A 57,671-nucleotide genomic window follows, 5' to 3' on the forward strand; every position below is an offset into this window, starting at 1 on the left:
TCGGCGGTGCCGGCGGCGTCAGCGTGCAGGTGGCCGGCGGCGGCGCGGGCGCCCTCAACGTCATCACCACGAGCACCCGCGCGGCGATCGAGCGGGCGAACGGGCAATCGTCCCTCAACCGCGTCACGAGCGCAGCGGGCCTGCGGGTCGGCGCCAAGAGCAGCCAGGACATCGACGCCAAGGTGGTCGCGCTCTCCGTGGCCGGCGGCGGTGCGGGCCTCGCCAGCGTTCCGGTGGCGATCGGCCTGTCGGGCGCCCAGAACATCATCGGAAGCTGGAAGACCACCGACGCGAACGGCAACCGGCTCGATCAGCCGACGCTCGACGCCGGTGGCGGCGCCAGGGTCGAGGCTCTGATCGCCGACACGGTCGCGACCGCGCAGGGCTCGGTCGCGGTCACCGCGACCTCTTCGAGCACCATCGACGCGACCGTCGCGGCGGCCTCGGCCGTCGCCACGGGCGGAACCGTCGCGGTCGGCGTCGCCGGATCGGGCAGCTACTCGGGCAACGCGATCAGCTTTGCCACCAACGCGGCAATCACCGGCGCTTCGACGAGCGTCACGGCCGGCGACGTCACCGTCCGCGCCAAGGATCAGGCCACGATCAACGTCGATGTCGGCGCAGCCGCCATCGCGGCTGCGGGCGGTGCCGTCGGCGTGGCGCCGGCAATCGGCGTCGCCGTGGCCCTGAACGTGATCAACAATGCCGTGACCGCGATCGTCGACGGGGCCACCGTGACGACGAACACGGGTGGAATCCGCGTCGAAGCCACGGTTCCGTCTGACAATGGCGGGTCCAGCATCAACGCCCGCGTGGCCGCCGCCGCCGTCGCGCTTTCGGGCGGCGGCGTCGCCGTCTCGGTCGCCGGTGGCGGTGCCATCGCCACCAACATGATCGGCGGCTCGACCCGCGCACGGGTCAGCAACGCCCGCCTGAACGCCGCCGGCGACGTGTCGGTCGCCGCCGCGAATAGCAGCCGGATCGTGGCGGAGGTCGCCGCACTCGCAGCCGGCGTCAGCATCGGCGGTGTCGCGGTCGGGGCCAGCATCGGCACCGGCGTCGCCACCAACCTGATCGGCAGCGAGATCACGCAGAGGGTCAACGGACAGGACAAGACGACGAAGTCGGCCGCGCTCCTCATCGAGGCGCTGTCACAGAACTCGACGATCGAGGCGGGCGGCAACCTGTCCGTCACCGCCAATTCCGGCCAGACCATCCGGGCGACGGTCGCGGCCGGTTCCGTGGCGATCTCCGGCGGTGCCATCGCCGTCAGCGCCGCGGGCGCCGGCGCCGGCACCCACAACCGGATCGGTGCGGTGGTGAGCGCGGCGATCGACGGCGACGGGGCGGGTGACAAGATCACGGCCAACAACGTCACCGTCTCGGCGCGCGACACGTCCAGCCTCAGCGTCGAGACCGGCGCGGCCTCGGTCGCGGCCTCGTTCGGCACCTTCGGCAGCGGCTCGTTCGCCCTCGCCGTCGCGGCGGCGGACAACGTGATCGCCAACAACGTCACGGCCGCCATCCGCAATCTCGGCACCACCGGCGGGCTCACGACCCGGGGTTCCGTCGCGGTCACGGCGACCGAGAGCGCGATCCTGACGAGCCGCGCACGCGCCGCAGCCATGTCCGGAAGCGTCTCGGCCTTCAGCGTCTCCGTCTCGGGCGGCGGCGCCGGCACCGGCGACACCGTCACCAGCACGACGAGCGCCAGCATCACCAACAGCCGCCTCACGTCCGCGGGCGACGTCGCCGTCAGCGCCAGCGACACCACGACGATCGACTCGCAGGTGCTCGGCATCTCCGTCGCCGGCGGACTGCTCGCCCTCGCGGCCGGCGGCTCCGTCGCCAAGGTCGAGGCACGCCCGACGGTCACCGCCACCATTGAGGGCGGTTCGGTGTCCGCCGCGAATGTGAGCGTGGTCGCCACCGCGCTTCCGTCCGTCAACGCCGCGGCCCAGGGCATCAATGCCGGCACCGCCGCGATCGGTGCCTCGGTGGCCGAGGCCAAGGTCGCCGCCACGGTCGGCGCCTCGACCAAGAACGTCTCGATCACGGCCGGAAGCCTGTCGGTGCTCGGCAACCTTGCCCGTCAGGCGGGCCGAGATTCCGCGACGGCGACCGCCTCCGGCTCCGTCGGCGGCCTGATCGGCATCAACTCGACAGTGACCCTGGCCGAGAACAGCAGCAAGGTCAGCGGCCTGCTCGATGTCGGCACGGTGCTGACCGTTAGCGGCGCCGTCGCCGTCAGCGCGACGAGCAACACGCGGCAGACCTCGACCGCCAGCAGCGCCAGCATCGGCCTCGTTGCGGCCGGCGCGACCGTCGCGTCGTCGAATTCGGCAACCGTGACCAGCGCCCGCGTCGTGTCCCTCGGTACGCTCAATGCCGGCTCGATGACCGTCACCGCCACCGGCGTCGACGACAACTTCGCAAAGGGTATTTCCGGCAGCGGCGGCCTCGTCTCGGGCACCGCCGCCAGCGCCAGCACCAGCATGGGCGGCAGCACGCGGGCTGAACTCGGCAACGGCGTCGCCATCGACCTGACGAAGAACGGCGACAGCACCGGTCTGTTCTATCTCGCCGCCGATCACGTCGGCACGATGAACGGCCAGATCATCACCGACAGCTACGGCGCCCTCGCCGGAGCGGGCGCCGTCGTGAACAACACCATCACGCATGCGGTGACCGCCGCTTTCGGGATCAATTCCCGCGTCACGGCCCGCGACATCGTCGCGACCGCGACGAACACCGTGAACAAGCCGCAGCTCGGGCAGGCCAACATCGTCGGCTCGACCGGCGGTCTGGCCAGCGGCGCGGCGGCGCACAGTTCGACGGTTCTCGACATCACTACGCGGGTCGATGTCGGCAGCAATGCAGACCTGATCACGGTCGCCCGTGCCGGGACCGCAGGCGGAATCCGTCTGGCGGCCAACAACATCATCAACGCTTACGACAAGGTCTCGCTGACGACCGGGGGCGCGCTGTCGGGCGCCGGTGCCTTCTCGAGCATCGAAACCCGGAACTTCGTGGCGCAGGTGAACATCGGCGCCAACGCGACCCTGTTCACGCTCGGAAACCTGACCCTTTCGGCCAATGGCGGCGGCAACGCCTATTCCGTCTCGAATTCCGAGACCTACGGGGCGGCGACCGTCGCCAGCGGCAGCACCACCGTCATCATCCGTCCGAACAACGCGGTGAACATCGGTGCGGGCGCCGACATCACCGCCTACGGTGATGCGGATCTCCTCGTCGGCACCAACAAGAAGGCCTACGACGACGCCTACGACGCGTCGGCGACGACCGACAACTTCGCGGGCAGCGTGATCCCGATCACCTCGCTGGCGGCCAAGATCCGCGTCGAGGAGATCAACACGATCAAGATCGATGGCGGCGCCACGATCAAGACCGCCGGCAACGCCAACCTCTTCACGAACCGCCAGGGCAATTCCAACGCCGTGGCCCGCATGAAGGGCACGAACTGGACGACCGCCGTCGCCGGCGCCATCGACAGCCTGCTCGGCGGCTCGGCCGTCACCCCGGTCGGCGACACGCAGACGGGCTCGATCGGCACCGTCATCGTCGACGGCACCGTCGTCACCGGCATCACCCGCAACATCTCCATCGTCATCGACGACATGACGCGCGCGCCGGGCAACGGCGCCGCGACCCTGATCACGGGAACCGTCAAGCTCAACGGCCAGAAGTACGATGCCGCCGGCAACCCGATCGCGGATTCGGACAACACCAAGAGCTTCACGATCACCCTGCCGGATGGGGCGACCTCGGCCTCGGCAACGCTCCCGAAGCTGCCCATCACCGTCAGCCTCGGCTTCGCCAACGCTCAGTCGAACCTGATCAAGGCCTACGAGGAAGCGACGAAGGGCCTCTCGACCTACAAGGACAACGCCACGCTCCAGGCCTACTACCAGGGCGAGGTCAACCGGATCAAAGCCGAGCTGCTGGCCGACGGGCTCGCGGAGTTCCAGACGACCTACGACGGCAGGCAGATCCTCATCCCGATCTACAAGCAGGTCCAGGCCATCACGGTGAGCCCGTTCTCGGCAGGTGCCGGCGGCATCATCGTGCGGGCCGACGCCCTGCTCGGTTCGGGCAAGCTCGATGCGGCGTCCGACACGAAGGTCGAGATCACCAACAACTCGGTCGCGAACCTCGTCATCGCCGGCATCACGATGCCGGAATCGAACGGCGGCACCTTCTTCAACGACGCACAGATCCCGGTGACGTCGAGCAGCGACTTCAACACCCGTCTCCAGGCGATCGTCGCGAAGAACGCCGCGAGCCCGGATGCCGCGGCCGCCAGGGCGATCGCCGGTGGCCGTGACGTCAGCTTCCAAGTTCTGACCGCCGGCGGTGTCGTCACGAAGGACAGCAAGAGCGACATCTCTCTCAGGAACACCTCCGGCGCCCGTGATCACAACACCGCGCCGTCGATTCTCATCGTCGGCGACATCTACGCGCCGACGGCGATCCTCAACGTGGCGACGGCCGCGGGCGGCGATCTCACCATCACGGCCAAGACCACCATCAAGGAGCTGAGGACCGATGTCGGCGGCGCCGTCGCCATCGGTCTGACGCAAGATCTGCGCACCTACTCCGTCGGCGGCGATCCCTACGGGCAGATCAAGGGAGTGCTCGAAGCGGGCTCCGGGCCGATGACCGGCAAGTCGGCCGCCGACATCGCTCGGGCGCTGGCGGGCTCGCAGGCGAGCGTCGTCGCCAGCGGCGCGGTGACGATCAAGGCGCAGTTCCTCAACCTCAACGGGCTCGTGCAGAGCGGGCGCGACCTCTACCGGATCGTCATCGATCAGTCGGTCGAGAACGAGATCCAGGAGATCCTCCGCAACCCCTATCGCACCGCGAACCTGAGCACGCTGACCCGCGACGGCTACTCGGCCAGCTACAACCGGCAGACCGGTGCCATCGAGATCGACGAGGTCGTCTCGACCGGCGGCCAGATCAACCTGACCGGCGTCATGCTCAACACCAACGCCGGCATCGGTGAGCTGCGGGCGCTGGGCGGTTATGCGAAGGTCGAGGTCGTCAATCAGCTCAACCGCGACGTCGTGCTCAACCGCATCGACCTGTCGCGGCGCGGCATCGGCACGATCGATATCAAGGATCTCGCCTACAAGACCGACGTGAACGGCAACGGCATCGCGGACGCCAACGACATCGTCTTCCGCCAGACCCTGATCCGGCAGGACGCCGACGGCGTCGTCACGCGCTACAGCGCCGATCTGAACAGCACCGGCGTCGAGATCGCCAAGTACGACGGCAGCAGCACGACGCAGTACGATCCGAAGTCCGGATACCGCTACGCCTTCACCATCGGCCAGGGCGCCAAGAACACCTACTCTCTGACGACGGGCACATCGTCCTGGGCCGGCCTGGACTTCCTCGCCAAGGATCCGCCCCCCCTCAGCTCGTTCAACAAGGAAATCACCGAGAAGGCCGCTCTGCAGCCTGAATCGGCCTATTACTACATCGACGCCAGCAAGTCGGGTTACGCCTTCCTGGGTGCGCCCGAGTATACCCGCTCGGCCGAGAAGCCGAAGGAAGTCGCGAGCTGGACGACGAGCACGTGGTACGGAAAGAAGACTTACTACACCAAGTTCCAGACGGTCGATTACACGGAGACCCAGGCGACCCATAGCCTTGAGGCCGATTACGGCATCAAGATCAAGTTCACCGGTGAGCGCACCGGCACCGTCAGCATCGACTCGCAGGGCTCCGGCCGTGTGCTGATTGCCGGGGGCATCAAGAACGACAACGGCTCCACGACGATCACCTCGGGCGGGACGATCCAGCACCTCAGCTCGACCGCGGCCATCACCGGCTCGCGCGTCACGCTGCAGGCCGCGCGCGGCATCGGTGTCGGCAACGGCAGCAACGCCACCGACCAAGCGCTCAACGTCACGACCATCGGGGCCGGCAACACGCTCAGGGCCACGACGACCGCGGGCAACATCAACCTCAACGTCCGGACCGTCGACAACGAACTCGGGATCGACAAGATCGCGGCGGGTGGCGGCTTCGACGTGAAGCTCGTTTCCACGAGCGGCGTCACCGTAGCCGGCGAAGGCGTGGTTTCGGGCGGCTCCATCAAGGTGATCGCGGGCGGTCGCTTCGGCTCCGAGGCGGCCCCGATCAAGCTCGACGGCGGCACGACCGCCCGCGACAAGACCGACATCACGGCGGCCGGTACGGTCGGCATCCGTGAACTCTCGGGCGACCTGCGCCTGAACAGCCTGACGGCAAACGGCGACGTCTACATCAAGGTCGACGCCGGGAATCTGCTCAACGTCAACAACGTCGTCGTGCGCGACGACCGCGTGGCGTCCCAGCTCATCAACGGCGTGTGGAAGGATCTCGCTCTCACCACCGAGGATGCGAACCTGAAGTTCGAGCGCACGCTCAGCGCCTACGAGAGCACCCGCGAGCGCGATTACAACGCCTACTGGGCCTATCGGAACCAGCAGGCCGACCCCTCCCGCTACGACAGCACCTTCAAGATCACCCTCAACGAGACGACCGGCGAGCGCGGCTACTATACCGCCCTGTTCACGAGCCAGGCGAATGATGCGGGCATCACCGAAGCCGGCGCGGTGAAGACCTACGTCGACAATGCGGTCAAGGCGCTCGAAACCAACCGGACGCTGCAGTACCGCGTGCTGCACGCCCAGTACGGCCAGTACGGCGACGTCTATCACGCCGATCTCTCGGGTGATTACGCGACCTATTGGGCGATCCGCGGCACGCAGCCGAACAGCGGGACCTTCGATCCGGCCTACACGGTCCAGGGGAACGCTGCGGCGCTCGCCAAGATGCAGGCCGCGACGCGTGCTGCGCCGATTTCCGGCGATGCGCTGATCGCGCGCGTCACGGCTCAGATCACGCAGCTCGAGACCGATCAGGGCACCCGCCTGACCGAAGCGCAGATCCTGCAGCTCTACACCACGGCCATCGAGGCCGAGGCGCGCGGAACCAAGCTTTCGGGGACCGTGCTGACGGATTACGTCTCCGCGCAGATCAAGCAGATCACCGACTCGCGGACCACCGACTTCAACAACCTGAAGCTGGTCTTCGACGGCTTCGACGCTGCGAAGATCACGAACTTCGGCGCCCAGTACGACCAGTATTGGCAGATGCGTGAGGCGGGTGACGCGACGACGCTGCAATCGCAGGCCTACAAGGATCTCGATGCCGCCTTCTCGGGCTTCGGCAATCACTACGTGGTGAAGCTCGGCGCGGCCTACGACCTCTACAGCACCTATCTCGCGAACGGGTCGAGCCGGATCAGCGGCGCCGAGCTGACCGCCCTGACCGCGCAATTCACCAAGGACGCCGGTTCGCAGACCCTCGGTGAGGCGGCTCTGCGTCTGGCGACCTCCGGCAAGGTGGCGGCGGCGGAAGCCGCGCTCAAGGCGACCTATGCGGCGCTCCATCTCCGCTTCGGCGGGCTGGGCGACAGCTACGACGCCTCGACGGTCGCGGCGGAGACGACGGCCGTGCAGGCCGACTACGAAGCCTACTGGAGCTACCGCAACCAGCAGGTCGACCCGAGCGTCTACAACGCCGTCTTCGCGCCGCGCCTCGCCGGTCAGGCGCTCATCGACGCCGTGGCCGCGGCCCGCACCGCGGCGGAGACGGAGAACCTGAGCTCAGCCGCCATCGACGCGGCCCGCACCGCGGCACAGGATCTGCGGTCGGCGGCGCTGACGGCGCAGTACCGCTCGCTCCACACCTTCTTCAACAGCCTGCCGGGCTCCTACAACACGGCCGACACTCCCAATACGAACAAGCTGACCGCCACGAAGCAGACGGCCCCTGCCTTCTTCATCGACAAGGCGACGGCCGATGCCATCGACGCGGGCATCAAGCGCTGGACGCAGGACGAACTGCTGAGCGCCGTCGGCCAGGGGCTGCTCAAGGAGACGACCAGCACGATCGTCGACAAGCAGGACCCGATCATCAAGGGCGCCAACATCAAGATCGTGACGTCGGGCAATGTCGGCTCCGTGAGCGGAACCAGCCTGATCGATATCGGCCCCGGTGCCGCGCCGCTCACCCCGGATCAGCAGATCGATCTCGGCGCCGCCGAGCGGAGCGACCTCGTCTTCCTGACGAAGGCCCCGATCACCACCAACGTCATCTTCGGCCAGTCCGGCAGCTACGGCACCGTGACCCGCCAGGACGGTGCGAACTGGGATACGAGCGCGTTCTTCGACAAGAACAACGTGCTCTACAACGGTACGCTCTACATCGGGGGCGTGACGCCGAATGCGTCGGCTGAAACCTCGGTGAGCTACAAGATCATCAGCGTCGTCGGGAACGTCATCACCGTCGACAAGGTCTTCGGCAGCCAGGGCGTCGCCCGCAACATCGATATCGGTGTCAGCATCGCCGTCACCGGCGAGGCGCCGCGCGTGACCGCCGAAGTCGCCTTCGACCTGCTCAAGGCGGCCCCGACGACCGTCACCGTCAGCTTCAGCAACGATACGGCGACCAACCAGGGTGTTCTGACCCGCACCGACGGCACGGCGTGGGACGGCACCTACACGGTCGGCAGCACGCTCTACATCGCCGGCGGCACCGCCAACACCAGCGCGGCCTCCACGAGCGTCTACCGCATCGCGTCGGTCAGCGGCTCCGTGATCCGGCTCGAGGCGACGCAGCTCTTCGTGGCCGAGACCGGCGTCACCGTGAACGTGGGCGTGCGTTCCACCGACGGGACCGGTGTGTCCGTGATCACCCGCGCGTCGGGCAATTTCCTCGGTGACGGCTTCAAGGACGGCATGCTGATCGGCGTCGCCGGCACCTTCGGCGTGACGTCGGGTAACGCGACCACCAAGGACACCAGCTTCACCATCAAGCAGGCGAGCGCCTCGACGCTCATCCTGGAGAGCGGAAGCACGCTCAAGACCGAGAGCGCCCGCAACGTCGTGCTGTTCCAGTCGGCCAAGGACGCCGGCAATCCGTTCAATCAGATCACCAAGCTGCTCATTCAGAAGCGCAAGGCAGTCGTCATCGAGGGCACCGGCTCCCTCGACGTCACGGCGAACACCCAGATCTTCATCAACACCGCCGCCCTGCTGACCGTGGGCCGCGTGGAATCGGTCTCCGGCAAGGAGATCCGCCTGAAATCCTCCACGGGCCTCCTCAACGGCGGCGCGGCGGATGCGGTGAACATCAAGGGCGGCGACACCGTCCTCGAAGGCGGGGACGGCAGCGTCGGCACCGCGACGCGGGTGATCGGCATCGATCTGACGACGGGTTCGACCCTGGCGGTCCGTGCGGCGCGGGACATCTTCGTCACGGCCCGCAACGGCGATCTGAACCTGGAATCCGCCTTCTCGCAGGGCGGCAACGTCACCTTCGTCTCGGACCGGGGCAGCATCCTCGACGGTGTCCACACCGACACCAACAAGATCGTCGCGGCCAACGTCTACCTGAAGGCCGCCGGCTCGATCGGCGCCAAGGGCGACGCCATCGAGATGAAGCTGACCGGCACCGTCCGGGCCGGCGCCACGGGCGACATCGTCCTGACCGAGACGGAAACCAGCATGAAGGTGCTGGCCGTCACCACCAAGGGTGACGTGGTTCTGGCGGCCAAGGCCTCGATCCTCGATGCGGGCGACCTCTCCAACCCGCGCGACATCGATTCCGCACCGGTGGCCGGTTCGGGCCGTGCCAACGTCAGCGGCCACTCGATCACGCTCACCGCCCTCGACGGCATCGGCGTCGCCGGCGACGAGTTCGAGATCGACAGCAACGTCGATCGCACGACGGATGGTGTCGTCACGCTCCAGAGCGGCCTGAGCAACCTCTACGTGGTGGAGACCGCCGGCGATCTCTTCCTTGCCAGCGTCGGCACCGACGCACAGCGCACGGCCTTCGTCACGGCGGTCGCCGGCAGCATCCTCAACGGATCGACCAACTACAACGAGACCACCGGGGGCAGCTCCAACCTCCGTTCCGGCAAGGCCTATCTCGTCGCCTCCGGCAGCATCGGCTCGGAGACCAAGCGCATCGTCGCCAACATGCGCAGCCTCGACGGCGACCAGTATGGTGGTCTCGAAGCCCGCTCGATCAACGGCGACATCTGGCTGTGGAACATCGGCGGCCTGCGCGTCGGCGGCGTCACCGACGACACCACCGGTCTGCAGGCGGCGCAGGGCCGGATCGGCATCCGCACGTCGAGCCCGCTGACGATCGACAAGGACATCATCTCGTTCGGCGACATCATCGAGCAGGCGGGCGAAACGGGTTCATCGGGCGACGACCTGACCGTCAAGGCCGGTGTCACGATCTTCTCGACCGGCGGCTCGGTGACGTTGAACGCCGGCGACAACCTGCTCGTCGAGGCGGGCGCGGTCGTGAAGGCGAAGGGCACCATCACCCTGCGCTCGGACTTCAGCGCGAGCGGAACGCCCGACAACACGGCCTCCAAGATCACGCTGTCCGGCACCTTCGTCGGCTCCTCGATCCTGATCGAGTCCGGAGGCAACGGCGACGAGATCCTGCTGGACGGCACCTTCACGACGGGTCAGCGCACCATCAGCGGAGGGACGACCGCGGCGACGGTGACGGAAGGCGCGATCACGCGCGGCGGTTCCATCGAGCTGCGCGCCGGCGAGGGCGCCAACACGATCACGATGGTGGGCGCCTACTCCACCGGCGCGCTGATCGTCGGCGCCGGTTCGGGCAGCGACACGCTCGCCGATACGCAGGTGACCGGCGGCGTCACGCGCAAGGCCGAGATCGTCGCGGACTCGGTGACGATCGCTCTCGGGGCCGGCGCGAACACGGTCGGGCTCGGCGGCAGCTACGTCGTGACCAATGCCGTGCAGCTCACGACGCTGGGCGGCGCCGATATCATCGGCCTGACGGGCAACGTCGATGCCGGCAGCTTCACCCTCGACGCGGGCGAAGGGGATAACCGCCTCACGCTCGCCGGCGTCTACAAGGCGCGGAACGCCCTCACGATCCGCACCGGCGCGGGCAACGACCGGATCGACCTCCAGGGCAGCTACACGGCCGGCTCGATGGAAATCTCCGCCGGGACTGGGGCCGGCCGGAACGACCTGACGCTGAATGGCACCTATCGCATCGCGGGCGCCCTCACGATCGTGGGCGGGTCGGGCATCGACACCCTGTCCGACTCCGCCTCGACCGACATCACGGCCGGCTCGCTGTCGATCAACCTCGGCGACGGCGTCAACACGGCCGATCTCGTCGGCGGCTACGACATCGCGGGGGCGATGGCGTTCATCACCGGCAACGCCGACGACGTCATCACCCTGAACGGCGGGATCAAGGCCGCCGGCTACACCCTCGATGCGGGCGGCGGGAACAACAAGATCACCCTGGCCGGCACCTACACGGTCACGAACGCGCTCACGATCAGGACCGGTGCGGGCAACGACATCATCGACCTGAAGGGCAGCTACACGGCCGGCTCGATGTCCGTGGATGCGGGCGCGGGCGACAACGCGCTGACGTTGACCGGCAGCTACAAGATCGACGACGCCTTCACGATCACCGCCACGGGTGGCACCGATACGCTGACCGACCTGCGGGTCGCGAATGGAGCGGTGGAGAAGGCCAGCGTCGAGGCGAAGTCGCTCGCGATCGACCTCGGCGACGGGGCCAATACGGTGACCCTCGCCGGCATCTACCGCATCGGCGCCGCCTTCCGTCTCACCACCGGTTCGGGCCTCGACATCGTCAGCGATCACCGCAAGGTCGGTCAGACGGTCACGGATGCGCTCGACCTGACGGCCGGCACCATCACGATCGCGCTCGGCGACGGTGCCAACCAAGTCGCGCTCGCCGGCACGCTGGCCGCCGCGGACAGCTTCAGCTTGGTTTCCGGCTCGGGCAACGACACCGTGGTGGATGCGGCGCTCGACGGCACGACGCTGCTCAAGAGCGCGACGATCACGGGCAAGACCATCGACGTGCATCTCGGCGCGGGCGACAACGCCCTGACGCTGCTCGGCACCACGATCGCCACTTCGACCCTGGCGCTGACCAGCCTCGGCGGCCGGGACCAGTTCGCCCTGCGCGGACGGGTCCGCGCTGCGGTCACGGCCATCCGGCTCGGTGCGGGGGACGACAGGCTCGACCTCGCCGTCAGCGAGATCGCCGGGCACACGCAGGTCTTCGGTGAGGACGGCGCCGACACGATCAACGTCGATCGCCTGCCCTCGCTCACCAGCAAGACCGGCAGCGTCACCGATACGCTCGACATCGACGGCGGCCAGGACACGGACACGATCCGCATCCAGCTCGCCGGCGCCTCGTCCTACCGCATCAACGTGACGGATTCCGGCAATCCCGACCGTGGCGTCGACACCCTGACGATCCTCGGCACCGATGCCGCCGACCAGTTCCTGATGCGCCGGAACTTCGTCGCGCTCGTCCATCCGAATGCCGACGGCACCTATCCGGCGAACGCCGTCGTCGAGCGGATCAACTACGACATGAGCGTCAACGGGCGCATCATCGTCGAGGGCGGCAAGGGCAACGACCGCTTCGCGATGGACGACAACGCCGCGCTGCTGACCATCGACGGCGGCGAGGGCGACGACTTCTTCCAGGTCGGCCAGGTCTTCGCGACGCCGCGCGACGTCCCCAACGGGCTGCTCGTGGAGGACGCCTTCGAGACGACGAAGCTGTCCTTCGGCGGCTACCTGTCCCGCGGCATCTCGATCCCGACGGTAATCTACGGCGGCGTGGGCGACGACACCTTCCAGATCTACTCGAACAAGGCCGATCTGCGTCTCGAGGGCGAGGACGGCGATGATGTCTTCATCGTGCGCGCCTTCGCCACCGCGTCCGAGAACAAGATCAAGCTCAATGCCGGCGCCGGCAACGACCGGATCGAGTACAACATCAACGCGCCGCTCGACATCGATGGCGGCTCCGGCTTCAATAAGATCGTCGCGCTCGGAACCGAGTTCGCCGACACCTTCGTGGTGACGCGCGACGGCATCTTCGGTGCCGGCCTGTCGATCCGCTTCACCAACATCCAGGCGGTCGAGGTCGACGGCCTGGAGGGCGACGACACCTTCTACGTGCTCTCCACCCCGGCGGGCGTCGTCACCACGCTGATCGGCGGCCTGGGCAGCGACACCTTCCACGTGGCCGGCGACGTCAGCGGCGAGGTCGTCGCGCGCGACGCCAAGGGCAACGCGGCGGTCATCAATCACACGATCAGCAGCACCGACCCGGCCTTCAACGGCCTCTTCGTGCCCGGCATCAACGCGTCGGTCTCGGCGGCCGATGCGGGCTCCGTCAGTGACGGCGGCGGGCTGACCCTGCGCGAGGATTCCAGCGTCACGACGCCGGATGCCGCCGGCAGCAGTGTCGGCACCTATAAGATCGCACCGCCTGCGCCGAAGACGACGGCCCTGACCAGCACCGATTGGGCCGTGGTCACGGTCTCGGCGGCGCAATCCTCGGCGCAGATGCGCGCGCTGGCCGGCAATGCGGGCACCGTCCAGATCTCGACGGACGGCGTCACCTGGGCGGACGCCCTGACGCTGCGCTTCACCACCGTCTTCGACAACGCCACCAACACCTACGTCTGGACAGCCGACCGGACGGTGTTCGTTCGTGCCAAGTCGGATACGGCGCTGGAGGGTGATCAGAACGTGGCGATCGGCCACTCGGTGATCAGCTCCAACGCGGATGTCAGCGGCACCTTCGTCCGCAACACGCTGGTCAAGGTCATCGACAACGACAAGCCGGGGCTCATCATCGTCGAGAGCGGCGGCGCGACCTCGATCATCGAAGGCAACGGCAACAAGCCCCAGAACCAGGACAGCTACACCGTCGTCCTCAACAACGCCCCGCTCACCGGCGAAGTCGTGCGCGTCACGCTCGGCGTGTCGAGTACGGAGGTCGCCTTCACCAACGGCAACGGCACGCCGCTGCCGCGGGACGGCAGTGGCCGGGCCTATCTTGAATTCACGCTCGCCAACTGGGACCAGCCGCAGACGGTGCTGGTCTCCTCCCCGGCGGATCTGAAGCCCGAGAACCGCTTCGTCGCGGAGATCACCCACACCGTCACCAGCAGCCTGAACGGCACGGCGACGGAGGGCTTCTTCAAGGCGGCGCTCGTCGGCCAGCCCGTCGTGCGGGTGCAGGTGACCGACGGCAACACCGCCGGTGTGGTGGTGACGCCCAAGGAGGGCGGCGTCGTGGTGACGCCGAGCCAGACCTCCTTCTACGACGTCGTCCTGACCATGCCGCCGAAGGCGCCGGTGACGATCACGCTGGCCGGAGACGGCCAGACGATCACGTCGAGCGCGGACAGCCGGTTCAAGGCGGCCGACGGCACGAACCCGGCCACCATCACCTTCACCGCGGCGGATTGGGACCGGGCCGTTCAGGTCACCGTGGCGCGCGATCCCAACGGAGCGCGGACGACCTCGGATCTCAAGACCTTCTCGCGTCAGCCGCACGAACTCAGCAGCATCGAGGGGCCGCTGGTCCTGGAGGGCGGTGTCGGCCCCGAGAGCCGTTCGCTGACCCCGGCCATCGTCCTGCCGGGCGAGAACAACCCCGTCGTCAACCGCACCATCGTCGATGACGGGCTGCCCGATTTCGACAAGGTCACGCTCTACAACGACTCCACCACGGCCGGCGTCTCCGGCACGGTGAGTGCCACGCATATCGACGGCTTCGGCATGTCGACGAACGACGTCACCACGGCCACGAGCAGCAGCAACACCGTGCGCACCTTCGAGGGCGGCGTGACCTATAGCGGCATGCGGTCGGTCGAGCTGCTGCTCGGCTCCGGCGCCGACACGGTCACGGTGACCGGCACGGCCGTCGGCACCCTCACCGCGATCCATGGCGGCGGCGGCGCCGATACGATCACGGTGACCGGCTCGCAGGGCACGCTCGCCCTGTTCGGCGACACCACCGCCGACGGCAGCCGCTACGACTCCACCTTCGAGAAGCAGACCGGACGCGGCTACGGCTTCCGCGACGAGGGGACCCTGGATCGCGACAACACGATCGTCAGCCTCAACGACATCATCGATGCCTCGGGCGCGACCGGCCTCGTCATCATCGACGGCGGCGCCGGCAACGACACGATTACCGGCGGCAAGGGGCGCAACATCATCGCCGGCGGCACCGGCAACGACACCATCGTCGGCGGACCGGCCGCGGACACCATCCTCGGCGATTCCAGCCTGAACCTCGACGACGTCCGCCGCATCGTGACGATCGCCGATCCCTTCATCGATCAGCCGCGGGCCGCGGGCACCGACACGATCGACGCCAAGGGCGGCGACAACGTCATCGTCGGCGATCACGGCCAGATCTATCAGGACGGCTCGGCCACCGCGGGCATCGCGCTCGAGGGCACCCACGTCGTCAGCCGGATCGTCTCGACCTTCACCGGCATCGGCGGCGCCGACCGGATCACCGCGACCGACGGCAACAACATCGTCATCGGCGGCTTCGGCGCCGACACCATCACCGCCGGCGCGGGCAACCATGTCATCCTCGGCGACAACGGCGAGGCGGTGTTCGAGAACGGCGTCCTGACCAGCCTGCGCAGCATCACCGGGGCGACCGGCGACGCCGACACGATCACCGCATCAGACGGCGACACCACCATCATCGGCGGCGCCGGCAAGGACGGCATCACCGTCGGCAAGGGCACGCATGTGATCCTCGGCGATACCGGCGAGGCGCGCTTCGTCCCGGGCACGCGGATCATCAACGGCGTGTCCGTCCCGGTCCCGGTCCTGACCAGCATCAAGACCACGGACGACGAGGCGGCCGTCGGTGACGACGACAGCATCGAAACCGGCGACGGCAACGTCACCGTCATCGGCGGGGCGGGTGCGGACCGGATCACGCTCGGCAAGGGCACGCAGGTCGTGCTCGGCGACAGCGGCTCGGCCACCTTCACGAACGGCAAGATCGCGACCATCACTTCGGTCGCGACCGCGGTCGGCGGCAACGACACGATCACCGCATCCGACGGCGACACGACGATCATCGGCGGCGCGGGCGCCGACACGATCGATGTCGGCGCGGGCAACCACGTCATCCTCGGCGACAACGGCAGGGCCGTGTTCACCGCGGGTGCGCTGGTCTCGATCGAGAGCATCGATCCCGAGATCGGCGACAACGACGCCGTGACGGCCAAGGACGGCAGCGCCACGGTCATCGGCGGTGCCGGCGCGGATACGATCACGCTCGGCAAGGGCACGCAGGTCGTGCTCGGCGACAGCGGTTCGGCCACCTTCACGGACGGCAAGATCGCGACCATCACTTCGGTCGCGACCGCGATCGGCGGCGGTGACACGATCACCGCATCCGACGGTGACACCACGATCATCGGCGGCTTCGGTGCCGACACGATCGACGTCGGCGCGGGCAACCACGTCATCCTGGGCGACAACGGCAGGGCCGTGTTCACCGCGGGCGTCCTGGTCTCGATCGAGAGCATCGATCCCGGTATCGGCGGCAACGACGTCATCACCGCCAAGGACGGCAACGTCACGGCGCTCGGCGGCGCGGGCGCGGACCGGATCACGCTCGGCAAGGGCCGCCAAGTCGTGCTCGGCGACAGCGGCTCGGCCACCTTCGCGAACGGCAAGATCCAGGACATCACCTCGATCGCGACCGAGATCGGCGGCGACGACACGATCACCGCGGCTGACGGCGACACCACCATCATTGGCGGTGCCGGCTCGGACGGCATCGATGTCGGCGCGGGCAACCACGTCATCCTGGGCGACAGCGGCAAGGCCCGCTTCGCCGCCGGCGCGCTGGTCTCGATCGAGAGCATCGATCCCGCCATCGGCGGCGACGACACCGTCACCGCCAAGGACGGCAACGTCACCGTCATCGGCGGCGCGGGCGCGGACCGGATCACGCTCGGCAAGGGCCGCCAAGTCGTGCTCGGCGACAGCGGCTCGGCCACCTTCGTCGATGGCGTCATCGCGACGGTGACCTCGACCGCGACCGAGATCGGCGGCAACGACACGATCGAGGCGACCGAGGGCGACACCACGATCCTCGGCGGTGCGGGCGCGGACACGATCAAGGTCGGCGCGGGCAACCATGTGATCCTGGGCGATAGCGGCAAGGCGGTGTTCCGCAACGGCCGCGCCCAGCGCATCGAATCGATCACGCCCGAGGTCGGCGGTGCCGACATCATCACGGCCGAGGACGGCGCCTCGCGGATCATCGGCGGTGCGGGTGACGACACCATCACCACCGGCGCGGGCAACCACGTCATCCTCGGTGACAGCGGCGAGGCCGACTTCACCGTGACGTTGACGAATGGGGTCACGACCAGCGTGCTGGCGCGCATCGCCACCACGGCGCCCTCCATCGGCGGCGCCGACACCATCACCTTCGGCGCGGGCAACAACGTCGTGCTCGGCGGCATGGGCGGCGACACGATCAAGGGCGGCGACAAGGGCGCCGTCATCCTGGGCGACAACGGCATCGTCACCTTCGATGCCCTCGGCCGGATCCAGCGTGCGCTCTCCTTCGACACCGCGATCGGCGGCGACGACAGCATCACCATCGGCGATGGCAACAACGTCGTGCTCGGCGGCACGGGCCGCGACACGATCACCATCGGTGACGGCAACAACGTCGTGCTCGGCGACAGCGGTCAGGCCGATTTCGAGGCCGGCATCATCGTCGAGATCGCCAGCATCAGCCCCGAGGTCGGCGACAAGGACACGATCGCTCTCGGCAGTGGCCGCAACACCGTCATCGGCGGTGCCGGCGGCGACAGCATCACCGCGGGCATCCGTAACGGCGTGAAGCTCGGCACCGGCACCAACGTCATCCTCGGCGATGCCGGCCATGCCCGGCTCGCCACCGACGGCCTGCCGATCGTGGTCGAGACGACCTACGACAACGTCGGCGGCGACGACACGATCACCGTGGGCGACGGCGTGGCCGTGATCCTCGGCGGCTCGGGCAGCGACATCATCGCCGCCGGCAACGGCCGCAGCACGGTGCTCGGCGACAACGGTGGGGCGACCTTCGACGCGCAGGGTCGCGTCCTCCAGGCGGCGACCACCGCCGCCACGGCGGGCGCACGCGACGAGATCACCCTCGGCGATGGCGGCAGCGTCGTCATCGGCGGCGTCGGGGCCGACAAGATCCAGACCGGATCGGGCGCGGACGTGATCCTCGGCGACAACGGCAGCGCCGTGTTCCTGAACGGGGTTCTGGTCTCGATCGAGACGATGGAATCCACCTTCGGCGGCGGCGACGCCATCGTGGCGGGCGAGGGCGACAACGTGGTGTTCGGCGGCGTCGGCGCCGACGACATCACCACGGGGACCGGTCTTGACATCATCCTCGGCGACGACGGCGCGGCGACCTTCGCGCAGGGCAAGCTGGTGCGCGTCTCGACCAAGAACGAGAGCGTGGCGGGCGACGACATCATCCGCGCGGGCGACGGCGACAACGTCGTGCTCGGCGGCTCGGGCAACGACACCATCACCACCGGCATCGGCGCCGACCTCGTGTTCGGCGACAATGGCGCCGTCGATTTCGTGGACGGCGTCCTGCGCGAGGCTCTCAGCGAGCGCGTCGGCGGCGGCGGTCGCGATACCATCGTCACCGGTGCCGGCGCCGACCTCGTCATCGGCGGCCTCGGCGGCGACACGATCGATGCCGGCAAGGACGATGCGGACGCTGACATCGTCTTCGGCGACAACGGCCACATCACCTTCGACGCCCTCGGCCGCGTCTCGCTGGCGGAGACCGTCGATCCGACGCTCGGCGGCGACGACGAGATCCTGGCCGGCGCGGGTGCCAACCTGATCCTCGGCGGCGCGGGCTCCGACACGATCACCACGGGTGCCGGCGCGGATATCGTGCTGGGCGACAATGGCTTCGTGACCTTCGCAGGCGGAATCCGTCTCGAGGCCAAGAGCGACCTGTCGGGCGGCGCGCGCGACACGATCCGGACCGGTGCCGGCGCCGACCTCGTGATCGGTGGCCTCGGTGGCGACACCATCGATGCCGGCAAGGACGACACCGACGACGACATCGTCATCGGCGACAGCGGTCACATCACCTTCGACGAACTGGGCCGCGTGATCCGCGCCGAGGCGACCGATCCGACCGCCGGCGGCGATGACAGCATCGATGTCGGTGGCGGCAACAACATCGTCATCGGCGGCGCGGGCTCCGACACGATCACCGCAGGCGGTGGCGCGGATGTGGTGCTGGGCGACAATGGCTTCGTGACCTTCGCAGGCGGAATCCGTCTCGAGGCCAAGAGCGATCCGGCCGGCGGCGCGCGCGACACGATCCGGACCGGTGCCGGCGCCGACCTCGTGATCGGTGGCCTGGGCGGTGACACCATCGATGCCGGCAAGGACGACACCGACGACGACATCGTCATCGGCGACAGCGGTCACATCACCTTCGACGAACTGGGCCGCGTGATCCGCGCCGAGGCGACCGATCCGACCGCTGGCGGCGACGACAGCATCGATGTCGGCGGCGGCAACAACATCGTCATCGGCGGCGCGGGCTCCGACACGATCACCGCAGGCGGTGGCGCGGATGTGGTCCTGGGCGACAATGGCTTCGTGACCTTCACGGGTGGAATCCGCCTCGAGGCCAAGAGCGATCCGGCCGGCGGCGCGCGCGACACGATCCGGACCGGTGCCGGCGCCGACCTCGTGATCGGTGGCCTGGGCGGTGACACCATCGATGCCGGCAAGGACGACACCGACGACGACATCGTCATCGGCGACAGCGGTCACATCACCTTCGACGAACTGGGCCGCGTGATCCGCGCCGAGGCGACCGATCCGACCGCTGGCGGCGACGACAGCATCGATGTCGGCGGCGGCAACAACATCGTCATCGGCGGCGCGGGCTCCGACACGATCACCGCAGGCGGTGGCGCGGATGTGGTCCTGGGCGACAATGGCTTCGTGACCTTCACGGGTGGAATCCGCCTCGAGGCCAAGAGCGATCCGGCCGGCGGCGCGCGCGACACGATCCGGACCGGTGCCGGCGCCGACCTCGTGATCGGTGGCCTGGGCGGTGACACCATCGATGCCGGCAAGGACGACACCGACGACGACATCGTCTTCGGCGACAACGGCCACGTCACCTTCGACGAACTGGGTCGCGTCAAGCTCGCTCAGAGCATCGACCCCACCAGCGGCGGCGACGACAGCATCGAGGCCGGGTCTGGCAACAACATCGTCCTCGGTGGCGCGGGTTCCGACACCATCACCACGGGCTCGGGTGCCGATGTCGTGCTGGGCGACAACGGTGCGGTGACCTTCTCAGGCGGAATCCGCCTCGAACTGACGAGCGACCGTGACGGCGGCGCTGGCGACACGATCACCACCGGAGCCGGCGCGGACCTCGTCCTCGGCGGCCTGGGTGCCGACACGATCGATGCCGGAAAGAACGATGCCGATGCCGACATCGTCTTCGGCGACAACGGCCATGTGACCTTCGACGGCCAGGGCCGCGTGAAGCGCGCCGAGAGCCTGGATTTCGGCCTCGGTGACGACGACAGCATCGATGTCGGTGGCGGCGACAACATCGTCGTCGGCGGCACCGGTGCCGACCGGATCACGGCGCTCGGCGGCAACGACGTGGTGCTCGGCGACGACGGTCGCGCCACCTTCGAGGCTAGCGGCCGCGTCAAGCGGGCCGAGAGCTTCGACCTCGGCTTCGGCGGCAACGACACGATCGATGTCGGAGCCGGCGACAACGTGGTCATCGCCGGAGCCGGCAGCGACGTCGTGTCCGCGCTGGACGGCAACGACGCAGTGATCGGCGACGGCGGCTACGCCGAGTTCGAGGCCGGCGTGCGCGTGGTCTTCGTCTCGGCTGATGCGACGGGTGCCGGCAACGACCGGATCGCGGTCGGGGACGGCGACAACGTCGTGCTCGGCGGCTCGGGCACCGACACCATCACGACCGGCGCGGGTGCAGACATCGTGCTGGGCGACAACGGCACGATCCGCTTTGCAGACGGAATCCGTCTGGAGATCGTCAGCGACCGGATCGGCGGCGCCTCCGACACGATCACCACCGGAGCCGGTGCGGATCTCGTGCTCGGCGGTCTGGGCGGCGACACGATCGATGCCGGCCAGGCCGATGCGGACGCCGACATCGTGTTCGGCGACAACGGCCACGTCACCTTCGACGCGACGGGCGGCGTGATCCGTGCAGAGAGCTTCGATGCCGGCTTCGGCGGCAATGACGAGATCAAGGTCGGCGGCGGTGACAACCTCGTCATCGGCGGCACCGGGGCCGACACGATCACGGCGCTGGGCGGTGGCGACATCGTCATCGGCGACAACGGCTACGCGGTGTTCGAGGCCGGCGTACGGATCGAGTTCGCCTCGACCGACACGGCCGATGGCGGCAACGACCGGATCGAGGCCGGGGACGGCGACAACCTCGTGATCGGCGGCTCCGGCAGCGACACCGTCACCACGGGTGCGGGTGGCGACATCGTCCTCGGCGACAACGGTCTCGTCGCCTACGAGCTCGGCATCCGGGCGCGGGTGGTCAGCGACCGCAATGGCGGCGCGCGCGACGTCATCGCCACGGGTGCGGGTGCCGACGTGGTGCTCGGCGGCCTGGGCGCGGACACGATCGATGCAGGCCGGCTGGATACGGATGCCGACATCGTGTTCGGCGACGACGGCCAGATCACCTTCGATGCGCAGGGTCGCGTGAAGCGGGCCGAGAGTCTCGATCCGGGCTTTGGCGACGACGACACCATCGACGTCGGCGGCGGCGACAACCTCGTCATCGGCGGCACGGGCGCCGACGTGATCACCGCGCTGGGCGGCAGGGACATCGTGCTCGGCGACCAGGGCTACGCTCTGTTCGCCGCCGGTATTCGCGTCGAGGTGGCCTCGACCGAGACCGGCGATGGCGGCAACGACCGGATCGACGCGGGCGACGGCGACAACGTCGTACTCGGCGGCTCAGGGACCGACACCATCACCACGGGTGCGGGTGCGGATATCGTGCTCGGCGACAATGGCCTCGCCACCTTCGAACTCGGCATCCGTGCCCGCATCGTCAGCGACCGCAATGGCGGCGCGCGCGACGTCATCACCACCGGTGCGGGCGCCGACGTGGTGCTCGGCGGTCTCGGTGCCGACACGATCGATGCCGGCCAAGCCGACGCCGACGCCGACGTGGTCTTCGGCGACGACGGCCAGATCACCTTCGATGCGCAGGGCCGGGTGACGCGGGCCGAAACCCTCGATGTCGGCTTCGGCGGCGACGACGAGATCAAGGTGGGCGGCGGCGACAACCTCGTCATCGGCGGCGCGGGCAACGATGTCGTCACGGCGCTCGGCGGCAACGACATCGTCATCGGCGACCATGGCTACGCCGTGTTCGAGGCCGGCGTGCGCGTCGCGTTCGCATCGACCGACACGACGGATGCCGGCAACGACCGGATCGAGGCCGGCGACGGCGAGAACATCGTGCTCGGCGGTTCGGGCAGCGACACGGTCGTCACGGGCAACGGCGGCGACATCGTGCTCGGCGATAACGGCCTCGTCCGGTTCGAACTCGGCATCCGTGCCGTCATCCAGAGCAGCCGCGATGGCGGAACGCGCGACGTCCTCAGGTCGGGTGCGGGGGCCGATATCGTCCTCGGCGGTCTGGGCGCCGACACGATCGATGCCGGCCGGGACGATGCCGATGCCGACATCGTGCTGGGCGATGATGGCCGCCTCACCTTCGACGCTCAGGGCCGCCTGAAGCGCGCCGAGAGCCTCGATCCGACCTTCGGTGACGACGACGTGATCGAGGCGGGCGGTGGCGACAACGTCGTCATCGGCGGCGCGGGCACGGACACGATCACCACGCTCGGCGGCAACGACGTGATCCTCGGCGACAACGGCACCGCGCTGTTCGAGGGGGGCGTGCGCGTCGCATTCGCCTCGACCGATCCGGATGACGGCGCCCGCGACGTGATCAAGGCCGGCGACGGCGACAACATCGTCATCGGTTCCGCCGGTTCGGACGACATCACCACGGGCTCGGGCGCCGACATCGTGCTCGGCGACATGGGGGTCGTGACCTTCGAGAACGGCCTCGTCCGCGAGGTCTACACCACCGATGAGCGCCGCGGCGCAGGCGACGTCATCCGCGGCGGTGACGGCGACAACATCGTCTTCGGCGGCGTGGGCCGTGACGAGATTACCACCGGCAAGGGTGCGGATCTCATCCTCGGTGACTTCGGCGAGGCGAGCTTCACCGGCGGGCGTCTCGTGCGCGTAGCCAGCCTCAATCCGAACCGCGGCGACGACGACACGATCGTGGCGGGCGACGGCGACAACGTCATCCTCGGCGGCTTCGGCAGCGACACCATCACCGCCGGCTCCGGCGCGGACGTGGTGCTCGGCGACAACGGCCTTGCCACCTTCCGCACCGATGGCAAGCGGATCCTCGTCCGCACCACGGATGTGGAGATCGGCGGGACCGACACGATCGCGGCAGGCGACGGCGACAACCTCGCCCTTGGCGGCGCGGAGGCCGACACGATCACCACCGGCAAGGATGCCGACGTGATCCTCGGCGACTTCGGCAGCGTCAGCTACGACGCGGCCGGCCTGCTCCAGCAGGTCCTGTCCACCGACACGGGTCTGGGCGGCGACGACACGATCACGGCCGGCGACGGCAGCGACATCGTCCTCGGCGGCTTCGGCTCCGACACGATCACGGCCGGCGACGGCGCCAAGACCGTGCTCGGCGACAGCGGCGGGCTCGACTACGCGGCGGGCGTTCTCACTCTGACGCAGAGCCTGACGCCGGCCCTCGGCGCGGCCGACACGATCAAGCTCGGCAGCGGCCGCAAGCTGATCCTCGGCGGTGCCGGCGGTGACCTCATCGACGGCGGGTCCGGCGATGCGGTGGTGCTCGGCGATGCCGGCCTCGTCCGGCTGGTCAACGGCAGCCCGGTTCGGGTCGAGAGCACGGATGTCGCCGTTGCGGGCGACGACACCGTCACGCTCGGTGCCGGCAACGGCGTGGTGCTCGGCGGCTCGGGTGCCGACCGGCTGACCCTGGGCACCGGCCGCTCGGTGGTGCTCGGCGACAACGGCAGCGTCGATCTCGACGCCTCCGCCCGTCCGGTCGAGATCACCTCGACGGCGCCGGAAGTCGGCGGTCGCGACACCATCGTGGTGGGCGACGGCGGTTCGGTGGTGATCGGCGGCGTCGGCGCCGACACGATCACGACGGGCTCGGGCTCGGACGTGATCCTCGGCGACAACGGCGCGGTGACGCTCGCGGCCCTGGTCCCGGTCTTCGTGCGCACCACGAATGCGGGCGTGGGCGACGCCGACGAAATCCGCGCGGGCGAGGGCGACAACGTCGTGCTCGGCGGCGGCGGCGGCGACACGATCGTCACCGGCTCGGGCCGCGACACGGTGTTCGGCGATGCCGGTCAGGTCCGCTTCGACGCGAAGGGCCTGGTCGAGCGGGCCGAGAGCCTGGACACGGCCGTCGGCGGTGACGACGCCATCGAGGCGGGCGCGGGCGACAACCTCGTCCTCGGCGGCTTTGGCGTCGACACGATTACGACGCTCGGCGGGTCCGACATCGTGCTCGGCGACAACGGCGTGGCGGTTTTCGCTGGCGGCGTGCGGGTGCGCGTGGCCACCACGGCGCCGACGGACGGCGGCAAGGACACGCTGAACCTCGGCGACGGCGACAACCTCGCCCTGGGCGGCGCGGAGGCCGACACGATCACCTCGGCCAAGGGCGCCGACGTGATCCTCGGCGACTTCGGCAGCGTCAGCTACGATGCGGCCGGGCTGCTCGCGCAGATCCTGTCCACCGACACGGGTCTGGGCGGCGACGACATCATCGAGGCGGGCGCGGGCGACAACCTCGTCCTCGGCGGCTTCGGCGCCGACACGATCACCACCGAAATCGGCGCGGACGTTATCCTCGGCGACAGCGGCGAGGTGCTCTACGCGGGCGGTCGCCTGGTCCAGGCGCGCAGCCTGGATGCCGGGATCGGCGGTCGCGATGCGATCAAGGCGGGCGAGGGTGCCAACATCGTCATCGGCGGCATGGATGCCGACGTGATCGAGACCGGTTCCGGCCGCGACGTGATCCTGGGCGACAGCGGCCTCGTGCGCCGCGACGCCGATGGCCTCGCACAGGCGGTGTCGATCGACACCGCTCTGGGTGGCGATGACACGATCCGGGCGGGCGAGGGCGACAACCTCGTCCTCGGCGGCTTCGGCAGCGATACGATCGATACCGGGGCCGGCGCGGACATCGTGCTGGGCGACAGCGGCGAGGCCCGGTTCGAACTCGGCGTGATCGCCTCGGTGACGACGCTCGATGCCCTCAACGGCGCGGGCGACACGATCCGGGCGGGCGATGGCGACAACCTCGTCCTCGGCGGTCTGGGTGGTGATGCGATCACCACCGGCACGGGCAACGACTCCATCGTCGGCGATCAGGGCCGGGCCAGCTTCTCCGGCGGCGTCATGGTCGTGCTTGAGACGATCGACCCGAGCGCGGGCGGCGACGACCAGATTGTGGCGGGCAACGGCGACAATCTCGTCCTGGGCGGCATCGGTGCGGACCGGATCGTTACCGGGATGGGCGCCGACATGATCCTTGGCGACAACGGCCGGGCGGATCTCGCCCTGTCCGCCGGTCGCGCGGTGATCCGGCGTGTGGCGGCGACCGATCCGCTGGCGGGTGGCGACGACCGCATCGAAGCCGGCGACGGCAACGATTATGCGGCCGGCGGCACCGGGGCCGACGTGATCCTCGGCGGCGGCGGCCACGACGTGCTGTTCGGCGACCACATGCTGTACGACCGGGCTCTGCCGGTGAACCAGCGCGCGGTCTCGATCTTCACCGCGGCGACCGATGGCGGCGGCAACGACACGATCGAGGGTGGCGCGGGCGACGACTTCCTCTACGGCCAGCAGGGCGACGACATGCTCTCCGGCGGCGAGGGAGACGACGACATCACCGGCGGGCACAACGTGCTCGGCGGGGCCGACGGCGACGATCTCATCAATGGCGGCGACGGCGCGGACGTGATCCTCGGCGACAACGGCGTCATCACCCGCAACGTGCTCGTGGACGACGTGAAGTCGGTCACGTGGCAGCGCAATCCCGGCACCTTCGCCGACACGGTGATGCGCGACGCGCTGCGCTTCGACCTCATGGACTTCGTCGGCGGCAACGACGCGATCGCCGGCGGCGCGGGTGATGACCGGATCTTCGGTCAGATGGGCGACGACCTCATCTACGGGGAGGAAGGGTCCGACGAGATCGTGGGCGGCCTCGGCCGCGACAGGATCGATGGCGGTACCGGCGTCGACTATCTCCTCGGTGACGAGGGCCGGATCGTTCGCGCCTTCACGACGGACGGCGCGGCGGTCCTCAACAGCGACGGCACTTGGCACCGCGACGTGGTGCTGGAGGAGATCGGCACGGTCACGGCCGCCATCGCCACCGACGCGCAGTCGGCCGCTGCACGCACGGCCGACCTCGCCGAGACGCTGGCGCAGGCCGACCTCGTCCTCGCGGTGGGCGCCCGTGACGGGTCGGGCACCCGCCTGACCACGGCGGGGGGAGCCTGGGCCACCTCCGCACTGACCGTCTCGCTGGCCAGGGCCGACGACGACATCATCGCGGGCGGCGACGGCAACGACGTGCTGTTCGGCCAGCGCGGCAACGACACCCTGATGGGCGGGGCCGGGGACGACCTGATCTACGGCGACCGCGCCTCGAACCTGTCGGAGATCGCCTCCGACAAGCCGACCATCGTCAACGCCGTCCGGCTGATCGGTGCCGCGGCGGAGACCGGCCTCGTTCTGCCGCTCGGCGGCGAGGTCGTGGTGCCGGCCCTCAACCTCCTGCCCGGCGCGTTCGGCGCCGGTACCCCGCGCATCGAGGTCTATCCCTCGATGGCGGGCGTGGTGCCCGACATCGCCGGGTCCGATCCGATCCGGCGCGGTGACGGCGCGATGCTCACCGTCATCGCCTCGCTGGTTCCGAGCCTCTACGGCACCAACAACGTGCTGGCGGGCAACGACGTCATCGAGGGCGGCGCGGGCAACGACACGATCTACGGGGACAGCAGCGAGACCTACACGCTCGACGTGACGGCCTACGCCGCGCTCAACGGCCAGATCGACAAGGTTTCGGCCTCGGTCTCCGACCTGCTCGGCGTCTTTGCCACGCTCAGCCGCGGTGTCGACCTCCTGCAGGGCGGCCCGAGCCGGACGATCACCTACGGCAACGACACCATCACCGGTGGCGAGGGCGACGACTTCATCGTCGGCGATGCCGCCCGCACCATCGTGCAGGGATCGGGGCCGCTGCGCAGCCTGTCCATCGACGCGGCCCTCGCGCTCAGCGACGCCCTTTCCGACATGCGCTCGGTCATCACAGACCTCGCCATGACCGGCCGGGTCGCGCAGGCCGCGGTGACGGTGAAGCTGGAGACGATGGCGCAACGGCCGCTGAACCAGATCCTCGCCGACGGCCTGTTGGAGGGCACGGGCACGAACCACGTGGTGTCGATCGGCAACGACAGCATCGATGGCGGAGCGGGCGACGACCTCGTGGTCGGCGACACCCTCGTCCTGTTCCAGCCCGGCGTGGCGTACGGCCTCGCGATCCACGATCCCGCGACCGCGGCCATGGCGTCCCAGGTCGAGGCGGCCGTGGCGGCCCGTGCCGCCGAGCGGTTCTCCGCGATGCAGCAGCATCTGACGGCGGACTACCCGGTCGATCTGAGGTCGGTGGCCCTCCACTGGATTGTCTCCATCGCTTCGCGCGGCGACAGCTTCCTGAGCGGGAACGACCGGATCGATGGCGGCGACGGCAACGATCTGCTGATCGGCGATACCGGCTTCATCCAGTTGCCGGCCGCCGATGCGGCGCAGAGCCGGCGCGTCACGGCCGCGACCCTCGCCGAGGATCGTGCCCAGGTCGAAGCCCGCGTGCTCGGCGCCGGTGCGACCGGCCTTGAGGGGGATCTCGACGCCTGGAACCGATCGGCCCTCGACGCCCTGGCCGGGAGCGTGATCAGCTGGCGCAACCCGCTCTACGGCGGCCTTGCCTGGAGGAGCCCGTTCGGCTTCGGCGGCCAGCAGAGTCTGACCGCGGGCTACCGCGGCTGGATCGGGGCTCCGAGGGATACCGGGTTCGACCTGCAGAGCGTGCTGTTCGACATCCGCTTCATCCTGGGCGTTCCGGACGCGGCGCAGCCGGCCTCCGGCGTCTATGCCGGCGCGATCAAGGCCGGTGAAGACATCATCTCGGGCGGTGCGGGCAACAACCGGATCTTCGGGGCGAAGGCGACACTCGTGCCGACGGTCGATGCCAACGGTCAGATGGTCGGGCCGAACGCCTTCACGGTGCTGCTGCCCACCAATCTCGGGATGCTGCAGGGAAGCTTCACGCCGCTGATGTTCCCGAACAGCATCGGCGTGATCAACACGGCCGGCGTCGGAACGCAGTTCCTCAACTTCCACTACGGCGTCGCCGTCGCCGGGAGATGGGGTGCCCCGTCGCTGGCGACCTACGCTCAGACCTACGGCGCTTCCGCCGCGAATCCGTTCGGGCTCAACGCTGCGGCACCGCAATACGGGGTTCCGCAGGGGTCGCAGACCGGAGCGGATCAGGTCAGCGAAGGTGACAGCGGCATCAAGATCATCGGCTTCCACAAGAAGCGGGCGATCTGGTCGTTCGATGCCGGGGTGACCCTGCCGTCCTTCTCGGCGACGGCGGCCAACACCCTGACGCCGACCTCGGTCGCCGGTCGCCCGGCCACGATCGAGGCGATCGCCCACAAGCCGCTGCTGGCCAACGAGGTGATCCGTTCCATCGAGGGCGGCGACATCGTCCTGCGCGGCACCAGCCGGCCGGCCTCCAACCCGTCGAAGTACGACACGTGGTTCTTCGATGAGGCCAAGGGCAGCTTGGTGGAACAGGCGAAGAGCGAGGATGACATCCTCTTCCTCGCCAAGCGCTTCGGTGATCCGACGCAATCCGCGAAGTGACCGCGGCCGGCCGTGGGGCCGGCAGCCGGACCTCGAAGCCGCCGTCCGACTTTGATCGGGCGGCAGCTTCGATCATGGTCGCGTCCGCAACGCGGACGGCCCGGCCCCGGTGATCGCCGCCGAATCCGGTCTGAGGGTCGGGGCGAGGATCGCTGGCCGCCGGGCGAGGGGATGGGGTGATGTCGTTTCTGCAGACGATCTCGATCGATGCGACTGAAGCATTGGCCCATGCCGACGCGCTGACGCGTCTACGGGAGGATGGGCTTCAGGCCGTCGTCATCCGCAACGTCCTGACGCCCGCCGAATGCGCATCGCTCGTCGCCGACCTCGCGGTCAACCGGCCGGGCTTCCCCACGACCTCGTTCCCGGCGCCGTTCCGGTCGCATTTCTATGGAATGAACTTGAACCTCGCGGATCCGGATCTGCGCGCCTACTTCGACATGGCGCCCGGCTTCACGCGCAGCCTCGGCGAGCTGATGGCGCCATGTGGCGGGTTCGAGACCCGCATCCTCGCCCTGCTCTCACGCCTCGATGGCGGGCGGCCCTACGGCCCGCCGGCCCTCTACGATGGGCGGACCTACATGGCCACGACCCTGCGCTCGCATCATGAGGGCGGCTACATCCCCCCGCATTTCGACAACGAACAGAAGAATCGCCCGAGCTACCGGCACCTCGACAGCGTGGTCGAGGGCGACATCTTCTCCTTCGTGCTGACCCTGTCGAAGGCGGAGCGCGGCGGGATGCTCGAAGTCTTCGACGCCAAGGCGGAGGCGTGGTCGGGCCGGTTTCAGAACCGCGATCGCGCGAGCGAGAAGCCCGACCTCACGCGCTTCGCCCGCCACGCTTTCGACGTCGAGGCCGGGACCATCGTGCTCCTGCGCTCGGGCCGCTTCCTCCATCAGGTCACACCGGTGGAAGGTGCCCGCTTGCGCTGGACCGCCTGCTCCTTCATGGCCCGATCCCGCACCGGTGACGCCGTCCATTGCTGGGGCTAGGCGGGTGACGCGGATCCCGGCCTATTTCGACGCCTTCCTCGCGGCGGTCGCCGAGGGCGCGGCGATCGATCATGTCCATCTCGGCCACTGGGACGAGCCGGGGGCGATCGGGCCGGCCCGGGCGCGAGCGGGGTTCGAACAGGCGCAGGAGCGATTGAGCGCGGCGCTCGTCGCATGGCTCGACCTCACGCCGGGCCACCGCGTACTCGATGTCGGCTGCGGCTTCGGCGGCACCCTGCGGGCGATCCGGCGGAGCGATCCCGAGGTCGACGTGATCGGGCTCAACCTCGATCCGCGCCAACTCGCGGTCGGACTTCGCCGTGACGACCGCCCGCGCAACGCCGCCTGGGTCGCGGGCGATGCCTGCCGCCTGCCTTTCGCGGGAGCCGCGTTCGATCGGCTCCTCTGCGTCGAGGCGGCGTTCCACTTCGCCTCCCGGCGCGCTTTCTTCAGTGAGGCGCAACGCGTGCTGACCCGGGAGGGGGTTCTCGTCATGAGCGACATCGTGCTCACCCGGCCGCCGCTGCCGCCGGAGCGGATCGCGCGGTTCGCCGACGGGCTCGAAGCCGCCTTCGGCCCCTGGCCCGACAAATGGGCGGGTCTCGACGCGATCCGGCGCGATGCGGAGGCCGCCGGCTTCACCCTCCGGGTCGCCGACGCCACCGCGAACACCGAGCCGAGCTATCACACCATCGCCTCGGACCGACATGGCCGGCCGACCGGTGGAGACGTCTTACGGGAATTGCACCGTCTCGGCTGCCTGCACTACCTCTATTGTCGCCTCGACAGGGGATGACAGGAATCCGGCTGCCGCAGCCTTGAGACGATGTGAGGGCGGGACGCGTCGATCGGATCTCCCAAGTTCTGCCGAGGCCTTAAATTCGCTTCCCTCACGCCGGATCGCATCGGGCGTCCCTCCGGGTCCCTCGGGTCATCGCGAAACCATGCTTGAGCCGTCCTCCCCCATGCATCGGCGCATCGCCCTCGTCTGCATGACGCCGCGCCCCGATGCGCAGGAACTCGGCGAGCTGCTGCTCCCGAGCTACGGCATCCGGCGCATTCACGCGGCTTTGCTCGGTGATGCCGATCTCGCCGACGCATCCGTGCGGCTCTTCGACCGCCGCACCGCCGACATCGAGGCTTACGTCGCGGACATTCTGGATTTCGAACCCGACCTCGTCGGCTTCTCGATCTATGTCTGGTCGGCGCCGGCCATGATCGCGGTGGCCCGGGCCCTGCGTGCGCGCCGCCCCTCGCTCGCCATCGTGTTCGGCGGTCCCTCGGCGCGATCCGCCTTCTTCGATCTCGAACCCTACCGCCCGGCTCATGCCTATCTCGACGCCGTTGTCGAGGGCGACGGCGAGGAGATCATCTGCGAGATCGCGCGGCTGCCCCAACGCGACCGCGCCGCGTGGGAACGGGTGCGCGGGGTGACGCTGCCGACCGAAACCGGCTGGCTACGGACCGAGCGGCGCCCGCCCATCACCGCCCTCGACCGGATCGCCTCGCCCTACGCGCACGGGCTGATGCCGCCGGGGGGCGTGGCCTATCTCGAGAGCTTCCGCGGCTGCCCGCTCTCCTGCCGCTTCTGCGAGTGGGGCACGAAGGAGAACAGCAAGGCCTCTTTCTCGGCCGACTACATCGCCCGCGAGCTCGACGCGTTCCGCACCCTCGAGGCGCCGGCGGTGTTCCTGCTCGATGCCGGCCTCAACCTGAACATCGGCGCCTTCCGCAACCTTCGGCTCGCCAACCAGCGCTCGGGCTTCCTCAAGGAAACCCTGCTTTGGGCGGAGATCTATCCCTCGATCGTGCGCGACGAGCATCTCGCCTTCATCGAGGAGATCGGCACCGCCTATCTCGGCGTCGGGATGCAGTCGATGGACCCGGCGGTGCTGCGCCTGCACGACCGCCCCTCGGACTCGCCCCGCTTCGAGGCGGCGGTGCGGGCGCTGGCCCGCGTCACCAATATCGAGCTGCAGATCATCGCGGTTCTGCCCGGAGATACGCCGGAGGGCTTCTTCCGCACCCTCGATTACGCCCTGTCGCTGCCCGCGAGCGTCCGGGTCTATCACTGCCTCGTCCTGCCCGACGCGCTGCTGACCCGCAGCCGCCCCGAATGGAATGTCCGGTTCGACCCGCACACGCTGACGATGCGCTCCTGCGAGGGATGGAGCGAGGACGCGGTGGCGCGCACCCGGGCGGAACTGCGCCGCCGGGCGCTCGCCGCCGGCGGCAAGGCCGGCGAGTTCTGGTGGGCCTTCCCCCGTCAGCCCGAGCGCGTCACCCAAGCCCGCGCTTCGTGGCGGCAGGCCGCCGCGCGATGAAAGCGGCCCGCTCCGGCCTGCGAATCGCGCTGGTGGCGCAGTACCCGGAGCGCGATCCGGCGATGCCGAGCTTCGTGCCCAATCTCGGCCTGCGCATGGTCGAGGCCACCCTGCGCGCCGCCGCCCTTCCCGGTCTCGTCTGCCGGGTCTGGGATCTGACCGACGGCGACGCCGAGCGAGTCGCCCGCGAGATCACCGCTTTCGACCCCGACATCGTCGGCTTCTCGGCCTATCTCTGGTCGCTGCCCTTCCTCTGCCGGGTCGCCGCGCTGATCAAGCAAGACGACCCCGCCCGGCTCGTCGTCTTCGGCGGTCCCTCGGCCCGGCCGGTGATGTTCGCGCGGCCGCCGTTCTCGAGAGCGGCGGACGACATCGACGTTCTCGTCATCAACGAGGGCGAGGAGACCTTCCTCGAGATCGTCTCGCTCGAACAGCGCACGCCGGCCGCACTCGGCACCCTGCGCGGCGTCGCCGTCCGGGACGGTGCGGGCTGGCGCGAGACCCCGGCACGGCCGCTGGCCAACCTCGACAGCCTCGCCTCGCCCTACGCGCTGAACCTCGTGCAGCACGGCGGCCTCGGCGTGCTCCAGACCTACCGGGGCTGCCCGTTCACCTGCTCGTTCTGCGAGTGGGGAACCATGGAATCACCCAAGCGCGTGCGGGCGGTCGATCATCTGACCCAGGAGTTCGAGGCCATCGCCGGCCACGATGTCTACGCGGCGCTCCTCGTCGATGCCGGGCTGAACCTCAACCGCAACGCCTTCCTCAACCTCCGGCGAGCCGCCGAGGAGAGTAGCTTCTTCGAGCGTCACGGGCTGATCTGCGAGGTCTATCCGGCGGCGGTGCGGCAGGAGCATCTCGACTTCCTCGCCACCGTCAGCAACGCCTATGTCGGCATCGGCCTGCAGAGCTTCGACAACGCGGTGCTGGCCCATGTCGACCGCACCTACGACGAGCGGCGCTTCGACGAGACCTTCGCCAAGCTCGATGCGGTGGCGAGCCTCGCCGTCGAGATCATCCTGGGATTGCCCGGCGACAATCCCGAAACCTTTCGCCGCAACTTCGAGCGCGCCCGCCGGCTGCCCTGTGCGCTCCGGGTCTATCACTGCGTGGTGCTGCCCTCGGGCCTGATGGTGCGCTCGCCCCCCGAGCATCGCCTCGAATACGACCCGGTCTCCCTGAAGATGACCTCCTGCACCGGCTGGAGCGAGGCCGCCCTCGCGTCGGAGTGCCGGTTCCTGACGCGGCAGGCCTCGCTCCAGGGCGGGCGCGCGGGCGCGTTCTTCTGGACGTTCCCTCCGCCCCGGTGAGGGCTGTCAGCTCACTTCGAAGCTCGTCCAGAGCCCGTTGTCGAACCGTTCCGGCACGGTTGCGCTCAGAAGCCAGCGGCCGGGATTGTCGGCTGGGGCAGCCTCGTGGCAGCGGCATGCTCGGGGCCGCTTCAGAACGGCCCGAGCCGGTCTACGTCGTGGCCGGCACCGACGCCGAGGACATCGCCCGACGCAAGTGGAGGCACAAGACGGTGAAGCTCGTTGGCAAGGGCATGACGCCGCGCACCCTCGGCGGCCTCCTGACCGTTATGCCCATCGTGTTCCAGCGGATGCAGACCTGGAGCAATCCTTGGAGAGAGGCTTCTACTCGGGCACCCGGTCCGACGCGATCCTCGGGCTCCGGTGGAAGCGGGATCGCATCGACGGCTGGGTCGACTTCAACGGCGTTACGCTCTACCGGGCCGGTCCCGAGGCACCGCCGAGCCGCAAGCGCCAGCCGCCGTGCCGCATCCACGACCGCCCCCAGACATGGCAGGGGTCATACGATTTCCGGTTGATCGCTTCGGTCTTTTGCGTCGTCCTTGCGAGGCGGAGCCGAAGCAATCCAGGGCGCGGCCCTGTCCGGAAAAGTCGCGCCCCTGGATCGCTTCGCTGACGCTCGCGATGACGGAGAGGGGCGAAGGCCGAGTCGATCAGCCGGAGACGATATCATAGGTTCGATCCCTGTCGCGCCCACCATCCTCACTCCGCAGGATGGTTCGTGAGACCGAGGCCCCGGAAACGGGGCCTTTTGTTTTGGCCCGCCTTGCCGCTGACCCGACCATGGGCGCTTGACCGCTGCCTGGCCTGAGCCCGCCCGCATTCGGCCCGGCCTGCGACCTCCCTTCATCGCTTCGATTGGCATCACGCGGCGGTGCCGAGGCTTGCGGCCGCACCACCGGCTTGCCGGACGGATGCGGATGCTCGGCGGGGCGTTGCGTCCGATCGGTTCAAGCCAGTTCCCGCCAAGGGTTCAGGGGTCGACTACCCCAATGCCATGCCGTCGGCGGCTGCCAGACCGTTCTGGACGGTCATTCCGAGCCTTCTCATGCTAATCTTGCATGGCTGGGATTTGGCATCTGGTATCCCAAGCGGCGTCAGCCGGTGTCATACCGTCTCCACCACGCGTTTCCCTCGTGGCTCACCTTGCCGGAGCGCACCCCAGCGCCGAGGCACGGATCGTCGACGGAGCCGGTCTTGCGACCGGATCCGGAGGCGCCCCGCGATCGACTTCCGGGCTCGGAATTGACGGAGCGGGACGCCGCCCCGGTCGTCGCGGCAAACAAAAAGGCCCCGCCGTCTCCGGCGAGGCCTTCTTGATCCGCCCGCCGGAGCGGGCGGCGGACGTGTCCGCGTTTAGGCGTGGGCGAGGGCCGCGTTCGGCACCGCCGCGTTGTTGTTGAGGTGGTGTTGCTTCAGCATCGGCCGGAGCACGGCCACCGCGAGCGCCGCCGCGATCAGGTCCATCACCGCCACGGTGTAGAGCACCGAGGACCAGGTGCCCGTCGCCTGCATCAGCAGGTTGCCGACCGGCACGAACAGCGCAGCAAAGCCCTTGGCGCAGTAGAGGACGCCGTAGATCTTGCCGATGTGCTTCGAACCGAAGGTGTCGGCGGCGGTGGCGCTGAACAGCGAGTACACTTCGCCCCAGGCCAGGAACACGATGCCGGAGAGGATCACGAAGGCCCAGGGGTTGGAGCCGAAGTAACCCAGCGCCACGATGCCGATGCCCTCCATCGAGAAGGCGATGAACATCGTCTTCTCACGGCCGATCCGGTCGGAGATCCAGCCGAAGAGCGGACGCGAGATGCCGTTCATGACGCGGTCGAGCATCAGGGCGAAGGGCAGCGCGGCCATGGCGAAGAAGTACAGGTTCACCTGGAAGTTCTTCACGCCGAGGTCGGTCGCGATGACGCCGAGCTGGGCCACCGCCATCAGGCCGCCGGTCACCGTGCAGGTGAACATGAGCAGCATGACGTAGAAGACCGGGGTCCGCAGCGCCTCGCCGAGGGTGTAGTCGCGACGGGTCTGCAGAACCTTGGTCGAGAACTTGACCTCGTCCTTGGCCGGCGAGCGCATGAAGATGGAGGCCAGGATGATGACCGTGCCCTGGATCAGGCCGAAGGTGAAGAACGCCTGGGCGTAGCTGCCGGCGTCGATCATCTTGGCGATCGGGAGGATCGTCAGCGCCGAGCCCGCACCGTAGCCGCCCGCGGTCAGACCGACGGCCAGGCCGCGCTTGTCCGGGAACCACTTCAGGGCGTTGTTGATGCAGGTGGCGTAGACGCAGCCGACGCCGATGCCGCCGAGGACGGAGCCGAGATAGAACCCGGACAGCGAGGTCGCGTAGGAGTTCACAACCCAGGCCAGGCCGGTCATCAGGCCGCCGAACATCACGACACGGCTCGGACCGTACTTGTCGATGAAGTAACCCTCGATCGGGGTCAGCCAGGTCTGGACGACGACGAAGATCGTGAAGGCCACCTGGATCGCGGCGCGATCCCAGCCGAAGGTCTTCTGGATCTCAGGAACGAAAAGAGTCCAGGCGTACTGAATGTTGGCCGCGGCCACCATGCAGATCACGCCGAGGACGATTTGAAACCATCGGTTCGGCGTTACTACAGGTCGATCCGGGGCAATGGACGACGTTGCCATGAGCGTGCTCCCTCGTTCCTTCATTGACGCGAAGACCGGGCTCGGTCGGTGCGAGGCGCGTCGATGCGGTTTGTTTCAGGTCCAATTTCTGCCCACCCGGTTCCGCGGCCGTCGCCATCCCCCCGTGTGGTGGTATGCATTATTTGGTATGCCAGAAGGACAATCAAGCGAAATAATGCTGTCTTCTGACACGAAAGTGATGGATGACGATACCGCCTCGCTCGGAACCCTCTGAGAAAACGTGCGAATCCCACCGAAATTCGCACCCTCCGCGCGCCTTGCGCAGCGTTTCCCGCGAGGGTCGGCCAACCTGTGCAAGGCTTCTCGCAGTTGCGAGATGGTCCGCATCCGTATTCGGCCTCGGAATCGACCGTCTGAATAGCCCACGCTTCGGCCCGATCCGGAGGCCGCGGCTGGCGATCGACTGTCCGCTCTCAGGCGGCGTCTTGGAAGTGCCTCTCCGAAACGATTCGCGTCTCGCCCGAGCGGCGGGCGTTCGCCGGGCGAGGCGGAGGCACCGCTGCGGCGCCATTCTTGCTCCGGGCTTGAGAATGCGGGACGTGCCTCGGGCCGGCCCGGCACGCCCGCACGAAACCGCCTCGACAGGCCGCGCGAAGCCTGCATCCTGTCGGACGAGGCCAAGGAGCGTCCGATGCCCTACCGTCACACCGTCGGCCCGCGCACCCATGTCTTTGCCGATCTGGCGACGCTGATGGCCAAGGCGACGCCGGTGCGCTCCGGCGATTGCCTCGCCGGCATCGCCGCGGAATCGGCCGAGGAGACCATGGCCGCCCGCTGGTGCCTCGCCGAGGTGCCGCTGAGGGAGATCCTGGCCCGGCCGCTGATCCCTTACGAGGAGGACGACGTCACCCGCCTCATCCTCGACGACCACGACGAGACGGCGTTTGCCGAGATCGCCGGGCTGACGGTCGGGGATTTCCGCGAGTTCCTGCTCACCGCTTCCTCCGAGACGCTGGCCCGGATCGCACCGGGCGTGACCCCGGAGATCGCCGCGGCCGTGTGCAAGATCATGCGCAATCAGGATCTGATCCTGGTGGCGCGAAAGTGCCGGGTGGTCACCCGCTTCCGCAACACCATCGGCCTGCCCGGCACGCTCGCGGTGCGGCTCCAGCCCAACCATCCGACCGACGATCCGGCGGGCGTCACCGCCTCGATCCTCGACGGCCTCTCCTACGGCTGCGGCGACGCGGTGATCGGCATCAACCCGGTCTCGGATTCGATCCAGACCATGAGCACCCTGCTGAACCTGTTCGACGGGATCATCGGGCGGCTGGAGATCCCGACGCAGGCCTGCGTGCTCACTCACGTCACCACGACGCTCGACGCGATGAACCGCGGGCTGCCGGTCGATCTCGTGTTCCAGTCGATCGCCGGCACGCAGCGGGCCAACGAGAGCTTCGGCGTCACCCTGCCGATCCTGCGCGAGGCCCACGAGGCGGCGCTGGCGCTCAAGCGCGGCACGCTCGGCGACAACGTCATGTATTTCGAGACCGGCCAGGGCTCGGCCCTCTCGGCGGACGCGCATCACGGCATCGACCAGCAGACCCTCGAGGCCCGCGCCTACGCGGTGGCCCGCCGCTACCGGCCGCTTCTCGTCAACACCGTGGTCGGCTTCATCGGCCCGGAATATCTCTACGACGGCAAGGAGATCATCCGCGCCGGGCTGGAGGACCATTTCTGCGGCAAGCTGATGGGCGTGCCGCTGGGCGTCGACGTCTGCTACACCAACCACGCCGAGGCCGATCAGGACGACATGGACACGCTCCTGACCCTGCTGGGCGCGGCGGGCTGCACCTACGTGATGGGCATTCCCGGCGCCGACGACGTGATGCTGAACTACCAGTCCACCTCGTTCCACGACCAGCTCTACGTCCGCGAGGTGCTGGGCCTGAAGCGCGCGCCCGAATTCGAGGAATGGCTCGCCCGCATCGGGCTGACCGACACGGACGGCGCGCTCCTCCCCGGCGGCGCCGCCTCCCGCCTGCTCACCGCCGCGCCGGATCTGGCCGCATGAGCGCCCCGGGCGACGACCTCTGGCAACGACTGGCCCGCCTCACGCCGGCCCGGATCGGGCTGGGTCGCGCGGGCGCCGGCCTGCCGACCCGCGAGGTGCTGAAGTTCGGCCTCGCCCATGCCCAGGCCCGCGACGCCGTCCACACGCCGATGGATGCGGGGGCGGTGGCAGGGGCCATCGAAGCCCTCGGATTCGCCACCCTGGCGGTGAGTTCGGGGGCGCCGGACCGGGCGACCTATCTGCGCCGGCCCGATTACGGGCGGCGCCTCTCGCCCGAGAGCCTGAAGGCCCTCTCCGAAGCCGCGCAGGAGCCCGTCGACCTCGCCCTGGTCGTGGCCGACGGCCTCTCGGCCCGGGCGGTCCACGAGGGCGCCGCCGCGATGCTCGCCGCCTTCAGGCCGCACGCGGAGCGGGCCGGATGGCGGCTGGGCCCGGTGGTGATCGCCACGCAGGCCCGCGTCGCGCTGGGCGACGCGGTCGGGGCCGCCCTGAAGGCCCGGGCAGTGGTGGTGCTGATCGGCGAGCGTCCCGGCCTGTCCTCCCCCGACAGCCTCGGCCTCTACCTCACCTTCGCACCGAAGCCCGGACGCACGGATGCGGAACGAAACTGCGTCTCGAACGTCCGCCCGGCCGGCCTCGGCTTCGATCTCGCCGCGTTCAAGCTGAACTGGCTCCTGACCCAGGCTTTTTCACGCGGGCTGACGGGCGTGAATCTCAAGGACGAGAGCGACCGGCTGATCGAGGCGGGGACGCCCGATCCTGCGCTCGAAGCGAAGTGAGCGTCGGACGGTTCACAGCGTGTCGGACAGATAGGCCAGAGCCAGGGTGGCGGCCTCAGCCGCCTCGAGATCGCTGCCCGCAGCGATTCTCGTGAGTGATGCATGGGCGTCGGCGGCCGACGCTTCGCTCGTATCGTCGATCCGCCCCTCTTCCATGAACGTCAGCGTTTCGGCCCGCGCCTCGAAAGACCCCTTCGCGATTAGCTTCACCGCCACGTCGAGTGGCAGGCGCCCTCCCAGTTCGCCGAGAGCGAACAAAGGCGTGCCGGCCGAACAATCGATGCCGGGCTGGCGCAAGAGGTTCACGATGTCAGAGACCTTGCTCCGAGCATCGAGATCCACCAATGCCAGAACAGCGGCATTCCTTAGTCTCGCCGATGTGGTTCGAGACATGATTCGCGCTGCCAAATCTGCAGCGCTGCGATCATTGGGGTTGCGCCCGAGCTCGGCGAGTTCGGCCACGAGACGATCTTCGTCACCGTTTGAAGAGGCGCCGATGCGATCGTTCCGAAAGGTCAGAAGGCCTAACGGGGTGTTCATCTTCAACCCTTCGGCTTGGGCGGATGAGACCGCACCCATTCCCGATATGTAAGATAGGCCTCCTCGCGAGTCATCAGATCGCTTCCGCCCGACTTCTCCCGATGCCACCAGCGGCGGAACTCGTCGAAACGATCCTCGTCTCGCAGGCCGAACCATGGATCGCGGGCGAACATCTTGCCGCCGCGTAACGATCGCCGCTCGCCTTCGGCCATGGGACAGTCATCTCACCCATCCTTGCAACACCCGTCATGCTACCAGAGGGTGCAAAGAGGTCGATGCTTGCTTGCGAAGACAAGTCCGCTTCGGGCCGGCGCAAGCTGAGCTGTTGCGGACCCGACACACCGCGAAAGCAACCTGACTTTGCCTTGAGCTGTGCCTTCGAGCGCCGCAATCCCACCATAAACCGAGACGACTTCCGGGGTCGCGGTAAACGCTGTCGCTCCAACGCCTTACCGCAGAGTTTCGAGGACGTCGAAGGACGTTTTTCCGCGCTGGGCCGTATCCGGTACCGCGCGGCCTCGGGGGCGTAACAGGACCGGGGCCGAGAACAGCGATGGACGCGCGTCAGACCGACAAGTCGAAGCTGCCGAGCCGGCACGTGACGGAAGGGCCCGAGCGCGCGCCCCACCGCTCGTACCTCTACGCCATGGGCCTGACGACGGAGCAGATCCACCAGCCGCTGGTCGGCGTCGCCTCGTGCTGGAACGAGGCTGCACCCTGCAACATCTCGCTGATGCGCCAGGCCCAGGCCGTGAAGAAGGGCGTGGCCGCCGCCAAGGGCACGCCGCGCGAGTTCTGCACCATCACCGTCACCGACGGTATCGCCATGGGGCACGGCGGCATGCGCGCCTCGCTGCCCTCGCGCGAGGTCATCGCCGACTCGGTCGAGCTGACCATCCGCGGCCATTCCTACGACGCCCTCGTGGGCCTGGCCGGCTGCGACAAGTCCCTGCCCGGCATGATGATGGCCATGGTGCGCCTCAACGTGCCCTCGATCTTCATCTACGGCGGCTCGATCCTGCCCGGCTCCTTCCGCGGCCGGCCGGTCACGGTGCAGGACCTGTTCGAGGCGGTCGGCAAGGTCGCCGTCGGCGACATGAGCCTCGACGATCTCGACGAGCTGGAGCGGGTCGCCTGCCCCTCGGCCGGCGCCTGCGGCGCGCAGTTCACCGCCAACACCATGGCCACCGTCTCCGAAGCCATCGGCCTCGCCCTGCCCTACTCGGCCGGCGCGCCCGCCCCTTACGAGATTCGCGACCAATTCTGCGCCGCCGCCGGCGAGAAGGTGATGGAGCTGATCGCCAAGAACATCCGCCCGCGCGACATCGTCACCCGCAAGGCGCTGGAGAACGCCGCCGCCACGGTCGCGGCCTCGGGCGGTTCGACCAACGCGGCGCTGCACCTGCCGGCGATCGCCCACGAATGCGGGATCGAGTTCACCCTGTTCGACGTGGCCGAGATCTTCCGCAAGACGCCCTACATCGCCGATCTCAAGCCCGGCGGGCGTTATGTGGCCAAGGACATGTTCGAGGTCGGCGGCATCCCGCTCCTGATGAAGACGCTGCTCGACCACGGTTTTCTGCACGGCGACTGCCTCACCGTCACCGGCCGGACGATCGCGGAGAACCTCGCCAAGGTCGCCTGGAACCCGGATCAGGACGTGGTGCGCCCGGCCGACAAGCCCATCACCGTCACCGGCGGCGTGGTCGGCCTCAAGGGCAACCTCGCCCCCGAGGGCGCCATCGTGAAGGTGGCCGGCATGTCGGCCGAGCAACAGGTCTTCACCGGACCGGCCCGCGTCTTCGACGGCGAGGAGGCCTGCTTCGAAGCGGTGCAGAACCGCACCTACAAGCCCGGCGACGTTCTGGTCATCCGTTACGAGGGCCCGAAGGGAGGCCCCGGGATGCGCGAGATGCTCTCGACCACGGCCGCCCTCTACGGCCAGGGCATGGGCGACAAGGTCGCCCTCATCACCGACGGGCGCTTCTCCGGCGCGACCCGCGGCTTCTGCGTCGGCCATGTCGGCCCCGAGGCCGCGATCGGCGGGCCGATCGGCCTGCTGCGCGACGGCGACATGATCACCCTCGATGCGATCAAGGGCACGCTGGACGTGGCGCTCTCCGACGAGGAGCTGGCCCAGCGCCGCGCCGCGTGGACGCCCCGGGGCAATGCCGCGACCTCCGGCTACCTCTGGAAATACGCGCAGACCGTGGGGCCTGCGGTGAACGGCGCCGTGACCCATCCGGGCGGCGCGGGGGAGACGACCATCTATGCCGACATCTAGGACTGCCCCTCTCCGGCCCGCGTGGCCGGCCGGGGCCGATCCGGGTCGGCTCCGGGCGGGGCTTCTCGCCGGCTTCCTCGGCTTCGCGCTGATGCTCACCGCCGTCGATCCGGGCACCGCGCTGGACGCGAGCGCGCGCACGCCGGTCCCGGAGAAGGGGTACCGTTCGGGCCGCGACGCCCTGCGCTCGGGCGTGCGCGATTACAACGCGGGCGACAAGCAGGGCGCCGTGCGGGCGCTGGAATACGCCGCCGACCAGGGCCAGACCCTGGCCCTGTGGAAGCTCGGCCGCATGTACGCGGACGGGGACGGCGTGCCCCACGACGACCTCAAGGCGTTCGAGTACTTTTCGCGGATCGCCGACGACAACACCGACGACTCGCCGGACACGCCGAATTCCGGCGTGGTCGCGAGCGCCTTCAACGCGCTCGGCACCTACTTCCTGGAGGGGATCAAGGGCACCTACGTGCGCCCGAACCCCGAGCGCGCCTACGACATGTTCAACTACGCGGCGTCGTATTTCGGCGACCCGAACGCGCAGTACAATCTCGCCCGGCTCTATCTCGACGGCACCGGCGTCGAGCAGGATCCGCGCAAGGCCGCACGCTGGTTCAACCTCGCCGCCGAGAAGGGCCACCGCCCGGCCCAGGCGCTGCTCGGCGACATGCTCGTCAACGGCACCGGCGTGCAGCGCCAGACCGTCAAGGGCCTGACCTGGCTCGCCATCGCTCGCGGCGGGGCGCAGGGCGCGTCCGACACCTGGATCGTCGATCTCTACGAGAAGGCCTGGGCCTCGGCCAACGAGGCCGACCGGGCGGATGCGATGGCCCAGGCGCAATCGCTGTCGACGGGCTCGACCCGGCGGCGGCGGTGACGAAGCCAGAGGTGAAGGGGCCCGGCACTCTGCCGGGCCGACTTCATGCCGGCATCGCCCAGATCTGTCGTCTCTCTTGCCTCTCGGCGCTCGGCGTGAGCGCGCTGTTTATCGGCGAGGGACAAGCGGCTTGCAGGACCGTACTATCCGGTAAAATTCATCTCCAGTCGGGCGATACTGACGCCCCGGGCTTTCTGATCATTGAGGCACTCGATGTGAAGGGTGGAAGATCAACGCAATGGCACGTGTCGGCGGTCTCATCACAGGAGGCTACGGGTGACGACTCGCTGAGTCGGGCATCTGGCGCCGCCTCCAGTGCGACATCATCCGAACCGGATGTCGGCGCCTCACCAATCCAAGCAAGCGCCGCCCCAGCAGGTCCGCAATATTTTCCAATAAATTTCAGAGCTACATTTCCCGAGATAAAAAAGTGCCCCGGAGTCATAGAGCTAGACGTGCGCGGGTATCGCGATAAGATACACAGTCAAGTGCCAGCCTTTGGATTTTTTCGTGATTATTGGGCAATCTTAGGAGGCCCACGTCGTTACCACATAGCAGGACGCCCCAAGACGATACGAAGCTGGTTCTCATCGCACCGCGTTTCTGAAAATTCGAGTCTTGCAACGATCGGTGACGCTCCTGTACGTCGAGGATGCCTCGCGACGAAAGTGCCTCACCCGTCGCTCAGCTCCACCGTCACCGGCACGTGGTCCGACGGCTTCTCCAGCCCGCGCAGGTGGCGCTGCACCGAGGCCGAGACGAGGCGGTCGGCGGCCTGGGGCGAGAGCAGCAGGTGGTCGATGCGGATGCCCTGGTTCCGCGGCCAGCAGCCGGCCTGATAGTCCCAGAAGGTGTAGAGCCCGGCGCTCGGCTCGCAGGCCCTCAGGCCATCCGTAAAACCTTCCGCCAGCAGCGCGCGGAAGGCGCGGCGGGTCTCGGGGAGGAACAGCGCGTCCTGCGTCCAGGCGGTGGGGTCGGCGGCGTCCTCGGGCTCGGGGATGACGTTGAAGTCGCCCGCCAGCACCAGCGCCTCCTCGGTCGTCATCAGCGCGCGGGCATGCGCCCGCAGGCGGGCCATGAAGGCGAGCTTGTAGCTGTATTTCGGACCCGGGGCCGGGTTGCCGTTCGGCAGGTAGATCGAGGCGACCCGCACCGGCGCCACGCCCGCGCCGTGCACCAGCGCCTCGATGTAGCGGGCCTGCTCGTCCTCGGCGTCGCCCGGCAGGCCGCGCAGCAGCTGCGTGTATTGAAGCGGCGCACGCACCAGCAGGGCGACGCCGTTATAGGCCTTCTGCCCCAGCGTCTCGCACGCGTAGCCCGCCGCCTCGATCTCCTCGCGGGGGAACGATGCGTCCTGGCATTTCAGCTCCTGCAGGCAGACCACGTCGGGTTTGGCCTCGTCGAGGAAGCCCAGCAGGTGGCCGACCCGCTGCTTGATCGAATTGACGTTCCAGGTGGTGATCCGCATGGGTCTCGGGGGAGGCTCGGCCGGAGGGGCTCCCGTCATCGGGCCTTCGCGCGGCCCTGGCAAGGCGATCGCGAGGAGAGCCCCCATGGACGCGTCTTGGTTCGAGCCGGTGCGGGCCTATTGCGAGCGTGGCGATGCCGGCTTCTGGGCCGAGCCGGTCAACGCCCTGACGAACGCCGCCTTTCTGGTCGCGGCCGGGCTCGCGGCGCGGCGCGCCCGCGGCGACGGACCGGTCCTGGCTCTGGCCGCCGTGACCTTCGTGGTGGGGATCGGCTCGTTCCTGTTCCACACCCTGGCGAACCGCTGGTCAATGCTGGCCGACGTGATCCCGATCGCCGTCTTCATCTACGGCTACTTCGTCCTCGCCATGACCCGCTTCTTCGGCCTCCGGCCGGCGGGGGCGACGGCCCTCACGCTGGCCTTCGCCGCCCTCAGCGTCGGCCTGACGCCGGCCCTCGACGCGCTGACCGGGCGCTCGGTCTCGGGCCTCACCAACGGCTCGGTCGAGTACGCCCCGGCGATCCTGGCGCTCCTCGGCGTCGGGCTGGCCCTCCTGAAGCGGGCGCCGGGCACCGCCCGCTCCGTGCTCGCGACCGCCGTGATCTTTCTCATCTCGCTGGCCCTGCGCACGGTCGATGTCAGCGTCTGCGCGCGCATGCCGCTCGGCACGCATTTCCTCTGGCACTGTTTCAACGCAGTGGTGCTCTACCGCCTGCTGCTCGCCGCGACCCGGTTCAGGACCGGACGCGAGGCCTGAGGCGATCCTCCCTCGGATCGGGCCATCGGCCCCGCATCCGCGCAACAAGCTTGACGATTTGTCACGAAGACGGACAATCCCGTTTCGAACCAAGGGTGTCGCGAGCCGTGAAGGCTCCGCGTCGCGGGCGGGAGGGATGGATCGTGACCGGACGCGCGCGTCTCCTCCTGGCCGCCCTGTGTCTCGCGGCATCGGGCGGGCCGACCGCCGCCGAGACGGTTCAGGACGGTCAGCTCTGGATCAACACGACCCTGTTCGGATCGGTCGGGGATCTGGCCTTCTTCGCCGAGGTCCAGCCGCGCATCGGCAACGGCATCTCGCAACTCGACCAGCTGATCCTGCGCCCGGCCGTCGGCTGGAAGATCAACGAGAGGCTCACGCTCTACCAGGGCTACGCCTTCGTCGAAGACCGCGGCGGAGCGGGCAGCGTGCGCTTCGAGGATCGCAGCTTCCAGGAGATCAACTGGAAGATCGGCGAGATCTCCGGGGTCAAGGTCTCGTCCCGCACGCGCTTCGAGCAGCGCTGGCAATCCGCCGGGCGAGACGTGGGCTTACGCCTGCGCGAGAACCTGCGCTTCGCCCGGCCGCTGACGCAAGAGAAGGACAGCGTCTCGGCGGTCGGCTGGGTCGAGGCGTTCGTGGCGCTGAACGACACCGATTGGGGGGCTCGCGCCGGCTTCGATCGCGTCCGCACCTTCGTCGGGCTCGAAGTGCCGATCGGCGGCACGTCGACGGTCGAGGTCGGCTACCTGAACCAGACCGCCCGCACGGCCGCGAGCGGCACCGAGGTGGATCACATCCTGTCCCTGAACCTGTTCGTGCGGAATTGAACCGGGAGGCAAGGACCGAAGACGGCCCTATCCCCCGATCCCGCGCGCCTTCAGACTGTCGCCGATCTCCTCCAGGGCCGTCGGATCCTCGATCGTTGGCGGCATGGAGAAGTCCTCGCCGTCGGCGATGCGCTTCATGGTCCCGCGCAGGATCTTGCCCGAGCGCGTCTTCGGCAGGCGCCCCACGGTGAGCGCCAGCTTGAAGGCGGCCACGGGGCCGATCTCGTCGCGGACCCGGGCGACCAGCTCCCGCTCGACCGACTCGGGGTCCTTGGCGACACCCGCCTTCAGCACGACGAAGCCGCAGGGCGCCTCGCCCTTCAAGGCGTCGCGGATGCCGATCACCGCGCATTCGGCGACATCCGGGTGGGCGGCGAGCACCGCCTCCATGCCGCCGGTGGAGAGGCGGTGGCCGGCCACGTTGATGATGTCGTCGGTGCGGCCCAGTACCGTGACGTAGCCGTCCTCATCCACCACGCCCGCATCCGAGGTGTCGTAGAAGCCGGGGAAGGTGGCGAGATAGCTCTGGCGGAAGCGCTCGTCCGAGCCCCACAGGGTCGGCAGGCACCCCGGCGGCAGCGGGAGCTTGAGGGCGATGGTGCCCATCGTGCCGGGGGGAACCGGCTTGCCCGCTTCGTCGAGCACGTGAAGGTCGTAGCCCGGCATCGGCTTGGCGGTGGAGCCGTACTTCACGGGCAGAGGCTCGATTCCGAGCGGGTTGCCGGCGATCGCCCAGCCGGTCTCGGTCTGCCACCAATGGTCGATCACCGGCCGCTCCAGCGCCCGCTCCGCCCAGGCCACCGAATCCGGGTCGGCCCGCTCGCCGGCCAGGAACAGGGCGCGGAAGCGGGAGAGATCGTAGCCCGCGATCTGTTCGGCGCGCGGATCCTCCTTCTTGATGGCGCGCAGGGCCGTGGGCGCCGTGAACAACGTCGCGGCGCCGTGCTCGGCCACGACCCGCCAGAAGGCGCCGGCATCGGGCGTGCCGACCGGCTTGCCCTCGTAGAGCACGGTGGTGCAGCCGTGCAGCAGCGGCGCGTAGACGATGTAGGAGTGGCCCACCACCCAGCCGATGTCGGAGGCGCAGAAATAGACCTCGCCGGGCGCGACGCCGTAGAGGTTGGCCATCGACCATGCCAGCGCGACGCTGTAGCCGCCGCTATCGCGCACCACGCCCTTGGGCCGTCCGGTCGTGCCCGAGGTGTAGAGGATGTAGAGCGGGTCGGTCGCCGCCACCGGCACCGGCTCGGCCCGCCGTCCGGCGCGGCGCGCCCGCGCGACCGTCTCCACCCAATCCCGGTCGCGCCCCTCGACGAGGCCGGCCTCGCCCTGCGGGCGCTGCAGGATCAGGCAGGCGTCGGGCTTGTGCGACGAGCGCTCGATCGCCGCATCCAGCAACGGCTTGTAGGCCACGACCCGGGCCGACTCGATGCCGCAGGAGGCGGCCAGGATCACCTTGGGCGCGGCATCCTCGATGCGGGCGGCGAGTTCGTTGGCGGCAAAGCCGCCGAACACCACCGAGTGGATCGCGCCGATCCGGGCGCAGGCCAGCATCCCGAACAGCGCTTCGGGCACCATCGGCATGTAGATGACCACCCGGTCGCCCTTGCCCACGCCGAGATCGGCGAGGATGCCGGCGAGCACGGATACCTCGTCCTGCAGCTCGCGGTAGCTGATGGTGCGCTTCGTGCCGGTGACGGGCGAATCGTGGATGATCGCGACCTGGTCGGCGCGGGCGCCCTCAGCGTGCCGGTCGACCGCGTTGCGGCAGACGTTGAGGCGGGCGTCGGGGAACCAGCGCCCGTAGACGCCCTGATCCGGATCGAAGGCGCGGCCGGGCGGCGTGTCCCAGTCGATGGCCCGCGCGGCCGCCAGCCAGAAGCCCTCCGGATCTTCGAGCGAGGCGGCGTGGACGGCGGCATAGGTGCCGTCGGGGGTGGGGGCGGCGGGCATCGGACGCTTCCTCGGGCGGGCCGGTTGTCCCGGCCTGTTCGCGGGTGATGATAGCGCGATTTCCCGCCCGTGGCGTCCGGGCTCGGCCCCTTCACAGCAGAACCGCCGCGCTGGTTTCCCAGGCGGCGGCGACGCGATCGGTACGATTGGGAGAAAGAAGATGGCCGGCGGCCTCTCCCGGGGCCCGGCCGGTCGTGAGGCCCGCTAGTGGAGGGTTTCTCCGGATCGCAGGCGCTCGATTTCGTCCTTGAGGTGCAGTTTCTTACGCTTGAGTTCGGCGATGCGCAGGTCGTCGCTGGCGAGAGACTGGATCGCGTCGTGAAGCTCACGTTCCAGAGCGTCGTGCTTGGCGGCGAGCTGGCTCAAATGCGTCTGCAAGGACATCAGGTGTCGCTCCTGTCATCGTTTCCGACGCGAGGAGACTGACACAAGATGGGGCGGCTGTCGAAGCCATTCGTTGGCAAAATGGACCGATCCGCAACAAGGTGATTCCAAATTTCGTGAATCCGACAGCGGCTCTTTACTACGGCCACGTTTGCCCGGACGGGGCGGGAGAACGGCGCCGCGCGCCTTGCCCCGGCGGTGGGCTTGGCGCATGGTCGCACCCGCTCCAACGGCCGGTGATGTGTTTCGAGCGATGATGGCGGACGATGTTGCCAACGACGCGGTGGCGGATCCGGCGGGCGAACTCAGCCGGCTCCGCGAGGAGCATCGGGATCTCGACGAGGCCATCGAAGCGCTGAAGCTCAGCGTCGCCGTCGATCAGCTCCAGCTGCAGCGGCTGAAGAAGCGCAAGCTCGTGCTGCGCGACCGGATCGGCCACCTGGAAGACCAGATCACCCCGGACATCATCGCGTGACGGGCGCGCCGGGAAGGCTCGGCCTCCCCGGCGTCGGTTCGTGGCAATCCAGCCCTGAAAGTGGCCTCGCCGATGTCTGCGGGCCAGGGCTGAAGCGTTACTTGGCGAGGTAGGCCGAGACGCTGGAGACGCGGTTGCCGACGAGGCGGACCGCCTTGCGCAGGCGCTCGTCCGTGACCTGGAACAGGTCGGCCCAATGCCTGCGGCTGGTGCTGTCGTGGATGTCGATGTGGGTCGGGGTGCGGGCGCGCGTGTTCTGGTCCGCGGAGGACATCGAGAGGGCTCACTGGATTGAGGGGTCCGGCCGCCGAGGGCCGTTTCCTGCTCAACGCGGTCGGGTCGTTTCGGCTCCGGTGCCCGAGGCGGGATTCTGCGGGTTTTTTGCGCGCCTTGGACGGGGGCCGGACAAGGCTGTGGACGGGGTTTCCGCGCGCTCGCGGACCCTGGCTTTCTCGCCGCCCCCAGGCATCGGCGGCGCCTGTGCGGGCGCAGGCCTTCGCTTCGCGGGTTCGGGCCATCCGGCTTGCATGGCGCGCCCGCCTTGCCGTCGCGCGCATGCCCCTGTTATTCGACCCTTCCTGCCGGGCCCGCGGACCCGGCGCCGCGACCTGCCTTAGGACCAGACGACGATGACGGGATCGCCCCCGGTCGCCATCATCATGGGAAGCCAGTCGGACTGGGCGACCATGCGCCACGCCGCCGAGACGCTGGATGCGCTCGGCGTCCCCCACGATGCGCGCATCGTCTCGGCCCACCGCACGCCGGACCGGCTCGTGGCCTTCGCCAAGGGCGCGAAGGCGGCGGGCTTCAAGGTGGTGATCGCGGGCGCGGGGGGAGCGGCGCACCTGCCGGGCATGGCCGCTTCGATGACCCCGCTGCCGGTCTTCGGCGTGCCGGTCGAGTCGAAGGCGCTCTCGGGCCAGGACAGCCTGCTCTCCATCGTCCAGATGCCCGCCGGCATTCCCGTCGGCACCCTGGCGATCGGCCGGGCGGGCGCCGTCAACGCCGCCCTGCTCGCCGCCGCCGTCCTGGCGCTGACCGACGAAGGTCTGGCCGGGCGGCTCGAAGCGTGGCGCACCCGCCAGACCGAATCCGTCGCCGAGCGGCCCGACCCCTCTCAAGCCTGATCGCAGCACGACACGCCATGGCCTCTTCCTCCTCCTCGCCGCAGATCCGGCCCGGCGGCATCCTCGGCATCGTCGGCGGCGGCCAGCTCGGCCGCATGATCGCGCTGGCGGCGGCCGAGTACGGCCTCAAGGTCCACATCTACGCCCCCGACGCCGGCAGCCCGGCCTTCGACGTGGCGCATGCCCACACGCTCGCCCCCTACGACGACGCGGCGGCGCTCGCCGCCTTCGCCGATGCCTGCGACGTGGTCACCTACGAGTTCGAGAACATCCCCCACGCCACCGCCGCGGTGCTGGCCGAGCACGCGACGCTCCGCCCAAGCGCGACCGCGCTGCTCACCACGCAGGACCGCCTCTCCGAGAAGGACTTCGTGAGCTCGCTCGGCATTCCGACGGCCCCCTACCGGGCCGTCGATACGGCCGAGGATCTGCTGCGCGCCCTCGACGAACTCGGCCGCCCCGCCGTGCTGAAGACCCGCCGCTTCGGTTACGACGGCAAGGGCCAGCGTATGATCCGCGAGGGCGACGACGCGGCGGCGCTGCTCGCCGAGTTCAAGGGCGTGCCCTGCATCCTCGAAGGCTTCGTGCCCTTCGAGCGCGAGATCTCGGTGGTCGCCGCCCGCGGGCCCGACGGGGCGTTCGCCGCCTACGATCCCTGCGCCAACGAGCACCGCAACCACATCCTGGCGCTGACCCGCGTGCCCGCCCCCGGCCTGACCCGGGAGACGGGCGAGGCCGCGGTCGCCGTCGCCCGGGCCATCGCCGAGGCGCTCGACTATGTCGGGGTGCTCGCCGTCGAGATGTTCGAGATCGCGGGCCCCGAGGGCGCCGCCCGCCTCGTCGTCAACGAGATCGCGCCGCGGGTGCACAATTCCGGGCACTGGACCATCGAGGGCGCGCTGACCTCGCAATTCGCGCAGGCCGTGCGCGCGGTCTGCGGCTGGCCGCTCGGCGACACCGCCCGCACCGGCGGCATGGCGGTGGAGATGGAGAACCTCATCGGCGATGGTGCCGAGGCTTGGCCGGCCCTGCTGGCGGAGGTGGGCGCGCATCTCCACCTCTACGGCAAGGCCGAGGCGCGGGCCGGCCGCAAGATGGGTCACGTCACGCGGCTGAAGCCGCTGGGCTGATCTTCGCAGTCCGCGGGGCGTTTCTGTCGCTTCGCTGCAACAGAAAACCACAGTCGAACCCGGTTCGGGCCGCGCGACGAAAGCGTGAAGACCCGGGCCACACCTTCGCCACATCCCACCGTTTCAGCAAAGGGCACGGGGCGTCGGCGGACGGCACCGTGCCAATCCTCCGGTTTCGATCGCCGGATGGGCGGCGCGTGCTTCTCCCGGCCGGGTCTCGCCGAACCGTCGCGTTCGCGGGACCGTCATTAAGCGCCCCTTCACCGTGTTGCGGCAGCGTGCGCGCGACGTCATGGATTCGGGCCCCTTCGGGCGGCCGCGCAGATCCGGGAAGCGGGCTCGCGGGGGAGAACGTGAAGATGATCGGGATGCTGCTGCAGGGACGCAAGGTGGGACTGCTCGGTGCCGTCGCGCTGACGACCGCGGCGCTGGCCGGCTGCGAGACCTATGGCAGCGCCACCGCGCCGCGCCAGTTCGCGGTGCTGGAATCCGACACGACGGGTGCCACCAACGTCAACATCGCCTCGCTCAGCGACGTGATCAGCCGCAACCCGTCGGATGCGGGCGCCTACGTCACCCGCGGCGCGGCTTACGCCCGCTCGGGCCAGTTCGGCGACGCAATCACCGACTTCTCGAAGGCGATCCAGCTCGATCCGAACTCGGCCTCCGCCTACAACAACCGCGCGCTGGCCTACCGCCAGACCGGCCGCAACGACGCGGCGATGCAGGACTTCTCCAAGGCCATCGCCACCGATCCGAACTTCTCGGCCGCCTATATCGGCCGGGCGAACCTCGCCCGCTCGCAGGGCGACCTCGACGGGGCGCTCAACGACCTCAACGTCGCGATCCGCCTCGCGCCGGAATCGGCCGAGGCGTACCATGCCCGCGGCCTCGTGCGGCAGAAACAGGGCCACAACCCGGAAGCGATCGGCGACTTCGCGGCCGCCATCGACCGCAACCCCTTCGTGGCCGCGCCCTACGCCGCCCGCGGCCAGAGCCTGATCTCGCTCTCGCAGTACGACAAGGCGATCGAGGACTTCAACGCGGCCCTCAACGTCAACTCCAAGGATGCCGGGTCCTGGGCCTATCGCGGGTTGGCCTACGAGAAGACGAACCGGCGCAAGGAAGCGAGCGAGAGCTACCAGCAGGCGGCCCGCCTCGACCCCAACAACGCGGTCGCCAAGCAGGGCGTCGGCCGGATGCAGGGCGGCCTGTTCTAGGATACCGTCGCGCCGAAGCGGGCCCGCGTCGGCGAGAGCCGGCGCGCCGAGGAGCTTGAGGCCCCCATGCCGCGCCGCAAAGCCGAGCCCGCCCTGCCCTTCCGCCCCTTCGCGGAGGATGCGGGCGTCGAGACCCTGGCGGGCTTTTCCATCGAGAACGGCACGCGCCGCATCGCGCTGCACGGCAGCCTCGAACTCAGCCGCGACCGGGCCGGCCTGAAGCGGGCGCGCGCCCTGAAGAGCCTCCTCGACGCGGTGGTCGCCGTCCTCGAAGCGGAGGATCTGCCCGAGGCGGTCCCCGAGGAGCCCGAGACCGGCGCGCCCGTGCGAAATCCTTTCGCCTGACGCGGGGTCGCCCCCATATCCCGAGCCATGCTCCTCCGCCCCGTCCTTGCTCCGGCCGGGCGGCCCTGATACTCGGGCAGCAAATCTTTATCCGCAGGCGGAAGGCGCCCCGCGTGGCTCGGCTCGACCGGTTCGGCTCGGTCGACTCACCCGCGCGCGAGAGGCCACGCATCCGCGACCGCCGGCCCGACCGGCTCCCACGCTTCACGCAGGACGAACGCACATGGCCCGCGAATTCATCTACCACATGCGGGGTCTGACCAAGACCTATGTCGGGGGCAAGAAGGTCCTCGAGAACGTCAACCTGTCGTTCTACCCCGACGCCAAGATCGGCGTGCTCGGCATCAACGGCGCCGGCAAGTCGACGCTGCTGAAGATCATGGCGGGCATCGACAAGGACTGGACCGGCGAGGGCTTCGTCGCGCAGGGCGCGCGGGTCGGCTACCTGCCGCAGGAGCCGCAGCTCGATCCGAACAAGTCGGTGCGCGAGAACGTCATGGAGGGCGTGGCCGAGAAGCAGGCGCTGCTCGACCGTTACAACGAACTCGCCATGAACTATTCCGAGGAGACGGCGGACGAGATGACCGCCCTTCAGGACAAGATCGAGGCGCAGAATCTCTGGGAGCTCGATTCCAAGGTCGATCAGGCCATGGAAGCGCTCGGCTGCCCCAGCGACGAGCAGCCGGTGGCCACCCTCTCGGGCGGCGAGCGCCGCCGCGTGGCCCTGTGCAAGCTGCTGCTGTGGGAGCCGGAGCTGCTGCTCCTCGACGAGCCGACCAACCACCTCGATGCCGAGACGGTGAACTGGCTCGAAGGCCACCTCAAGCAGTATCCGGGCGCGATCCTGATCGTGACCCACGACCGCTACTTCCTCGACAACGTCACGGGCTGGATCCTCGAACTCGATCGCGGCCGGGGCATTCCCTACGAGGGCAACTACTCCGCTTGGCTGGTGCAGAAGCAGAAGCGCCTGGAGCAGGAGGGCCGCGAGGACATGGCCCGCCAGCGCTCGATCGCCCGCGAGCAGGAGTGGATCGCCGCCTCGCCCAAGGCCCGGCAGTCGAAGTCGAAGGCGCGTATCACCCGCTACGAGGAGCTGGTCGCCAAGCAGAACAGCAAGGTCGATGCGGCCGCGCAGATCGTCATCCCGATCGACGAGCGCCTGGGCACCAACGTCATCGAGTTCGATCACCTCAACAAGGCCTTCGGTGACCGCCTGCTGATCGAGGATCTCTCGTTCAAGCTGCCGCCGGGCGGCATCGTCGGCGTCATCGGCCCGAACGGCGCCGGCAAGACCACCCTGTTCAAGATGATCACCGGCCAGGAGAAGCCCGACGGCGGCACGATCGAGGTCGGCGAGACGGTCAAGCTCGGCTACGTCGACCAGTCGCGCGACGCGCTCGATCCCAACGCCACGGTCTGGCAGGAGATTTCGGGCGGCAACGACATCATCTATTTCAACAAGCGCGAGATCAATTCGCGCGCCTATTGCGCGGCCTTCGCCTTCAAGGGCGGCGACCAGCAGAAGAAGGTCGGCACCCTCTCGGGCGGCGAGCGCAACCGCGTGCACCTCGCGCGCACGCTCAAGGGCGGCGCCAACGTGCTGCTGCTCGACGAGCCGACCAACGACCTCGACATGGAGACCCTGCGCGCCCTTGAGGACGCGCTGGAGGATTACGCCGGCTGCGCGGTGATCATCAGCCACGATCGCTGGTTCCTGAACCGCATCGCGACCCACATCCTCGCCTTCGAGGGCGAGAGCCACGTCGAGTGGTTCGAGGGGAACTTCTCGGACTACGAGGCGGACAAGAAGCGCCGCCTCGGCCTCGACTCGATCATTCCGAAGAAGCTGAAGTACAAGAAGTTTTCGCGCTGATCCCCCCTCTCCCCGCACGCGGGGGGAGTTTCGGCGACGGTTCGTTCCAGCCAATAGGCTCCGCCGTCCTTGCGCGGCGGAGCCGTCCAGTCCGCGGTCGCCTCGGGATCGGTCGCGCGGCTGGATCGCTTCCCTGACGCTCGCGACGACGGCGGGCCCGGGATCAGCCGCGAGGAGATTTCCTCACCACCACGCCCGACCCGCCCCGAGCGGCGGCAGGCCGAGATGGGCCGCCACCGAGGCGCCGATATCGGCGAAGGTCTCGCGGCGCCCGATCGAACCGGGCGCGACCTCCGGGCCAAAGGCCAGGACCGGCACCTGCTCGCGGGTGTGCTCGGTGCCGGTCCAGGTCGGGTCGTTGCCGTGGTCGGCGGTGATGATGCACAGATCGCCCGGCCGCAGCGCCGCCCGGATCGCGGGAAGGCGCGCGTCGAAGGCTTCCAGCTCGGCGGCGTAGCCGGGCACGTCGCGGCGGTGGCCGTGCTCGGTGTCGAAATCTACGAGGTTGAGGAAGACGAGCCCGCCCGCGGGCAGCGTCGAGAAGGCGTCGAGCGCCGCCTCCAGGCAGGCGGCGTTGCCCGCCGGCTTGATCTCGCGGCCCGTGGCGCGATGGGCGAAGATGTCGCCGATCTTGCCGACGCTGACGACCGCGCGGCCGGCCGCCTCCGCCACGTCGAGCAGGGTTTCGGCGGGGGGCGCGACGGCGAAATCCTTGCGGCGGCTGGTGCGGCGAAAGCCCTCCGCCTCGCTGCCGAGGAAGGGACGGGCGATGACCCGACCGACGCGGTAGGGGTCGCAGAGTTCGCGCGCGATCCGGCAGATCTCGATGAGCCGCTCCAGCCCGAACGCCTCCTCGTGGGCGGCGATCTGGAACACGCTGTCGGCCGAGGTGTAGCAGATCGGCCGGCCCGTCCGGACATGCTCGGCGCCGAACCTGTCGATGATGGCGGTACCCGAGGCGTGGCGATCGCCGAGGATGCCGGGCAGCCCGGCCCGCTCGATCAGCGCTGCCGTCAGCTCCGCCGGGAAGGCGGGATCGGTGTCGGGAAAATGGCCCCAGGCCTCCTGCACCGGCAGGCCCGCGATCTCCCAGTGGCCCGACGGCGTGTCCTTGCCGGATGCGGTCTCGACGGCGTGACCCCACAGCGCCTGAGGCGGCGTCTCGGGCGCGAGCCCCGGCGGCACGCGGCCGGTCGCCCCCTCGCAGGCGAGGCCGAGACCGAGAGCCGCGAGGTGGGGCAGACGCAAGGGGCCCGAGCGCAGACCGTCGCGGTTGCCGCGTCCGGCGGCGCAGGTTTCCGCGATATGCCCGACCGTGTCCGAGCCCGCGTCGCCGTAGCGGGCGGCGTCCGGGGCGCCGCCGATGCCGACGGAATCGAGGACGATGAGGAGCGCGCGCGCCATGCCTCAGGCCGGCACCGGCTCGGCGGTGGTCGCGGCATCCATCTCGAAGGCCGCCGCGAACAGGGTGCGGGTGTAATCCGTCCTGGGCGCGGAAAAGATCTCCTCGGCCGGGCCCTCCTCGACCACTTGGCCGTGCTGCATCACCATGACGTAGTTCGAGAGCGCGCGGACCACCTTGAGGTCGTGGCTGATGAACAGGTAGGCGATGCCGCGCTCGCGCTGGAGGTCGCGCAGGAGCGTCACGATCTGCGCCTGCACCGAGCGGTCGAGCGCCGAGGTCGGCTCGTCGAGGACGACGAAGCGGGGCTTCAGGACGATGGCGCGGGCGATGGCGATGCGCTGGCGCTGGCCGCCGGAAAATTCGTGCGGGTAGCGGTCCATCGCCGCCGGATCGAGCCCGACATCGGTGAGCGCCTTGGCCACCAGGGCGCGGCGCTCGTCGGCCCGCCGCACCTGTCCCTGCACTTCGAGCCCTTCGGCGACGATGTCGCCCACCGACATGCGCGGCGAGAGCGAGCCGTAGGGGTCCTGGAAGACCACCTGCATGTCCTTGCGCAGGGGCCGCATGGCGCGCGGGCCCCTGTCCTCGATCCGCTGGCCGAGGAAGACGATCGGCCCCTCGGATTCGGTGAGCCGCAGCAGGGCGAGGCCGAGCGTGGTCTTGCCCGAGCCGGATTCGCCGACGACGCCCACCGTCTCGCCCGCCCGCACCCGGAGATGCACCCCGTCGACCGCCTTGACGTGACCGACCGTGCGCCGGAGCAGCCCCTCCTTCAGCGGAAACCAGACCTTGAGCGGCCCGGCCTCGACCAAGTGCTCGGCGCTCTCCGGCACGGGGTTCGCCCGACCCGTGGGCTCCGAGGCGAGAAGGCGCTGCGTGTATTCGTGCTGGGGCCGGGTGAAGACCCGCTCCACCGGACCCGCCTCGACCACCCGGCCGGCGAGCATCACGCAGACCCTGTCGGCGATGCGGCGCACGATGCCGAGATCGTGGGTGATGAACAGCATCGCCATGCCGAGCCGCTTCTGCAGGTCGGCGAGCAGCGCCAGGATCTGCGCCTGCACGGTCACGTCGAGGGCGGTGGTGGGCTCGTCGGCGACCAGCAGGTCGGGCTCGCAGGCGAGCGCCATGGCGATCATCACCCGCTGGCGCTGGCCGCCGGACAATTCGTGCGGATAGGCCCCGAGCCGCCGCTCGGCATCGCGGATGCCGACGAGATCCATGAGTTCGAGGATGCGGATGCGCGCGGCCTTGCCGGTCAGGCCCCGGTGGATCTCCAGCACCTCGCCGATCTGCCGCTGGATGGTGTGGAGCGGGTTGAGCGAGGTCATCGGCTCCTGGAACACCATGGTGATGTCCGCGCCGCGCACGGCACGCAACTCCCGCTCGGGCAGCGTGAGCAGGTCGCGCCCCTTGAACAGGATCTTTCCGCCCGGATGGTGTGCGGCTCCGTCGAGCAGGCGCAGGATCGAGAGCGCGGTCACCGACTTGCCGGAGCCGGATTCGCCGACCAGCGCCAGGGTCTCGCCCCGCTCGATGGCGAAGCTGACGCGGTCCACCGCCAGCGTCTCGCGCGTCCCGGACCGGAAGGCGACCGAGAGATCCTCGACGGTCAGCAGCGTATCGGACATCGAACCCCGGCGAACGAAAACGGCCCGCCATCCGGTGTCGGGCGGGATGGGGGTTATAGCGCGCGGGGCGGGTGACGCGAATTTTCTCGACGTCGCAAACGCGATTCCCCCTCCCCTCTGCGGGAGAGGGTGGCCCCCGAAGGGGGTCGGGTGAGGGGAGCGCCGCTTCCGGATAAACCTGAGCCGG

At 69.0% G+C, this 57,671-nt stretch carries 26 protein-coding genes (1 of these 26 only partly in view); 17 read left to right on the forward strand and 9 right to left on the reverse strand.

Features of this window, described 5'->3' with window-relative positions; genetic code table 11:
• The 5 genes from ACPCJR_RS10540 to ACPCJR_RS10560 all read left to right on the forward strand — a co-directional run.
• Positions 1-29,087: the 3' portion of an LEPR-XLL domain-containing protein gene (locus ACPCJR_RS10540; protein WP_423479146.1), read on the forward strand. The gene continues 17,008 nt to the left of window position 1, outside the view; only the last 29,087 of its 46,095 coding nucleotides appear in the window; the start codon falls outside the window, past its left edge; it ends in the stop codon at positions 29,085-29,087.
• Positions 29,088-29,266: 179 nt separating this feature from the next.
• Positions 29,267-30,082 carry a 2OG-Fe(II) oxygenase gene (locus ACPCJR_RS10545; protein WP_391512343.1) on the forward strand — a complete coding sequence of 272 codons (816 nt, stop codon included), beginning with the start codon at positions 29,267-29,269 and terminating at the stop codon, positions 30,080-30,082.
• 4 nt (positions 30,083-30,086) lie between these two features.
• Complete coding sequence (locus ACPCJR_RS10550) at positions 30,087-30,878, forward strand: class I SAM-dependent methyltransferase (RefSeq protein ID WP_391512342.1); 792 nt, start codon at positions 30,087-30,089, stop codon at positions 30,876-30,878.
• Positions 30,879-31,047: 169 nt separating this feature from the next.
• Positions 31,048-32,406: a B12-binding domain-containing radical SAM protein gene (locus ACPCJR_RS10555; RefSeq protein WP_391512341.1), complete on the forward strand. Its 1,359-nt coding sequence runs from the start codon at positions 31,048-31,050 to the stop codon at positions 32,404-32,406.
• Positions 32,403-33,716: a B12-binding domain-containing radical SAM protein gene (locus ACPCJR_RS10560; RefSeq protein WP_391512340.1), complete on the forward strand. Its 1,314-nt coding sequence runs from the start codon at positions 32,403-32,405 to the stop codon at positions 33,714-33,716. The genes ACPCJR_RS10555 and ACPCJR_RS10560 overlap by 4 nt, the downstream gene beginning before the upstream one ends.
• A gap of 1,356 nt (positions 33,717-35,072) precedes the next feature.
• On the opposite strand, the gene oxlT is transcribed toward ACPCJR_RS10560, so the two are convergent.
• Entirely contained in the window at positions 35,073-36,371 is a 1,299-nt protein-coding gene (oxlT, locus tag ACPCJR_RS10565; RefSeq protein WP_391512339.1) for an oxalate/formate MFS antiporter, read from the reverse strand.
• 652 nt (positions 36,372-37,023) lie between these two features.
• Here oxlT and ACPCJR_RS10570 point away from each other — a divergent pair.
• Together ACPCJR_RS10570 and eutC are read left to right on the forward strand one after the other, a co-directional pair.
• Positions 37,024-38,406 (forward strand): ethanolamine ammonia-lyase subunit EutB, encoded by a 1,383-nt coding sequence (locus ACPCJR_RS10570; RefSeq protein WP_391512338.1) that lies wholly within the window; start codon positions 37,024-37,026, stop codon positions 38,404-38,406.
• Positions 38,403-39,185: an ethanolamine ammonia-lyase subunit EutC gene (gene eutC / locus ACPCJR_RS10575; RefSeq protein ID WP_391512337.1), complete on the forward strand. Its 783-nt coding sequence runs from the start codon at positions 38,403-38,405 to the stop codon at positions 39,183-39,185. Before ACPCJR_RS10570 ends, eutC begins: the two co-directional genes overlap by 4 nt.
• A 12-nt stretch (positions 39,186-39,197) precedes the next feature.
• Here the strand turns inward: eutC and ACPCJR_RS10580 are convergent, their stop codons facing one another.
• Together ACPCJR_RS10580 and ACPCJR_RS10585 are read right to left on the reverse strand one after the other, a co-directional pair.
• Positions 39,198-39,731 carry a hypothetical protein gene (locus tag ACPCJR_RS10580; protein WP_391512336.1) on the reverse strand — a complete coding sequence of 178 codons (534 nt, stop codon included), beginning with the start codon at positions 39,729-39,731 and terminating at the stop codon, positions 39,198-39,200.
• A complete protein-coding gene (locus ACPCJR_RS10585; RefSeq protein ID WP_391512335.1) occupies positions 39,728-39,937 on the reverse strand; it encodes a hypothetical protein in 210 nt (69 codons plus the stop codon). The genes ACPCJR_RS10580 and ACPCJR_RS10585 overlap by 4 nt, the downstream gene beginning before the upstream one ends.
• 341 nt (positions 39,938-40,278) lie before the next feature.
• On the opposite strand from ACPCJR_RS10585, the gene ilvD reads away from it, so the two are divergent.
• Positions 40,279-42,009, forward strand: a complete 1,731-nt coding sequence (gene ilvD / locus ACPCJR_RS10590; RefSeq protein ID WP_391512334.1) for a dihydroxy-acid dehydratase — start codon at positions 40,279-40,281, stop codon at positions 42,007-42,009.
• Positions 41,996-42,883 (forward strand): tetratricopeptide repeat protein, encoded by an 888-nt coding sequence (locus tag ACPCJR_RS10595; RefSeq protein WP_391512333.1) that lies wholly within the window; start codon positions 41,996-41,998, stop codon positions 42,881-42,883. The genes ilvD and ACPCJR_RS10595 overlap by 14 nt, the downstream gene beginning before the upstream one ends.
• A gap of 673 nt (positions 42,884-43,556) precedes the next feature.
• Here ACPCJR_RS10595 and xth read toward each other — a convergent pair.
• A complete protein-coding gene (gene xth, locus ACPCJR_RS10600; RefSeq protein WP_391512332.1) occupies positions 43,557-44,351 on the reverse strand; it encodes an exodeoxyribonuclease III in 795 nt (264 codons plus the stop codon).
• An 85-nt stretch (positions 44,352-44,436) separates the two neighbouring features.
• Between xth and ACPCJR_RS10605 the strand changes: the two genes are divergently transcribed.
• Both ACPCJR_RS10605 and ACPCJR_RS10610 read left to right on the forward strand, forming a co-directional pair.
• A complete protein-coding gene (locus tag ACPCJR_RS10605) occupies positions 44,437-45,108 on the forward strand; it encodes a ceramidase domain-containing protein (RefSeq protein ID WP_391512331.1) in 672 nt (223 codons plus the stop codon).
• A gap of 143 nt (positions 45,109-45,251) precedes the next feature.
• A complete protein-coding gene (locus ACPCJR_RS10610) occupies positions 45,252-45,938 on the forward strand; it encodes a DUF2490 domain-containing protein (RefSeq protein WP_391512330.1) in 687 nt (228 codons plus the stop codon).
• A gap of 27 nt (positions 45,939-45,965) precedes the next feature.
• On the opposite strand, the gene ACPCJR_RS10615 is transcribed toward ACPCJR_RS10610, so the two are convergent.
• Positions 45,966-47,891 (reverse strand): propionyl-CoA synthetase, encoded by a 1,926-nt coding sequence (locus tag ACPCJR_RS10615; RefSeq protein ID WP_391512329.1) that lies wholly within the window; start codon positions 47,889-47,891, stop codon positions 45,966-45,968.
• 204 nt (positions 47,892-48,095) lie between these two features.
• Positions 48,096-48,275 (reverse strand): YdcH family protein, encoded by a 180-nt coding sequence (locus ACPCJR_RS10620; protein WP_110353673.1) that lies wholly within the window; start codon positions 48,273-48,275, stop codon positions 48,096-48,098.
• A 253-nt stretch (positions 48,276-48,528) separates the two neighbouring features.
• Here ACPCJR_RS10620 and ACPCJR_RS10625 point away from each other — a divergent pair, with 253 nt between their 5' ends.
• Entirely contained in the window at positions 48,529-48,750 is a 222-nt protein-coding gene (locus tag ACPCJR_RS10625) for a YdcH family protein (RefSeq protein ID WP_110353674.1), read from the forward strand.
• Between the two features lie 97 nt (positions 48,751-48,847).
• Here the strand turns inward: ACPCJR_RS10625 and ACPCJR_RS10630 are convergent, their stop codons facing one another.
• On the reverse strand, positions 48,848-49,024 hold the full coding sequence (locus ACPCJR_RS10630; protein ID WP_110353675.1) for a DUF3606 domain-containing protein: 177 nt from the start codon (positions 49,022-49,024) through the stop codon (positions 48,848-48,850).
• Between the two features lie 355 nt (positions 49,025-49,379).
• On the opposite strand from ACPCJR_RS10630, the gene purE reads away from it, so the two are divergent.
• The 5 genes from purE to ettA all read left to right on the forward strand — a co-directional run bounded on the left by purE (position 49,380) and on the right by ettA (position 54,448).
• Positions 49,380-49,877 carry a 5-(carboxyamino)imidazole ribonucleotide mutase gene (purE, locus tag ACPCJR_RS10635; RefSeq protein WP_110353676.1) on the forward strand — a complete coding sequence of 166 codons (498 nt, stop codon included), beginning with the start codon at positions 49,380-49,382 and terminating at the stop codon, positions 49,875-49,877.
• Positions 49,878-49,894: 17 nt separating this feature from the next.
• Complete coding sequence (locus tag ACPCJR_RS10640) at positions 49,895-51,007, forward strand: 5-(carboxyamino)imidazole ribonucleotide synthase (RefSeq protein ID WP_391512328.1); 1,113 nt, start codon at positions 49,895-49,897, stop codon at positions 51,005-51,007.
• A 359-nt stretch (positions 51,008-51,366) separates the two neighbouring features.
• Positions 51,367-52,227 (forward strand): tetratricopeptide repeat protein, encoded by an 861-nt coding sequence (locus ACPCJR_RS10645; protein WP_391512327.1) that lies wholly within the window; start codon positions 51,367-51,369, stop codon positions 52,225-52,227.
• Between the two features lie 66 nt (positions 52,228-52,293).
• On the forward strand, positions 52,294-52,572 hold the full coding sequence (locus ACPCJR_RS10650) for a hypothetical protein (RefSeq protein ID WP_391512326.1): 279 nt from the start codon (positions 52,294-52,296) through the stop codon (positions 52,570-52,572).
• 223 nt (positions 52,573-52,795) lie between these two features.
• Positions 52,796-54,448 carry an energy-dependent translational throttle protein EttA gene (gene ettA, locus ACPCJR_RS10655; protein WP_391512325.1) on the forward strand — a complete coding sequence of 551 codons (1,653 nt, stop codon included), beginning with the start codon at positions 52,796-52,798 and terminating at the stop codon, positions 54,446-54,448.
• A gap of 183 nt (positions 54,449-54,631) precedes the next feature.
• Here ettA and ACPCJR_RS10660 read toward each other — a convergent pair whose 3' ends face one another.
• Positions 54,632-55,852 carry a phosphopentomutase gene (locus ACPCJR_RS10660; RefSeq protein WP_391512324.1) on the reverse strand — a complete coding sequence of 407 codons (1,221 nt, stop codon included), beginning with the start codon at positions 55,850-55,852 and terminating at the stop codon, positions 54,632-54,634.
• Between the two features lie 3 nt (positions 55,853-55,855).
• On the reverse strand, positions 55,856-57,484 hold the full coding sequence (locus ACPCJR_RS10665) for an ABC transporter ATP-binding protein (protein ID WP_391512323.1): 1,629 nt from the start codon (positions 57,482-57,484) through the stop codon (positions 55,856-55,858).
• Positions 57,485-57,671 lie beyond the last annotated feature (187 nt).

Source organism: Methylobacterium sp. NPDC097929, assembly GCF_049543375.1.
In the GTDB taxonomy this organism is placed as follows: Bacteria; Pseudomonadota; Alphaproteobacteria; order Rhizobiales; family Beijerinckiaceae; genus Methylobacterium.

Excerpts from the sequence above, each read along its gene's own strand:
- ACPCJR_RS10665 (WP_391512323.1), bottom strand. The coding sequence starts at position 57,484 with ATGTCCGATACGCTGCTGACCGTCGAGGATCTCTCGGTCGCCTTCCGG.
- ACPCJR_RS10570 (WP_391512338.1), top strand. The coding sequence starts at position 37,024 with ATGCCCTACCGTCACACCGTCGGCCCGCGCACCCATGTCTTTGCCGAT.
- ACPCJR_RS10630 (WP_110353675.1), bottom strand. The coding sequence starts at position 49,024 with ATGTCCTCCGCGGACCAGAACACGCGCGCCCGCACCCCGACCCACATC.
- ilvD (WP_391512334.1), top strand. The coding sequence starts at position 40,279 with ATGGACGCGCGTCAGACCGACAAGTCGAAGCTGCCGAGCCGGCACGTG.
- ACPCJR_RS10640 (WP_391512328.1), top strand. The coding sequence starts at position 49,895 with ATGGCCTCTTCCTCCTCCTCGCCGCAGATCCGGCCCGGCGGCATCCTC.
- ACPCJR_RS10620 (WP_110353673.1), bottom strand. The coding sequence starts at position 48,275 with ATGTCCTTGCAGACGCATTTGAGCCAGCTCGCCGCCAAGCACGACGCT.
- ACPCJR_RS10555 (WP_391512341.1), top strand. The coding sequence starts at position 31,048 with ATGCATCGGCGCATCGCCCTCGTCTGCATGACGCCGCGCCCCGATGCG.
- ACPCJR_RS10660 (WP_391512324.1), bottom strand. The coding sequence starts at position 55,852 with ATGGCGCGCGCGCTCCTCATCGTCCTCGATTCCGTCGGCATCGGCGGC.
- ACPCJR_RS10545 (WP_391512343.1), top strand. The coding sequence starts at position 29,267 with ATGTCGTTTCTGCAGACGATCTCGATCGATGCGACTGAAGCATTGGCC.
- ACPCJR_RS10560 (WP_391512340.1), top strand. The coding sequence starts at position 32,403 with ATGAAAGCGGCCCGCTCCGGCCTGCGAATCGCGCTGGTGGCGCAGTAC.
- ACPCJR_RS10605 (WP_391512331.1), top strand. The coding sequence starts at position 44,437 with ATGGACGCGTCTTGGTTCGAGCCGGTGCGGGCCTATTGCGAGCGTGGC.
- xth (WP_391512332.1), bottom strand. The coding sequence starts at position 44,351 with ATGCGGATCACCACCTGGAACGTCAATTCGATCAAGCAGCGGGTCGGC.
- ACPCJR_RS10595 (WP_391512333.1), top strand. The coding sequence starts at position 41,996 with ATGCCGACATCTAGGACTGCCCCTCTCCGGCCCGCGTGGCCGGCCGGG.
- oxlT (WP_391512339.1), bottom strand. The coding sequence starts at position 36,371 with ATGGCAACGTCGTCCATTGCCCCGGATCGACCTGTAGTAACGCCGAAC.
- ettA (WP_391512325.1), top strand. The coding sequence starts at position 52,796 with ATGGCCCGCGAATTCATCTACCACATGCGGGGTCTGACCAAGACCTAT.
- ACPCJR_RS10615 (WP_391512329.1), bottom strand. The coding sequence starts at position 47,891 with ATGCCCGCCGCCCCCACCCCCGACGGCACCTATGCCGCCGTCCACGCC.
- ACPCJR_RS10645 (WP_391512327.1), top strand. The coding sequence starts at position 51,367 with ATGATCGGGATGCTGCTGCAGGGACGCAAGGTGGGACTGCTCGGTGCC.
- ACPCJR_RS10585 (WP_391512335.1), bottom strand. The coding sequence starts at position 39,937 with ATGGCCGAAGGCGAGCGGCGATCGTTACGCGGCGGCAAGATGTTCGCC.
- eutC (WP_391512337.1), top strand. The coding sequence starts at position 38,403 with ATGAGCGCCCCGGGCGACGACCTCTGGCAACGACTGGCCCGCCTCACG.
- purE (WP_110353676.1), top strand. The coding sequence starts at position 49,380 with ATGACGGGATCGCCCCCGGTCGCCATCATCATGGGAAGCCAGTCGGAC.
- ACPCJR_RS10625 (WP_110353674.1), top strand. The coding sequence starts at position 48,529 with ATGATGGCGGACGATGTTGCCAACGACGCGGTGGCGGATCCGGCGGGC.
- ACPCJR_RS10650 (WP_391512326.1), top strand. The coding sequence starts at position 52,294 with ATGCCGCGCCGCAAAGCCGAGCCCGCCCTGCCCTTCCGCCCCTTCGCG.